Raw genomic sequence first — 49,059 nt, forward strand, 5'->3', positions numbered from 1 at the left:
GCATTCGGGCCGCTGGAGGTCGTGCCCGCCGAGGTACTGGACCAGATCGCCGGGAGACACGATCGCCTCGGCCTTGAACAGGATCGCCGGTGCCGCGATCCGCATGAGTGCGCGCAGGGCCTGCAGCAGCAGGTGGGCCTCCGGCTGGTTCTGGCAGTCCGTGCCCATCCGCTTCCAGATGAACGGCACGGCGTCGAGGCGGAAGACCTCGACACCGATGTTGGCAAGGTCGCAGATGATCTCCAGCATCTCCTCGAACACGGCGGGGTTCGCCCAGTTCAGATCCCACTGGTAGTCGTGGAACGAGGTCCACACCCACGCATCGAGTTCGTCGACCCACGTGAAGTTGCCGGGCGCACGGTCAGGGAAGACCTCGGGCAACGTCCGCTCGTAGGCGTCGGGCAGCTCACGATCGTCGTACACCAGGTAGTACTCGCGGTAGTGCTGCTCACCCGCGATCGCCTTGCGCGCCCACTCGTGCTCCCGCGCCGTGTGGTTGACCACCAGGTCGATGCAGAGGCTGACGTTGTGTTCGCGCAACGTGCCGGCCATCGCGTGGAGATCGTCGATCGTCCCCAGCAGCGGGTCCACTGCACGGTAGTCGGCCACGGCGTAGCCGCCGTCGTTGGGGCCCTCGCGCGGTTCCAGCACCGGCATGAGGTGCAGGTAGGTGACGCCGAGCTCGGCGAGGTAGCCGATGTGGTCGGTCACGCCGGCGAGATCATCCGCGAAGCGGTCGGCGTAGCAGACGTACCCGATCATCGCCTCGTCGAGGTACCAGTGCGGGTTGATCTCGCGCGTGACGTCCAGCCGGCGCAGCGCATGTGGTCTTCCAGCCGTCGCGCGCAGCACGCTCTGCAGCAGCGTGTCGAGCAGATCTGCGACGTCGTGGGCGCCGTAGACCTGCGCGAGTGCGTCGTACGCGTCGGCGTACCATCGGCCGGCGCGCGCCATGAACCGATCGGCCATCGCCTCGTCGAGCAGATCGGCAGCGGCCGACGCCCACCGGTCACGTCGTCGTGGCCAGATGTCACGCGCGCGCCGGCGGTGCTCGCTGCTGACCGCCACGTCGATCCGACCCTTTCGTACGGCGCACCGGCTCACAACGGGCGCGGAGTCCGCGCTCGTCCGACAACGGATCCTGCCCCACGTCAGGGGTCGTCAACCGACGCGAACCGCCGGGATGCGGCGTCGGCTAGCCTGTGCGGCCATGACGACCGACCGGCTGGGCGATTGGACCGACCTCGTCGCCGCGTGCTACGCGCCCGAGACCGCTGCCTCCTGGGACGCCGTCGGCCTGCACGTCGGTGATCCAGGCGATCCGGTCGGTACAGCCATGATCAGTCTGGACGTGACTCTGGCCGTGATCGACGAGGCGGTGCGCCGTGGCGCGGACCTGGTGATCGCACACCACCCGCTGCTGTTCCGTCCGCTGGCACGGCTGACACCCGACACCGCACCGGGCGCGGTCGCGCTGCACGCCGCCCGCCAGCGTGTCGCCGTGCTGGCCGTGCACACCAACTTCGACGCGGCCGTGCCCGGCACGACCGAGCCGATCGTCGCCGCGCTCGATCTGGCCGACGTCACGCCCCTTGAGCCCCTGGACGACGATCCCGATCGCGGTCTCGGACGCATCGGAACGCTGGCCGAGGCGACACCGGTGCGTGCGCTGGCCGACCGGCTCGCGCGCGCACTACCGGCTCCGCACCTGCGGGTCGCGGGTGCGCTCGACCGTACCGTCCGCCGCGTCGCTGCCTGCGGTGGTGCGGGCGACGGCCTGCTCGACGCCGCGCGCCATGCGGGAGCGGAGCTGTACGTCACCGGCGACCTGCGTCACCACGTCGTGCTCGACGCCCTGACCCTCGGACTGTCGGTCATCGACGCCGGCCACTTCGCGACCGAGGCGGCGGCGCTGCCTGCGCTGCACGAACGGCTCGCCCGTGCGGCGAGCGCTCGTGGCCTCGGTGCGCGCCTGCTAGCGTCGACCACGATCACCGAGCCGTGGTCGGACTACTGCGCGCACGACGGATCAAAGGCGACCACATCGTGACGAAGGCGAGTGCCGAGCAGCAGCGTCAGCTGCTGCGACTCCAGCAGATCGACACCGACATCCGTCGCCTGGAGCACCGTCGCGCGCACCTGCCCGAGCAGCAGGCGCTCGACGACCGCGCTGCGCTGCTGGACAAGGTCAACTCGGACCATCTCACGGCCAGGGACGAGCTCGTGGCGGTGGACCGCCGCCAGAAGCGCCTGGAACACGACGTCAACGCCGTCGACAGCAGGCGTCGGGCCGAGGAGGGTCGGATGTACTCGGGGGCCATCGTCACCGAGCGCGAGGTCGAGGCGCTGCGCAGCGAGCTGTCCTCGCTCAAGACCCGCAAGCGCGACCTCGAGGACGAGCTGCTCGAGGCCATGGAACGGCACGAGGAGCTGACCGGGACGGTCAAGACGCTGGAGGAGCGCCGCGTCGAGCTGCGTGACGAGGTCACGCCGTTGGAGCAGGCGCGTGACGCCGCGGCCGCCGACATCGATGCCGAGCTGGGCGAGAAGCGGGCCGCCCGGCGAGAGGTCGTCGCCGGGCTGACGCCCGGCATCGTCGGAGCGTACGACAGGTTGCGCGCCCGCAAGGACGGAGTGGCGGTCGCAGAGCTGCGCAACAACACGTGCCAGGGTTGTCACCTGCAGCTGACGGCCGGCGAGCTGGAGGAGGGCCGGGAGATCGGCGAGCTCGGTCTGGCCCGGTGCGTCCAGTGTGGACGACTGCTCGTCGAGCCGGCCGAGGAGTGACCGCTGAACGCGCCGGCGTGGTCGCGCTCAGCGGCGTCACCCGTGAGTTCGGCAGCGTCACGGCCGTCAGAGACCTGACCCTCGAGATCGCGGAGGGCGACGTGATCGGGCTGCTGGGGCACAACGGCGCCGGCAAGACCACCACGCTGCGGTTGATCGACGGCGTCCTGGCGGCGACCCGGGGCACGGTGCGTGTGTTCGGTATGGACCCCGCCATCGACGGCGCCGATGTACGCCGGCGCACCGGCGTCCTGCTGACGCAGCCCTCCCTGGACCGACGGCTGACCGGACGCGAGAACCTCGAGTTCACGGCGCGACTCCACGAAGTGGACCGGCGGCACGCCGGCGACCGCATAGGCGAACTGACGACGTCGTTCCACCTCGACGACCGGCTCGACGACGTCGTCGGCGACTACAGCGCCGGGATGGCGCGGCGCCTCGCCCTCGCGCGGATGCTGCTGCCAAACCCGTCGCTGCTGCTGCTCGACGAGCCGACCGCGACGCTGGATCCGATGGCCGCCCACGGTGTGCGCCAGCTCATCAGCGACCTGGCCCGTGCACACGCCCGGACGGTCGTCATGTCGACCCACGACCTGACCGAGGCCGCGGCGATCTGTGACCGGGTCGCCGTACTGCAGCGCGGCGCGCTGGTCGCACTCGGATCGCCCTCCGAACTGGCGGGACGCGTGGCGGCGCGAGGCCTGCAGCTGCGGGTGGACGACGACGCGCACCCGCGGATCGGAGAGCTTGCAGCGACGATGTCGTACACGGTCGAGCCCATCGAGGACGGTGCCGTGCGCGTCCACGGCGTCGGCTACGAGGACGTGCCGGCGCTGGTGCGCATGCTCGTGGAGGACGGCATCGACATCTACGGCGTCGCGATCGACCAGCCGACGCTGACCGACTTCTACCTGGCGTTGCACGGCGAGGAATCCGACGTGTCGGAGGCGTCCTCGAATGCGGGCGGGCAGCTGTGACCGGTTCGTTCAACCGCTCGGCGGTGCTCGCGATCGCCGGCAGGGACCTGCGCGTCGTCAGGCGCAGCCGCGCGGTCCTGCTGCCCTCGGTGATCGTGCCGGTCCTCCTGCTGCTGGTGCCACCGCTGGTGCTGCTGACGGCCGTCGATGCGCCGTCCGCGCTGTCCGACGAGCTGCGTCTGCTGCTGGCGCGCCTGCCACCGGACATCCCTGCCCTGCCCGACGACCCCGCCCAGCAGGCCGTCCTGCTGCTGCTCGTGTATGTCTTCGCACCGTTGTTCCTGCTGGTGCCGATACTCGTGGCCAGCGTGACGGCGGCCGACAGCGTGGTCGGAGAACGCGAGCGCGGCACGCTCGACGCGCTGCTGCACTCGCCGACGACCGACCGCGAACTGTTCGTCGGCAAGCTGCTCGCACCATGGCTGATCGCCACGGTCGTGACACTGGTCTGCGCGGCGTGCTACGGCGTGATCGCCAACGGGGTGCTCGGCGCCTACGGCCTGCCCGCGGCGTTTCCCAACCGTGTGTGGGTGGTGCTCGTGGGGTTCGTCGCACCTGGGGCGGCCGGCGTCAGCCTCGGCGTGATCGTCGTGATCTCGGCCCGGGTCAAGACGTTCCAGGAGGCGAGTCAGATGAGCGGCATCGTCGTGGTCCCCATCGTGGGCATGGTCGTGGCACAGGTCGCCGGCCTGTTCCTGTTCGACATGGCATTGCTGATCGCCCTCGGCGTGATCCTGTGGTTGCTAACGTTGCTGCTCATGCGCTTTGCTGTCGGAAGGTTTCGTCGCGACCGCCTGATCACGGGCGACTAGCATCGAAGGTTGCCGATCGAGTACCTGCGCCCCGCAGGTCTGTCGAGGACGCAGGTTTGGGAGGACATGGACGAGGCCACCGACACCGCGCCACTGGTCACCGCGCTCCGTGACCTGCGTCAGGTGATCGCGGCGTGCTCGTTCTCGCTGTCTGCGGACCAGGCCCAGGAACGCCGCGCGGAACGGGACCACCTCCGACGTGAGATCGACGGCCTGGTCGCGCGCATCAGTTCGCTCGGGGCGCCGCTGTTGGTGGTGGTCGGTGGCACGACCGGATCGGGCAAGTCCACGATCGTCAACACACTGGTCGGTCGCGCGGTGTCGCGGACCGGCGTGATCCGACCGACGACCGAGAACCCCGTCCTCATCGTGCACCCGGTGGACGCCCACTGGTTCACCGACGACCGGGTGCTCGCGGACTTCGTGCGGGTCGAGTACGAGGGCCGTCGGTCGGGCCGCGACGCCGGCGAGAACGCCGCGAGGTTGGAGCTGATCCGCGACGAGGACATCCCCCTGGGGCTGGCGTTGGTCGACGCGCCTGACATCGACTCGATCTCGGCACGCAACCGCGAGATCGCCGATGCACTGCTCGATGCCGCCGACGTGTGGCTGTGGTGCACCTCGGCGGCCAAGTACGCCGATCACGAATCGATGCGCTACCTGATCCGAGCCGGCGCGCGGCGGACCGCGATCGCGGTCGCCCTGACCCGGGTCGACGCCGAGAACGTCGACGAGTTGGCGGCGGACTTCAACGACAAGCTCGCACAGAGCGCGTCGATCGAGCCGGAGCTGTTCACGGTCGAAACCGCGCGGGTCATCGACGAACGCCTGCCACGCCCGGTGGTCGGCAGCATCGAACGGTGGCTGCGCGAGCTGTCCGGCCCGCTGGTCCGTCGCTCGCGTCGCCGGCAGACGATCGAGGGTGCGCTCGACATCATGACGTCCGACGTCGCCGGGTTGATCGAGTGGGTGCGCGACGAGACGACCACGCTGGGTGTCCTCAACGACGTGATCAACCGGGCGATCGCCCAGTCGCGCCGGGACTTCGGCGCGGCTCTCGACGACGGGCGCGCGCTGCGTGACGAGGTCGTGCTGCGCTGGAACCGGTTCGCTGGCAGCAGCGGCATGCTGGCGCTCGTCGAGCGCGCGGGTGAACGCGCGAGCACTTGGGCGCGCAGCCTGATGGGCACGCTGGGCGGTGAACGGGCCGACGAGGAGGAGGAGGTCCGGCAGGCGGTCGCGACCGACGTCGCCGATCTGGCGTACCAGTTGCTGGAGCTTGCGTCGGGGCGCATCGTCGACGAGTGGGGGACGGTGCCCGCCGGCGGTGAACTGCTCGAGGACAATCCCGAGCTGTCCGAGCCACCACCGGACCTCGAGGCGCGGACCCGCAAGACCATCGACGAGTGGCAGGCGACCGTGGTGCGGCTGGTCGAGACCAAGGGCGCCAAGCGCCGCCTGCGGGCGCGGTGGCTCACCGCCGTCATCAACGCGACCGCGACCGGCGCGATCATCGCCACGCTCGCGCAGACCGGTGGGCTCACCGGCGCCGAAGCTGGCATCGCGACCGCCGCGGGCGCCGCCAACCAGGCGCTGTTGACGCGGGTGCTGGGTGCCGCGAACATGCGATGGTTGATCGGTACGGTGCGCAGCGATCTCGAGAAGCGCTTCACCGAGCTGGTCGCCGTGCACCGTCGCCGCTTCACCGCGGTGCTCGCCGCGGCGGCGCCGTCGCCCAAGTTGATGGATCAGCTCGACGAGCGCGCAGATGCCGTCCAGAAGGTGCGGTCGTGGGTGAACTGACCAAGAACGACACCGGGAAGGGCCTGGCGCCACGCCTGCATGCCCTGGAACGCGCGGTCGACTCGGGCCGCGGCATGATGCCCGAGGAGGTCGTCGACCGGGCCACGGCGGTGCGCGTCAACGCCGGCGAGCGACTGGCGCGGGGCGATGCCGCGATCGTGGTCGCGCTGGCGGGCGGCACCGGCAGCGGCAAGTCGACGCTGTTCAACGCGCTCGCCGGTGAGGACGTCGCTGAGGTCGGTGTGCGCCGGCCGACGACGACCGACCCGTTCGGACTCGTGGTCGGTGACATCGAGGGCGCGGACTCGCTGCTCGACTGGCTCGATGTCCGCAAGCGCTTCACACCCGAGAACAAGATCGGTCTTGATTCGGGACTGATCGTCCTCGATCTCCCCGATCACGATTCGATCCGCATCGACCACAAGGCGACGGTCGACAAGCTCATCCGGCGCGTCGACGTGCTGCTGTGGGTGCTGGATCCGCAGAAGTACGCCCAGGGCATCCTGCACCGGGGCTACCTGAAGGATCTGCGCCAGCACGCCGAGGTGCAACTCGTCGCGTTGAACAAGGTCGATCAGCTCGTCGCGGCCGAGCGCGACGCGTGCGTCACCGATCTCCGGCGCATCCTGGCGGGCGAGGGACTCGGCAAGGTCGAGATCTTTCCGATCTCGGCGACCGAGGGCACCGGCATGGGCAAGCTGCGGGGCGCCCTGTCGGAGATGGCGAACCGCCGCACCGCGGCGATGCAGCGCATCGACGGCGACCTGCGCAAGACGGCCGACGACCTCGCCGCGCACATCGGCCTCCCGCCCGAACATGCGCTCCAACCGGATCCGCTCGTCGACGTGGTCGCGTCGGCGGCGAGGGTCGAGGATCGGGCGGCGGCAGAGGCGCAGCGGTACGCGATCGCGGCCCGCCGCGCGACCCGTCCGCCCCTGCTGCGGGCGCTGGCCGGGATCATCCCGCGCCGGAGGCCGTCGTCGACGTTCGCACTGGAGGACTTCGACCCCGACGCCAACGACCCGTCGCCGGTCGCCGTACAGCACGCCCTGCAGGAGCTGAGCGTCGAGTACGGACGCGGGCTGACCAGGCCGTGGCGCTCGCGCCTGCGCGAGGTCGCGCTGGACGCCAGCGGACCGCTCCAGCGGATGACCAGCGATGCGCTCTCGCGCGTGACCGCGACGCCGCCACGGCGCAAATGGTGGCGGCCGGTGTCGCTGTCGTGGGGGCTGTTCGAACTGCTCGCCGTGATCGGCGTCGTCTGGCTGGCTGTGCTGGCGGCGTCGACCTACCTCGAACTGCCGATCGACGACACGCCGGAGGTGGCCGGCATATCGCTACCGATCGGCCTTGCGGTCGTCGGTGCCGTGGGGTGGCTGATCTTCCGACTGGTGCGCGAACGCGTGATCGCCACGGGGGCCCGGCGCTACGCGCAGTGGGTCCGCGAGCAGTACCACACGGAGATCGCCAAGGCGGTCAAGCAGGCGATCTCGCCGCTCGCGCTGGAGATCGCCTCGTACCAGCGGCTGGTGCAGGATCTCCGCGCCGTCGTCGGCTGACCCGACGGCGGATATCCTGGTGCCGGGAGCCGGCCAGGCGACCGCGGCGGGTTCATCGCCCGCCGAGGAAAGTCCGGACTCCACAGGGCAGGACGCTGGGTAACGCCCAGGCGTGGCGACACGCGGCATGTGCAACAGAGAGCAGACCGCCGGTGGCGGCGCACGCCACCACCGGTAAGGGTGAAAGGGTGCGGTAAGAGCGCACCGGCGTCGGCGGTGACGTCGACGGCCAGGTGAACCCCGTCCGGAGCAAGGCCAAGCAGGTGCGTTCGCAGGTGGCCCGCCGAGCACCAGGTAGGCCGCACGAGGTCGACGGCGACGTCGATCCCAGATAGATGGTCGCCCCACCGCGATCGCGGTGCTGACAGAATCCGGCTTATCGGCCGGCTCCCACCCTTGTGCTTGCGCGTCGCTCGACGCGGGCGTTGCCGGACGTTGACGCACGAGCGACGTCGTTCGGACACGGGGAACACCGTGCACCGTGTCCGTCGTGTCCGATCCGCATCGCTCGACGCCGTCGTCGATCGCGGGCCGTCCCGGCCGACCGGCACCCGCTGTGCGTCAGTCGGTGGGCGCCCCGCCGTCGAGGTCGAGCGCCATCTCCTCGCCCAGGTAGCGCGACACGATCTGCTCGAGCTCGGCGATGCGGGCCTCGTCGCGCGCACGCCGCCGCCGCAGGCGTTCGAGCTCGACGACGGCCAGGCCGGGGACGTCCGGACCGTCGCCGTCGAACGCCGGACACACGCCGCGGTAGTCGCACCAACCGCACAGCGGTGACGGGCTCGGGTCGAAGTCCTGGGCGGCGATGCTGCGTGCGACCTCGCGGAACCGCTCGAGCGCCGCGTCGACGTCGATCTCGGCGCGGTCGACCGTGACGCGTAGGCCGGGGACGACGAAATCGAGCGCGACCCACTCCGGTTCGCGGCCCCACAACTCGCGCGCCGCCAGCGTGTAGATCGCCAGCTGCAGACTCGACGCGACCTCGCTGCGGCTGCGCGCCCTGCGGTTGGTCTTCCAGTCGACGATGCCCAGCCCACCGGACGCCGTGCGGGCCACGTGGTCGATCGACCCCCGTGCGGCGACGCCGTCGCCAAGGTCGAGCTCGAACCACTGCTCGCACGCGACCGCCGGCCGGTAGTCGGCCGCGTAGCGCTCGTGGTGGCGCGCCAGCACATCGCGCGCGTGGCGGTACCAGACGAGCTTGGTCTCGCGGTCCATGTCGGCGAACCCGGTGTCCTCCCAGTGCTCGTACAGCGCCCGGTAGAGCACCTCGACCGGCGGCGGTGTCGGCAGCTTCTGGCTCCACCACACCTCGAGCGCGGCGTGGATGGCCGATCCCCACGACAGGTCAGGGCTCGGCGTCGACGGCAACTTGTCGACGTAGCGGAACCTGAACAGCAGGGGACAGCGCTCGTACGTGTCGACCCGGGAGAAGGACAGCCGGATCTCGGGATCCCGCGGCGGCGGGCTCGGCATGCCCGGGAGTGGTTCGGCCGCGTGCACGAGTGTGGGTGCGGACGGCGCGGCCGCGCCGTCGGAGACCGTGCTGGACGTGCTCGGGGCCATGGCGTCATGCTAGCCACCGGGCGGTGTACCGTGGCGGACGTCCACACCGCGTGGGCGGCCCGTCGGCGCCGATTCGGCTACGCTGCGCTGCGGCGTCGTCGGGCGGGGCGCGAGCGCGCGGATGTGACGCCGGGACGTCACCTTGTGGCACCCACGTCGACTTCATCGGATGGCAGGACATGACCGCGAACAACCAGGTCGTCGACGGCACCGGCTCCGCCCGGCGCTCCCGCTCGGCGTCGACCATCACCCACGGCCTGCAGGGCATGCTGATGGGTGGCGCCGACATCATCCCCGGCGTCAGCGGCGGCACGGTCGCGTTGGTCCTCGGGATCTACGAGCGGCTGATCGACAGCATCCACCGGGTCGCGTCGGCGCTCGGATCCGTGCTCCGCAGTGACCGGGACGCCGCCGCCGAGCACTGGCGGCGCACCGAGTTCGGGCTCGTCATCCCGTTGGGCGTCGGCATCCTGGCGGCGCTGGGCGTCGGCAGCCTGGTGTTGCCGTCGCTCATCGAGCACTACCCGATCATCACCTCGGCGGTGTTCTTCGGCCTGATCGCCGGTGCGTTGCCGATCCCGTGGCGGCGCATATCGGAGCGTCGCGGCATGCACATCGGCCTCGCCGCCGCCGGCGCCGTCGTTGCGTTCGTGCTCGCGGGGCTGACGCCGTCGACCGTCAGCAATCCCGCGCTGCCGCTGGTGTTCGGCTCGGCGGTGGTGGGGATCTGCGCCATGATCCTGCCGGGTGTCAGCGGCGCCTACCTGCTGCTCATCATGGGGATGTACGAGCCCACGCTCGAGGCCGCCGGCAACCTGGACATCGGGTACATCGCGGTGTTCGCGGTCGGGGCGATCACCGGCCTGGCCCTGTTCTCCAAGCTGCTGGCATGGCTGTTGGACGCGCACGAGGACGCGACGATGGCGGTGCTGGTCGGTCTGATGGCCGGCTCGCTACGTCGGCTGTGGCCCTGGCGGACCGAGGAGGGCGTGCTGCACGCTCCCGGCGACGGTGGGGAGATCGTGCTGGCGGTCGTCTGTGCGGCGATCGGCCTGGCTGTCGTCACCGGGCTGGCGATGATCGGTGACCGGGCCGAGCGCGACCGTGCGGGCTTCGGATCCAACGCGTGAACGGCGACCCCGGCTGACGTGTTCGCGCCGCCCCGTACGGCGGCATGGACGAGCCTCTGCTCAGCGCTGCGCGGCGGGGGTGCGCAGGTGCCGGGCGACGAAGTCGAGTGCCAGCGCCTGCTGCCGGATGTTCTCGGCGATCGCCATCGAGCCGTGGCCGGCCTCGAACACGTCGTAGTCGCACGCGACACCGTGCTCTCGGAGCGCCGCCACGTAGTTGTCGACCTGCCGGCGCGGACACCGCGTGTCGTTGGCGCCCGTGATGATCAGCACCGGAACGGTCACCTGATGCGCGTAGGTGATCGGCGACCGCTCGCGGTACAGGTCACCGCGCTCGTCGGGCGTGCCTTTGAACAGGCCATGGTCGAACTCGCGCAGTGCCGGCGACTCGTCCTCGTACGCCGCCAGGTAGTCCGCGACTGGAACCACCGCCACCGCCGCGGACCAGGCGTCGGGCACCGTTCCGATGCCCTGCAGCGTCAGGTACCCACCCCACGAGGCGCCGGTCAGCACGATCCGATCCGGGTCCGCCACGCCGGACGCGACGAGGTGGTCGCGACCGGCGCGCAGATCGACGACCTCAGGGCGGCCCGGATCGCCCTCCAGGGCATCCTGCCACCGCTTGCCGTAGCCCGTCGACCCGCGGTAGTTCGGACTCAGGACGGCGAATCCGTGGTCGACCCACGCCTGCACCGTCGGGTCGAACTCGTCGCCGACCTGGGCGTGGGGACCACCGTGCACGTCGACGACGAGGGGGAACGGCGGCTCGCCCGGTGGCAGCGACAGGAACGCGTGAACCATGTCGCCGTCATCGTTGAGGTAGTCGATCGACCGGGCGGGCACACCGTCTGGCGCCGGTGTGCCCGGGGCGGACAGCAGCACGCGATCGTCGTGCCCGGCGCGCGAGCGGACCGTCGGCGCGTGCGCCGACGACTCGAAGACGTACCACAGGGTGTCGTCCGGTCGGACCCGAGCAGCACCGACCGTGCCCGGTCCGAGCTCGACGTCAGCGACCCGTCCGCCCGCGATGTCGTAGCGCAGCAGGGTCCGGCGGCCGCGGTACTCGTGTGCGAGCAGCAACGCTGAACCATTTGGCCACCAGTCCTCGACGTCGAGCTCCCCGGGAACGTCGACATCGCACCGTGTGCGGATGTCGGAGGCGACGTCCCAGACCTCGACGATCCGCCGTCCGGTGCGGTCAGCCACCAGCGCGAGGCGTTGGTCACCCTCCACCGGCGACCAGCCCGCAGGGTCGACGGTGTTGCCAAGCCCGTCGTACGCGGTCGCGACGATCTGCCCGGCGGTGTCCGCCACCTGGACGGTCGGATGCAACGTGTCGCCGTGGGAGGTGTCCGACAGCGCGAGCAGCTCGGCGTCGGCGGACAGACCACCGACCGACACCGGGCTGGTGCGGGTGATGATGACCGTCGCGTCCCCGGCCTCGACGACCACGATCGAGAAGCCGTCCGCGTCGGCGCGACCGAACGCGTGGCGCCGCGCGCGCAGTGACAGGCCGGCCGACCACCCGGCCGGCACCGCGGGGGCCAACGGTTCGGCGTCACCGCCATCGAACGGTGAGATCACGAACTGCCCGACCTCGTCGCCGTGATCGTCGGAGAACCACACGATGCCGCCGCCGTCCGGCAGCGGCACACCCCATCGGACACCTGTGGGCCGGTCCGTGATCGGTGTGTGCTTGTCGGTTGACAGATCCCATGACCAGACCTGGCGCACGCCCGAGACGTTGGTGCTGTAGGCCGACCGCTCCGGAGCTCCGCGTGCCCACACCGGCAGGCTGTGGCGCACGGCCCGGAACCGCTGCTGCCACGGCGGTGGTGTGGCAGCAGCCCGATCGGTCACAGGTGCGCCGCCGTGTGCTCGACGCCGATCCGGGTCACGCGATCACAACGAGTTCGGCGGTGCCGACCACGTGCCCGACCGAGGCGCGACGGATCTCGTCGCGACGCGCACCCGGTGGCAGATCGATCTCCGTGTCGAGCGCGAAGAGGCGGAAGAAGTAACGGTGGGGCAGTGTCTCCTCGAGCTCGTCGCCCAGCGTCGGGCCGGTGTAGCCGGCCTCGTCGAACTCGTTGAGTCCCTGCATCAGCTCGACCGGCTCGTCGATCACCGCATCGCGTGGCACGCCCTCGGGCAGCTGGGTCTCGTGCGCGGCGATGCCGTACACGATCCAGTGGGTGAACACCCCCACCTCGGCATCCGGGTCGTCGCAGATCAGCACGAGCTCCTTGGCCTGCTCGGGCACGCCGTACCACTCGAGGGGAGGCGACACGTTGCCACCGTCAGCGGAGAAGCGGTCTGGCAGATCTTCGTCGTGCTGGAACGCAGGACTCGTCAGGCGGAACTCCGCCATCGTCTGCCAACCTCCTCGTCGGGGTGCAGCATTATTGCAGCACGTCGCCGACGCCGGTCAAGGACTTTGCCCGAGGTCTGGGCATGCGGGTGGTCCGGAGGGGACGATGCTGATGTCCGAGGCCCGCCAGGTCGGGCGTCGTCGAGCCGGTCGGGCGGCGGGTTACCGGCGGGGCGGGACGGGAACGATGGGTACGTTCCCATTACGATCCCGCGCGAAGGAGCGCTGCCGCATGTCTTCGAAGTACACGGTCCCCGGCATGGACACAGCCGACGCCGAGCGTGTCATCGAAACCCTCCAGCACAGGTTGACGGCACTGCTCGACCTCCAGTTGACCCTCAAGCACATCCACTGGAACGTGGTCGGGCCGACCTTCATCGGCGTCCACGAAATGCTCGATCCCCAGGTCGACGCTGTCCGGACGATGACCGATGACGTCGCCGAGCGCATCGCCACGATGGGTGGACAGCCGGTTGGCACCCCTGGGTTCGTCGCCAAGAACCGCGCGTGGGATGACTACGACCTGATGCGTGCGACCACCGACGAGCACCTGGCGGCGCTCGACGTGGTCTACACGGGCGTCATCGGCGACCATCGCAAGGCGATCGCCGAGTTCGACGACCTCGACCTGGTGTCGCAGGACATGATCATCGCCCAGACCGAACAGCTCGAGATGTTCCAGTGGTTCGTCCGAGCGCACCTCGAGGACTCCAGCGGTCAGCTGCGTCACGCGGGTGCGACGACCGAGCAGGGGGCGGCCGACGCCGTCGGATAGGCCGTCCGCGGCTCGGCTCATCCGGCCATCGTGACCGCCGACCGCATCCGGTCGGCGGCACGGCGCTACCCGCTGGTCCTGGTCGCGGCGGGGGTGTTGCTGTACTCGACCGGCCCCGTGATGGTGCAGGCGTCCGGCGTGTCCGGACCGGTGTTCAGCTTCTGGCGGCTGTGGATCGGCGTGGTCACGCTGGGCGTCCTGACGGTTCTCCAGGTGCGCGCCGGCGAGCAGTGGCCGCGCGCGCACCAGTGGCGGGTGGCGGTGTGGGCCGGGGTCGCGTTCGGTATGCACCAGTTGCTGCTGTTCACCGCGATCCGCGTCACGACCGTCGTCGATGTCACCCTCGTCGCGGCGCTCGCGCCGGTCGTCACTGCGGTCGGCGCCCGCTGGATGTTCGGCGAACGTCCCGGGCGCGGGTTCTGGGGATGGGCGGCCGTCGCGATCGCCGGCGCCGCGCTGCTGGCCGTGGCTGCCTCGTCGGCGCCAACCGGCAACGTCGCGGGGATGGCCATGGCGCTCGGCAATGTGGTCGCCTTCGCGGCGTTCTTCCTGCTGTCCAAACGGGGGCGCGACCACCTCGCCGTCGTGCCGTTCCTGTTCGGCACCATCACCGTCGCGGCAACGGTCGTCAGTGCCTTCGTGCTCGCAACCGGGGCGCCGGCCCTGCAGGTGGAGGTCACGGACCTGTTGCTGGCCGCTGGCGTCGCCATCGGCCCCGGGACGGTCGGCCACTTCGTCATGACGTGGCCACTGCGCTACGTCCCGGCGACGATCCCGCCCATCATGCGTCTCGCCCAGCCCTTCATCGCGGGCGGGCTCGCATGGTGGTTGCTGAGCGAGCCACTGTACTGGCGCCATCTGTTCGCGGGCGCGCTGGTCGTCGTCGGTGCTGCCGGTACGGTGCTGTCATCCGAGGGCCGACGGCTGCGCGCGGTGGCGCGCGGGCAGGTGGACGACGTCCCGCGGGCGGCGTGACACGCCGGGGCACCGGACGGTGACGCGGTCAACGGGTCAGGCTGACGCGCGCTCGGTGTAGGAGCGGAACGCCCGCGTGGGTTGGCCGCCCAGGTCGAGGTGGCCGGCTTCGTCATTCCAGAGCGCCATCAGCGCCGACCAGCCGGTGCCGTGGACATCGACGCGGGGGAGATCGTCGCGCCACGGCAGCCGCGGCGCAAGCCCTGCAGCGGTGGCCAGCCGCGGCACGTCGTCGGTGAGCACGCTGCTGTCGTCGTCGAGGACCAGTCCGATCGACAGCCGCGATGACAGCCGGCGGGCGTGCTCGAGGCCGCTGTCGACGATCTCGGTGAACCGGTCCCGTCCGCCCGTTCCCGAGCGCAGCCGCTGCCGGCCGCCGTCGACGAGCAGCAGGACCTCGGGTGTCTCGATGCGCACCGGCACCTCGACGGGCTCCTCGTACATCGCGATCGCGTCGTGGTCACCGTGCTCCACGCCGGCGCGGCGGTGGATCTCGCGGACGTAGGCGCGGGACGGGCGCAGGTGCGGCGCGTGCAGGCGCCCGGAGAACAGCGACATGCGCACCGGTGCGCGGAGGTTCGGTCCGCCGACGGTCTGCAGGCGGTAGGCCAGCCAGTCCTGGTCGTCGTGGGTGTCGAGCGACGCGAACACGTTCCACAACATGAGGTCGACGTTGCGCGGTTCGGTGCGCATGCGCTCCAGCCGTGCCGGCTCGTCGCGCATCATCAGCGCGAGCCGGTCGGCGTAGAAGATCGGGTTGGCCCGGGTCCGGGCGAACAGCACCACCGTGGCTTGCTCCTCGTGCCTCGTGCCGATCAGCGGGCGTTGACCGCGTCCGCGTCGGCGGCGTCGATCTCCTCCCGGGTGATGCCCAGCAGGAACAGGATCGCATCAAGATACGGCACGTTGACGGTCGTGTCCGCCGCTTCCCGCAGCACGGGCTTGGCATTGAACGCGATGCCGAGGCCGGCCGCGCGGAGCATGTCCAGGTCGTTGGCGCCGTCACCGACCGCAACCGTCTGGTTGATCGGCACGCCGGTCTGCGCGGCGAGGTCGCGCAGCGCGGCCGCCTTGCCTCTGCGGTCGACGATGTCGCCGAGAAGGTTGCCCGTCAGCCGGCCGTCGGCGATCTCCAACTCGTTGGCCACAACGTGGTCGAGGCCGAGGTCGTCGCGGATCGGCTCGACGATCTGGGTGAACCCTCCGCTGACGATGGCGGTCACGAAGCCAAGGCGACGCAGGGTCCGGGCGAGCAGGGGCGCACCCGGTGTGAGGCGCAGTCGGCCGCGAACACGATCGAGCACCTCGAGCGGGCAGCCGGCCAACAGCTGCACCCGTTCGCGCAGCGACTCCTCGAAGTCGAGCTCGCCCTCCATGGCCCGCGTGGTGATCTCGCGCACCTTGTCGGCACAGCCGAGCTCCTCGGCCAGCAGTTCGATCGCCTCGCCCTGCACCAACGTGGAGTCGACGTCGATGACGATCAAGCGCTTCGCGCGGCGGTACAGGTTCGCCGCCTGCACGGCGACGTCGACGCGCTGGTGGGCGGCCTCGGTCGCCAGCCCGTCGCGCAACGACGGTCCGTCGGCGCCGGACACGGTGAGCTCGAAGCTGGTGATGGGGTAGCGCGACAGGCGTTCGATCCGGTCGATGTTGGCACCCTGCTCGGCGATGACCGCCGTCAGCGCCGCAACGGCCGACGGCCGCAACGGCTGTCCGAGGATCACGACCGAGTGGCGGCCGACCGGGCTGCCGGCGCGTCGCGACGCCATCTGCTCGACCTCGATGTGCACCGCCATCTCGTCGGCGATGGCGGCGACGTCGCTGCGCAGCAGCGCCTCGTCCCCGGTCAACGACACGAGGATGCCCAGGATCAGTCGGTCATGGATGACCACCTGCTCCATGTCGATGATCCGCGCGGCGTGCTCCTCGAGCACGGCGCACAGGGTGGCGGTGATGCCCGGATGGTCCCGTCCGGTCACCGTGATCAGCAGAGCACTCGCGTCAGCCACGGGACAACCTTAGTCGTCCAGCGTGCGACCCGTACGATCGGCGTCGTTCGACGCGCCGCGAGCGGGTGCTCGGGTAGCGTTGGAGTGCAATGGACGAGATCCCCAAGCCACGCGAGTTGCTGGCGATACGCGGCGCGACGGAAGACCTGTTCATGCTGCTGCGCCGATGGTTCGCCGTGCCCAACGCGGTGACGCTCGATCTGCGCGCCGTCGACTCGGCGGTGGCCGAACTCGGGGAGCCGCGGTTGGTGATGGCGATGGCCATGCGCAAGCTGCAGGCGCTGCACCTGCTGACGACGCCGGGCGTGGTGACGACGACCGATGTGGTCCTGACCGTCATCCAGGACCTCGAGCGCGCGCTGCTGCAGGCACCGGCCATGCACCTGCGCGACGCGGCGGCGGCGACGGACTGGGACGCGGCGCTGGCCGCGCTCGACGATGATGATGAGCATGACGGTGAGGATGGGGCGGTCAAGGCGAGGACGCCCGACGGCGGTGGGAACGACGAGATCACCCTGTTCCGCACCCACCACGCGGCGCTGCACGAAGCGGCCCGCGCGGTGCTGCACGTGTCCGACGGACGGATCCGGCGGCTCGTATGAGCGGGCTGCGACGGAGTTGACGGTGCGCTGATGTTGAACGGGTTCGACTACCTGCTGCTGATCGTGCTGGTCGCCGTGTGCGTGCGCGGGGGGCGCCTCGGCGGGCTGTCTCAGGTGGCGTCGTACGGCATCGCGGCCGTCGGCCTGCTCGTGGGCGCGGTGATCGCGCCCGGCGTGGCGGCACTGCTGGCGGACGGGCCGGGCCCGACCCTGTCGTTGCTCACCCTGACGATCCTGCTGGTGTGCCTGCTCGCGGCGCAGTCGGTCGGCATCGCGATCGGTATCCGCCTGCGCCGTGCCGCCGCCCGGGCGGGCGCGGGCGGCGTCGACGCAGCCGCGGGGATCGGTGTCGCCGCGCTCAGCCTGGTGCTCGCGGTCTGGCTGCTGGCCGCACCACTGTCGCGTGGCCCGTTCCAGTCGCTGGCCAACACCCTGCGCGACTCCCGGCTGGTCAACCTCATCTCCGACGCCTTCCCGGCGCCACCGGATGTGATCGCCCGGGTCGGGACCTACCTCGACCAGCAGGGGTTCCCGGAGGTCTTCAGCGATTTCCAGCCGGACGTGACGGCTCCGCCCGCGCCGACCCCACGGGGCAGCGTCGTCGCGGCCGCGCAGGCGGCCGCAGAGCGCAGCGTCGTGCAGGTCGAGGCGGCCGGGTGCGACAGCATCTCGTCGGGCAGCGGGTTCGTGACCCGACCCGGCGTTGTCGTGACCAACGCCCATGTGGTCGCCGGTGGTGAGAGCATCGCGGTCCGCGACCCACGTGGGCGCCGTCCCGCACGGGTCGTGCTGTTCGATCCCCGCCTGGATCTGGCCGTGCTGTCAGCACCCAGCCTGCGTGCACCCGCGTTGCCATGGGTCGGTGAGGTGCCCGACCGCGGGCTCACGGGCGCGACGCTCGGGTTCTCGGGTGGCAGTCACCGGCTGACGGTCAAGCCGGCTGCGGTGCGGCGGCGTGTGCGGGCGCAGGGCCGCGACATCTACGGGCGCCAGAGCGTCCGCCGAGAGGTGCTCATCCTCGCCGACCCGGTCACGCGCGGCGATTCGGGCGGGCCGTTCGTCACCGCTGACGGCGAGGTCGCGGGCGTGGTGTTCGCGGCCGCCGTGGACGACCCCAGCACCGGCTACGCGCTGGCGGCCGACTCGATCCGCGACATCGTGGCCGAGGGCGCCGGGCGCACACGCCCCGTCGACACCGGAGCCTGCCGGTTCGACTGACGCCCGTCGTGGTCGCGGGGGCCGCACCTGGCCGCCCGCCGTCAGGCGCCGTCGCGCAGCATCTCGGCCAGCAGGAACGCGAGCTCGAGCGCCTGCTTGTTGTTCAGACGCGGGTCGCACGCGGTCTCGTACCGGTGCGCCAGATGGGCGTCGGCGATCTCCTGCGCGCCCCCGAGGCACTCGGTGACGTCCTCGCCGGTCAGCTCGAAGTGCACGCCACCGGGCACCGTGCCCTCCTGCGCGTGCACACCGAAGAACGTCCGCAGCTCGTCGAGCACGTCGGTGAACCGGCGGGTCTTGTAGCCCGTCCCACTGACGAACGTGTTGCCATGCATGGGGTCGCACGACCACACGACCGACAGGCCGCGGCGGTGCACGCCCCGGACCAGCGCGGGCAGGCGGTCCGGTGCCGCTGCTGCGCCCATGCGCACGATGAACGTCAGCCTGCCCGGCTCGTTGTCCGGGTTCAACCGCGCCGCCAGCGCGACCGCCTCGTCGACCGTGGCGGTCGGGCCGAGCTTGACGCCTACCGGGTTGCCCACGCCCGACAGGAAGTGCACGTGGGCGCCGTCGGGATCGCGCGTGCGCTCGCCGATCCACAGCAGGTGGGCGCTGCAGTCGTACCAGTCGCCGGTCAGGGAGTCCCGCCGGGTCAGTGCCTGCTCGTAGTTGAGCAGCAGCGACTCGTGGGACGTCCACAGATCAACGGTGTGGAACGTCGGGTCGTTGGTGACATCGACGCCGCAGGCCCGCAGGAACCGCAGCGCGCGGGTGATCTCGTCGGCGACCGCGGCGTACCGCTGCCCCTGTCGGCTGTTGCGCACGAACTCCTGGTTCCACAGGTGGACCTTCTCGAGGTCCGCGAAGCCGCCGCGGGTGAACGCGCGGAGCAGGTTCAACGTCGCCGACGACTGGTGGTAGGCGCGGGTGAGGCGATCGGGATCCGGCTCGCGCGCGTCCAACGAGAACGCGAGGTCGTTGACGGCGTCGCCGCGGTAGGTCGGCAGCACCTCGTCGCCGCGTTGCTCGGTCGGTGACGACCTGGGCTTGGCGAACTGTCCGGCGATGCGACCGACCTTCACGACTGGCAGCTGGGCGCCGTACGTCAGCACGACCGCCATCTGCAGCAGGATCTTGAGCTTGTCGCGGATGGCGTCGGCTGAGAAGGCGGCGAACGTCTCCGCGCAGTCGCCGCCCTGCAGCAGGAACGCGTCGCCGCGGGCGACCTGGGCGAGCTCATCACGCAGGCGGCGCGCCTCTCCCGCGAACACGAGCGGCGGTTGGGCATCGAGGCCGACCAGCACGCGTTCGAGATGGTCGAGGTCGGGCCAGTCGGGCTGCTGCGCAGCGTGAAGTCGACGCCAGGACGTGGGTGTCCAGGTGTCGTCCAGTCGCATGGTCATGGTGAGGTTCCACCTGCCGGGCCCGTCAGCTGGTTCGCGCGGGCAAACCTATGGGCTTGTGATCAGGATTGCATGCCGGGCGCGTCACGGGCTGGCCGCGCCGATCCGTCAGGACCAACATGGGCAACCCGCGCTACGGGTGCAGCACCCGCCACGCTCCGGGCCGCACCCGGTACGTCGCGTCCGCGATGTCGTGGCGGAGCTCGCCATCGCGGCTGTGGTCGATCGCCTCACCACGGATGCGGACGATGTGGCCCCGGTGCCCGACGACGTCGTCACGCGCGGTGAGCTCGCCCCGCTGCACGTCGCGTGCAAGTGCGGCGCGTGCGGCGATCGCCACGTCGCCGATCACGAGCAGATCCAGCAGGCCGTCGCGCGGATCGGCCGTCGGGCACAGCAGCGCCTGCCCGCCCAGGCTCGGTCCGTTGGCGACCAGGGTCAACAGCGCCGGTCCTTCGTGCACCACGTCGTCGTCGATCTCGACCGTCACCAGCTGACCGGCCGTCGTGGCGCCGGTGAGCAACGCCGCCAGCGGGTACGCAAGTGCGCCCGTGAGCGGCTTGAGCGGCCGCGCACGCTCGGAGGCGACGGCGCCGATGCCGGCGTGCGCGGCATTGACGACCACCTCACCGTCGTCGGTCACGAGCGCATCCGTCGGCGTGGCATGACCCGACGCACAGACCTTGGCGGCCTCGACCGGATCATCGGGCAGTCCCAGCCCGGCCGCGAAGTCGTTGGCGGTGCCCAGCGGCACGATGCCGACGGTCGTGTCAGTCAGGCGGTCGAGATCGTGGAGCACGTTGACCAGCGTGTGCAGGCTGCCGTCGCCGCCACACACGATGACGGTGTCGCCGTCGAACCGGCGGAGGACGTCGTGCAGGTCCGTCGGGTCGTCACACGTGCGCCGTGTGACGTCGCGTGCGTCGCGCAGCACGGCTTCGACCGCAGTGATGCGCTCCTCGGTCGCGGTGCCCGCGTCGCTGTTGGTCAGCAGCAGCGCAGGATGGGTCATGAGGTCACCTTCACTCCGCGAGGTGCGGGTAGCGCCAGTCGGTCGGCGGCACGAAGGTCTCCTTGATCGTGCGTGGGCTGACCCACCGTTGGAGGTTGAAGATCGATCCGGCCTTGTCATTGGTGCCCGATCGGCGGGCACCACCGAACGGCTGCTGGCCGACGACGGATCCCGTCGGCTTGTCGTTGATGTAGAAGTTGCCGGCGGCGTGGCGCAGCGTCTGGCTGGCATCGACCACGGCGGCGCGGTCCTGAGCGAACACCGCACCAGTCAGAGCATAAGGGCTTGTGCGGTCCACGAGGTGCAGCGTGTCGCTCCAGCGCGCGTCGTCGTAGACGTAGACGGTCAGGATCGGTCCGAACAGCTCGGTGGCCATCGTCATGGAGGTCGGGTCTTCGGTCACGAGCACCGTCGGGTCCACGAACCAGCCCTCGCTGTCGTCTGTGTTGCCACCCACCAACGTCTTCGCACCGTCGTCCACGGCTGCACCGATCGCGTCGGTGTGCTTCTCGAACGCCGCCCGGTCGATGACCGCCCCGCAGAACACGGTCGGGTCGGCGACATCACCCATGGGGATCGCCGACGCGAGATCGGCGATCCCGTCGCGGACGCCGTCCCACAGGCTCCGGGGGATGTAGGCGCGGCTGGCGGCTGAGCACTTCTGCCCCTGGTACTCGAACGCGCCGCGGCCGAGTGCCACGATCAGTTCGTCGACCTTCGCCGACGGATGCGCGACCACGAAGTCCTTGCCGCCGCTCTCGCCGACGATGCGCGGGAAGGCCCGGTACATGTCGAGCCGTTCCGCCGCCTGCTGCCACAGGCCCTGGAGGACCTTCGACGACCCCGTGAAGTGCAGACCTGCGAACGCCTCGTCGTGCATGGCGACGTCGCTGACGAGACCTCCGTCGCCGTGCACCAGGTTGATGACGCCGGGCGGCAGCCCGGCCTCCATCAGCACGCGCATCGTCCAGTGGGCCGCGAGCGCCTGCTTCTCCGACGGCTTCCAGACGACGGTGTTGCCCATGATCGCGGGCGCGGTCGGCAGGTTGAGCGCGATGGCGGTGAAGTTGAAGGGCGTGATCGCCAGCACGAAGCCCTCGAGCGGGCGGTAGTCCATGCGGTTCCACAACCCGTCGGCGTTCAGCGGCTGGTTCGCCAGCAGCTGGTGGGCGAAGGCGACGTTGAAGCGGAGGAAGTCGATCGCCTCGCACGCCGCATCGATCTCGGCCTGGTGCCACGACTTGGACTGACCGAGGATGGTGGTGGCGTTGATGCGGTCACGCCACGGTCCCGCCAGCAGGTCCGCCGCGCGCAGGAAGATGGCCGCCCGCTCCTCGAACGATGTCGTCGACCACGACGCTGACGCGGCCTTGGCGGCGGCGACGGCGGCCTCGGTATGACGAGTCGTCGCCTGGTGGACGTCGGCGAGGTGCAGATCGGTGCGGTGCGGCGCGCGGACGGCGAAGGTCTCGTCCGCATGCTCGTCCTCGCCCGCGATGACGTGCGGCGCCTCGACGACCTCGGCCGCGACCGCGCGCAGCTCGGCTGCGAGTGCGTCACGCTCGGCGGTTCCCGGCGCGTACGACCGCACCGGCTCGTTGATCGGCTCGGGTACGTCAAGGATGCTGCTGGCCATCGCACGTCCTCCTGCAGGCGGCGGTCGGGTGATCGTGCCGGTCCTGATGGGACCGTACCCGTGCCACGTCAGGTTCATCATCGGCGTTCCCGCTGCGGCAAGCTGGGTGACATGCCGGAGCTGCCCGAGGTCGAGAGCGTCGCCCGCCAGCTGCGCCCGCGTGTCGTCGGACGACGCATCACCGCCGTCTGGATCGACCGGCAGGCGCGGTTCGCCGACGTCGAGTCCGTGGTCGGTGCCACGGTCACCGCACTGCGCCGGCGTGGCAAGTACCTCCTGGCTGATCTCGACGCGTCGGGCAGGCCACCGCGTGAGCTGGTGATGCACCTCGGCATGACCGGTGCGTTCCGCTTCCGGGGCGACGGGTGGACCCCCGACGCGTACGTCCGCGCGACCTTCACGCTGGACGACGGTGTGCTGGACTTCCGTGACGTACGCCGGTTCGGCCGTCTGAGCGTCGTGGCCGCGGGCGATCACGCCGGCATCGCGACGCTGGCACGCATGGGTCCTGAGCCGCTCGGGCCCGACTTCGACCCACGGCGCTTCCACGCCGCACTCGCCGGTTCACGCATGCCGGTCAAGGCCCAGCTGCTGTCGCAGCGTCCGGTCGCCGGCGTCGGCAACATCTACGCCGACGAGGCGCTGTGGCTCGCACGCGTCAACCCACGCGCGAGACGGGTGGGGCCGGAACGTGCCGCGCGGTTGTGGACCGCGATCCGTCAGGTCCTGGCGGACGCCATCGAGCGTGAGGGCACGACGTTCCGCGACTACCAGATGGTCAACGGCCAGTCGGGGCGCAACGCGACGTTCCTCGTGGCGTATGGACAGCAGGGACGTCCCTGCCCACGCTGTGGAACCACATTGCGCAGGATCGAGGTCGCTGGCCGCGGGACGACCTACTGCCCGCGCTGTCAGCGGGTCTGACCGCCGACCGGGATCTGCGCGCGCGGGGGGCCACGGCGGGGCGGTGTCGTCTCCGCGCCGCCGCTGTCGCCGGACCCGTCTAGACGCCGCCGCGCTGTCGGACCTCGTCGATCGCGCCGTAGGTCACGGCGTCCTCGGCCGAGAGCCAGAAGTCTCGGTCAGCGTCGCGGCGGATCTCTTCGATGTCCTTGTTCATCCGCTCGGCGAGGATCTCGTACAGCCGTTCGCGCAGGAACACGATCTGCTTGGCCTGGATCTGGATGTCGACCGCCTGGCCGCGCGCGCCGCCGAGTGGCTGGTGGAACATGATTCGGGCGTTCGGGGTGGCCGCTCGGATGCCCGTACCGGTCGCCAGGAGGAAGGCCGCCGCCGACGCGGCGATGCCGACGCAGATGGTGTTCACCTTCGATCGCATCAGCTGCATCACGTCGTAGACGGCGAACATCCCGCTGACGAGACCGCCCGGCGAGTTGATGTAGAGCGTCACGTCCTTCTCGGACTCCGCATCGAGCGACATCAGCTGCGCCACGAGTGTGTCGGCGACCGTGTCCTCGATCGGCCCCTTCAGATAGAGGATGCGGTTGTCGTACAGCTTGCGGAACACGCTGGATCCGGCGAGGAAGTCCAGGTCCGGCCCGCCTTCATGGGCCGAGGGCGCAGGGATCGATCCGGTGTGGATCGCGTCGGGCTGGGACACGGCGAACACCTTCGCGAGCGGGGGAGGCAACGACATGCGGGCGGTTCGGCGGGTCAATGATCCGTCACACCGGTGACCGCGAGCTACGTGTGAAGCCTAGCAGTGGGTCGGGAGCGTGGAGCGGGTCTGGGACGACCCCGGTGGGCGGGTACCGCGCGGAGTCCGACGTAGAGGATGGGCGCGAGACCTGCGGCATGATGTGTGCGCTGAGCGCGCATCTGCGCCACGTAGCGCACGGTTCTTGCTCGCTCTGTGTGATGATTCCAGCGCAAGCCGGTGGCTGGCGCCGATCGGAGTACGCGCGACGACCTGTTGGAGCGGCTACGTCGGTGAACGAGAGCGGGTGTGGCCCCATGGCGAACGTGCAGGCTGGTGGATCGCGGACCCTGGGTCGCGGGCTGGAGGTGCTCAAGGCGCTGAGCCAGGCGCCTGAGGGCGCGACCGTCGCTGCGCTGTCGGCGCGGACGGGACTGGACCGTGCGGTGCTGTACCGGCTGCTCGACACGCTGACCGCCGAAGGCTTCGCCGTCCGGGACTCCGACACCCGCAGGTTCCACCTCGGCGTCTCGGTCATCGAGCTGGGCATCCGTGCGACGCGTCAACTCGATGTGCGCCGCTACGCGCTCCCGGGCATGCGTTCGCTGATGGAGCAGGCGCACGAGGCCGTCTGCCTGGCCGTACGTGACCGTCGGGACGTCGTCGTCGTCGATCGGGTCGAGCCACGCGGCCTGAGCACCCGCGTGAACTATCCGGTCGGCACGCGTCACGCGCTGGTCGCCGGTGCACACGGTCGTGCACTGCTGTTCCAGTTCGAGCCGGAGTTGCGGCGCGACCTGGGTGCCTCACCGGAACTGTCGGCCGATCTCGAGACGAGCCGCACGCGGGGGTACGCGCTGTCGCTGGACGAGATCGACCGCGGCGTCGTCGGCGTCGCCGCACCGATCGTCGGCCGCCGCGGTAGGCCGGTCGCGAGCGTCGGGATCGTCGCACCCTCGGTGCGCCTGCGGGATCCTGCCACGCTCGGCCCCAGGGTGCGGGCGCTGGCACGCGAGGTCTCGCGCCGCCTCGTGCACCCGCCCGCGCCGGTCGGCTGACGCTTCGGCGGCCACGTCCGGCGCGCAGTGGTGCATGACGTCGGACGACGAGGTCACCGGACTTTTCGGGCGACGCGGATACCGCGTCGTCAGCCCACCGCGACCCACTGTCCGAGCGTGATGCCCACGACCGCGCCCGCGGCTATCAGCACCAGCACGACGATCCATCGGACGATGCGACTGACGCCGCCGGACATCTGCGCGTCGTCGACCGGCTCGGTGTGGTGCGCGGCCGGACGCGGCGTCGAGCCCGTCTGGCTCGACGTCATCGGGTCGCTCGCGTGGCGTTGGGCGGGTGACGGCCGGGACGACTGCTGTTGGGGAGTCGGCCGTCGAGCGGCTGGCAGGGTCGGCGCCGTCATGTTCGCGGCCTGATTGCTCGACGACGCCTGTGGCCGCGCCCCCGGACCGGCTCCCGCACCGCCGAACAACTCGTCGACACGCGGGTCGCTGTCGTCGCGTTGGATGGGTGTCTGCACCGTCTCTTCCCAGTCGGTGCGTGCCGGGCGTGGATCCGATCCCTGCGGCTCGCGGGGGATGTCGTGGTCCCGGGAGCGTGATGCCCAGTCGTCGGAGGAGGTGTCCGGATCAGATGTGAACGCAGTCTGCTGGGTCTCCTGCATGCGCTCACGCCCCCGCGGCGGGCGTCGTAGCGGTGATTCGGTGCCGCTGTCGACGCCTGACCCCATCGGGCTGCCCAGCGGGTTCGGCGCGACCTCGTCCTCCGACGACCCTCGTCGGTCTGCGTCGCGCGCTCGCAGGGCCGGCGGCGGAGGCAGGGTGTTGTCGTCATCACCGAAGTGGTCATCATCGAACCTGAGTCCGGCCGGTGGTGCCGTCTCGTCGGGACGCAGCCCGGCCGGCGGACGTGCCCTGTCAGCGTCGCGCGCCCGGAATGCCGGCGGCGGGACCGTGTCGTCGTCGTCACCGAAGTGGTCATCGAACCTGAGTCCGGCCGGTCGCTCAGCGGTGTCGTCGTCGAACGGCGGTCCGCCTGGCGGTGGTGCGGTGTCGGTGTCGCGCGGCCGGAGCGCGGGTGGCGGTGGTGCGGTGTCGGTGTCGCGCGCGCGGAGGGCGGGTGGCGGTGGGACGCTGTCGTCGCCGTGGAGTCCGGCTGGTGGCTCAGCGGTGTCCTCACCATGCAGGCCGGCGGGAGGGGGCTCCGGGTCGTGCTGCCGCCGTGGCGCCGCCGGTGGCGGGGCCGTCGCGTCGTCATCAGGCGCCGCGGTGTCGGGCGGAGGGCGCAACGCCTGGGTCTCGCCGACGTCGGGTGTGGTGGGGGACGCGCCGGTCGCGTGTGAGAGGGACGGACGTCCGGACCTGTGCAGCGGCATCCGGACGAGATCCTCGTCCTCGTCGTCGTCGACCGGCTCCGGCGCCAGTGCGGGAGCGGCGTTGCCGAAGGCGGCCGGCGTGGCGCCGGATCCGGCCAGCGCCGGCGGGCCGCTCGGCGCGCGCAGCGGGGTGGGCAGGTCGTACCCGGCGTCCCGGTCCACGCGGTCGGCGTGCTCGGGCTCAGGTCGCGCCCAGCCACTGGGGGACGACCCGTTCTCGGGCCGCAACGCGGTGACCGGCGGCTGCTGCACCTGTGCGGGTGGCGACGTCGGCAGGTCCATGTCGAGTGAGGACCGGGGCATGCCTGTGACGCGATCGTCCGCACGGCGATCCAGGTCTGACGACGCGACGCGCAGGTCGGCGTCGAGGCTGGACGCGTGGAGCAGGTGCCCCCGCGCCTGCCCGTTGCTCAGCACCCACGCCAGCACACGGTGGCCCAGGTCGGGCGTCGGTGGCAGCGGCTCGAACCGGCGTCGCGCGCGCCGCAGCACACCGGCCAGGCGGCCGCACGGCGTCGGCTCCGCCGCGGTACCGGGTACGGTCGCGGCCTCGTGCGGAGGCAGCAGACCGAAGATCCAGTTGGCGAGTGCCACCCCGCTGTTGCACATCTCCGCCGCATGGCGCTCGGCGTCACTCAGTGGACTCGCGAGCGCCAGCAGTGCGTGCTTGAGGGCCTCGCCAGCGCCCTCCTCCTGGTCGGAGGTCGGGATGCCCTGGTCGTGCGCCCGGACGAGCGCGGCCTGCTGGTCGCGCTCGAGCTCGCCGATCATCCGCTCCAGCGGATCGTTGGCCGCGTTGCGCTCGTCGGCGTCGACACCCGACGTCCACGCCGCGAGTGACGGCGACGGCGCCGCGAGACCACGCTGCCGGAGGTAGCCGGTGCCGAGCGCGAAGCTGCGTGCGCGCACCCACCCCTCCAACGCGTCCTCGACCGGGGGCTCCTCCCACAGCTCCGCGTAGACCGAACGCAGCAGCGCCTCGACCTCGACAGGCGAGGCGAGCAGCCTGCGCGCGCACGCGTGCGCAGCGGTGATCGTGCGGTGGTACGCCTCAGCAAGGGCGATGGCGTCGCCGTCGGCGACCGCCCGCACGAGTCTCAAGTCATCGGTGCTGCGGTGATCGGTGAGGTCGGTGCGTAGCACGTGGTCCTCCAGCTTCGACCGCTCGGACTGGCCGATCGTGTGCGCGTGAGCGTACCCGGGGCGCACAGAACGACGCTCACCAGCCTAGGGTTCCCTTTTTGCCCTCGAAAGGCCCAACGACATCGTCAGTGATCCAGCCACTGTGGAACCCTCCAGCCTGACCTCCGACCACCTCGTCGGCAACCACGCCCCGGTCCACCCGAACAGGGTGGACGGTGAACCGATCGGTGAGGACCGCGTTCCGGGGCGTGCCCTCGGAGCGGGTCGTGCGCTGCTGACGGATGATCCGGACGCGTCGCTCGCCGCCGCCGTGGACGCGGATGGTCCCAGACCGATTCCTGACCGGGACCCGTGCCGGCGTTGTCGGGCGTGCCATCACCAATCTCCCAAGTGACCGTCATGGATGTTCAAAGGCTGTGCACAGGTGGGATCACCGCCCCCACTCAACTGGTGGGTCGCCCAAACTCGGGGTAGGAATGGTGGAGACGGAAACGTAGCGAGGCTGCACGTGAACCCAACCAACCGCAATCGACTACTGGTCGGCCTCCTCGTCGCGCTCGGGTTGCTCTGGTTGCTCAATCCGACGACGTCGGGCGAGTCGCTGACCTACAACGACTTCCGCCGAGCGGTGGCCGCCGGCGACGTCGAGTCGGTGACCTTCACCGGACAGGCCATCGAGGGGACGTTCAGCGAGTCCGGTGACCGCGCTGACGAAGGCGGGTTCACGTCGACCCTCCCACCGGCGGAGGTGATCGGCCAGGACGGCATCGAGTCCTTCCTCGAAGAGAACGAGGTCGAGATCGATGCTCGCGTCGAGGGTGAGAGCGTCCTCTCGCTGCTGGTGTTCTTCGGGCTTCCCATCCTGTTGTTCTTCGGGCTGTTCTGGTATCTGAACCGGCAGGCGCGGGGTCAGATGGGACCGTTGTCGCGCGTCGGCAAGTCGACCGCGCGCCTGTGGAAGCCGCACGAGCCGACCACACGGTTCAACGACATCGCGGGCTACCGCGAGGTCAAGCAGGAGATCAAGGAGGTCGTCGACTTCCTGCGCGAGCCGGACCGCTTCCGGCGTGCCGGTGCCGAGGTCCCCAAGGGCATGCTGCTGGTCGGCCCGCCCGGGACCGGGAAGACGCTGCTGGCCAAGGCGACGGCCGGCGAAGCCGGGGTGCCGTTCATCTCGGTCACCGGCTCGGACTTCATGGAGATGTTCGTCGGCGTCGGCGCCAGCCGCGTGCGGGACCTCTTCAAGACCGCGCGCGAGAACGCCCCGTCGATCATCTTCATCGACGAGTTGGACTCGATCGGCCGCAAGCGCGGCGCAGGTCTGGGCGGTGGGCACGACGAGCGCGAACAGACGCTGAACCAGTTGCTCGGCGAGATCGACGGGTTCGAGGGCTCCGAGGGCGTCGTCATCATGGCGGCCACCAACCGCCCTGACGTGCTCGACCCCGCGCTGCAGCGCCCGGGACGGTTCGACCGCCAGATCGTCGTCCCTCTGCCGACGCTGGAGGAGCGCGAGCAGATCCTGGTCGTCCACACCAAGGGCAAGCCCATGGGCGACGACATCGACCTGCAGGTCATCGCGCGCGGCACACCCGGCATGGCCGGCGCCGACCTCAAGAACCTGATCAACGAGGCCGCACTGATCGCCGTCCGGGACGGCTCCGACGAGATACGCATGCGCGACGTCGAGCAGGCGCGGGAACGCCACACGATCGGGCGTGAGCGGTCGAGCCTGCGCCTCGACGAGAAGGAGAAGCTCGCCGTCGCCTACCACGAGGGCGGGCACGCGCTGGCCGCGTTCCTGGACGAGGAGGCAGACCCCGTCTACAAGGTGACGGTGCTGCCGACGGGCATGGCGCTGGGCGTCACCCAGCAACTGCCGATCGACGAGCGGCACATCTACCTGCTCAGCTACCTCGAGGCCAAGATCAAGGTCATGCTCGGCGGGCGTGCCGCGGAGATGGTCGTGCTCGGCCAGCCGACGACCGGTGGTCAGCACGACCTCGTGCAGGCCACCAAGCTCGCGCGGGCCATCGTGCGCGAGTACGGCATGAGCGAGGAGCTCGGCCCGATCGGGTACGGCAGCCAGCAACAGGTGTTCCTCGGTGAGGAGCTCGCCCGCGGTCACGAGTACTCCGAGCAGACCGCGGAGGTCATCGACCGCGAGGTGCAGCGGATCCTCACGTCGGCGCTCGACGACCTGGTCGACCGGTTCGCCGACCTGCGCACGGGCCTGGACGCGATGGCCGACCTGCTGGTGGAGAAGGAGTCGTTGACCGGTGACGAGGCGCTCGCCGCTGCGCGTGGCGCCCTGGATCCGGCGCGGCGCGTCCTCCTCGACGGTGCGCAGACGATGGACACGACCCCGACCATGGTGCGTGGTGCCGGCGACGGTCGTGACGGTGACGAGCCTGCCCGGCCGCGTGAGCCGGCCGGCTCGGGCCGTTGAGGTGACCGACGCGTCGCGACCCACCGTCGGGGTGCTGGGCGGCACGGGTCCGCTCGGCCGTGGGTTGGGGATGCGGCTGGCCATGGCGGGCTACGACGTCGTGCTGGGCTCGCGGGATGCGACCCGCGCCGAGCGGGCCGCCGCCGGCCTGCTCGACGACCACGCGGTCGATGACAGCGCGCTGCGCGGTGGCCCGAACCGGGACGCGGCGGCGCGTGACGTGGTGATCGTCGCCGTACCCTTCGACGGCGTCCGCCCACTGCTCGGGGATCTCGGTGACGTGCTCGCCGGGACCACCGTGATCAGCTGCGTCAACCGCCTCGGCTTCGATGCGCACGGGCCGCAGGCGCTCCCGGTGGACGAGGGCAGCGCCGCGCAGCTCATCGCCACGCTGCTGCCGACCGCCCGCGTGTTCGGTGCGTTCCACCACATACCCGCCGCCCGGCTGACGCGGGACGTGGGCCCGCTGGACATGGACGTGATGATCACCGGCGACGACCCCGACGAACGTGTGCTCGACCTGGTGCGCGCTGTCGGAGGCGTCCGTCCGGTGGTGGTGGGGCCGTTGCGGCTCAGCCGCCCCATAGAGGAGCTGACCGCGGCGATCATCGCGGTGAACAGGCGCTACAAGGTGTCCGCCGGAGTCCGCCTGACCGGTCTGCCCGACTGATCACGTCCCTGGCGTGGCACGTGGTGCCGGTGGGCCAGTGCTGGGTGCCACGGTGGCGGGTGGTGCCGGTGGGCCGGCACCGACCTGCCACACCCGGTGGTCTCAGTACCGGTGCTCGGGAGCCGGGTACTCGCCGGTGGCGACCTCGGACTGGAAGGCCTTCACGGCGTCGCGGATCATGCTGCGGCCGTCGACGTAGGTCTTCACGAAGCGCGGCCGGTGACCCGCGCCCAGACCCAGCAGGTCGTGGAGCACGAGCACCTGCGCGTCGGTGTCCGGACCGGCGCCGATGCCGATCGTCGGGATCTCCACGGCGTCGGTCGCCCGCCGTCCCACATCACTCGGCACGCACTCCAGCACGACCGAGAAGGCACCGGCCTGCTCGAGTGCCACGATGTCGTCGACGATCAGGTCGGCGGCCTCGTCGGTGCGGCCCTGCACCTTGAACCCGCCGAACTGGTTGACCGACTGCGGCGTGAGCCCGAGGTGGCCCATGACCGGGATCCCCATGCGGACAAGGTCAGCGACCAGGTCCACCATCGGACCGCCGCCTTCGATCTTGACGGCCGTCGCGCCCGCTTCCTTGAGCAGGCGGGTCGCGTTGCGCCTGGCCTCGGTCATGTCGATCTGGAAGCTACCGAACGGCATGTCGGCGACCACGAGTGCGTCGGGCGCGCCGCGGCGTACCGCCGCCGTGTGGTGCAGGATGTCGTCCATGGTGACCGGCACCGTCGAGGTGTGCCCCATGACGACCATGCCCAGTGAGTCCCCGACGAGCAGCAGCGGGATGCCCGCCTCGTCGAGGATCTCCGCGCTCACAGCGTCGTAGGCGGTCACCATCGCGAAACGCTCACCACGTTGCTTGAACGCCCGGAGGTCGTGAATGGACCGTGGTCTCTTGCCAGCGCTCATGTCGCCCTCGCGTCCTGCCGGCCCGGAGACGTCCCGTGACGTCCCACTGCGGGTCCAGCGGTCTACGCACAAACGTACCCGCGTCCGTGAGCAGCGGAACGACTGGTCAGCGACGGCCCGGGTCGTGCGCTGATGCGCGTCGTGCTGCAACGCGTCACCGCAGCCGCCGTGCGGGTCGACGACGAGATCGTCGGGCAGATCGGGCCCGGTCTGCTCGCGCTCGTCGGCGTCGGGCGCCGGTCCCGGCCGGCCGACGCCGAGTGGCTCGCCGCCAAGACCGCCGGGCTGCGGGTGTTCTCGGACGATGCCGGGCGGATGAACCTCTCGGTCACCGACATCGGCGGATCGGTGCTCGCGGTCAGCCAGTTCACGCTGTACGGCGATGCCTCAAGAGGGCGGCGTCCGTCGTTCGTCGACGCGGCCGATCCGACACGGGCGCGGCAGCTCTACGAGCTGTACTGTTCGGCCATCCCGACGGATGTGCAGCGTGGCGTGTTTGGAGCGCACATGGTCATCAGCGCCGAAGCTGACGGTCCGGTCACGATGCTGCTCGAGCGAGAGGGACTCTGACCCGCCGATGGTTTCGCTGTTGCCCCACAGTGGTGGGTCGGACCCGACCGACGGGCCGGACGGCGGCGCGGTCCCCGGTACGCACACCGAGGCTGCGCTGCGTCTGATCGCCGACGAGCTCGGGTTGCAGGAGGCCACCCTGGTGCCGGCCGATGCGGCACCACCCGGCGTCGAGCACGTGGACCTGCCCCTCGTCCGTGACGGCGTCGAGTGGGCCGTGCTGCGTGTCGTCGGCACGAGCGTCGCACAGCGGACCGCGGGCCGCGTCGTGCGCAGCCTCATCACCCGGCTCGTCCTCGACGGCATGGTCGCCGACGTCGGTCGTCTCGATTCCGACGGCGGCGACCGCGCCGCCGTGGCGCGCGTGCTGGCCGACAACTCGCTCGAGATGGTGCTGCAGCCGATCGTCGAGCTCGACTCGCGTCGCATCGTCGGCGTCGAGGCCCTGTCGCGCTTCCCGGCCGACACCAACCGGTCGACCGAGAGCTGGTTCGCACTGGCGGCCGCCGCGGGCCTGGGCGTCGAGCTCGAGGCGGCGGCGTTGCGACGTGCCGTCACCGCGATGGAGCACCTCGCCGAGGGCGTCTACCTGTCGGTGAACGTGTCTCCGGAGGCGCTGCTGTCGTGCGATGTGCAGGACATCCTGGCCGACGTCGACCTCGGCCGGGTCGTGCTGGAGATCACCGAGCATGCCCGGGTGACCGACTACCGCGCGCTCGCGGACGCGCTGCAACCGTTCCGGACGCGGGGCGTCCGCGTCGCCGTCGACGACACCGGCTCGGGCTTCGCCAGCCTGCGGCACGTGCTGCGCCTCGAGCCGGAGATCGTCAAGCTCGACTCGAGCCTGACCAGCGACATCGACGGGGACGCCGTCCTCCGCGCCCTCGGCTACACGCTCAAGGCCTTCGCCAGCGCGATCGGGGCGCAGACGGTCGCCGAGGGTGTCGAGAACGAACGTGAGTTGTACGCACTGCGCTTCATCGGCGTCCCGTACGGTCAGGGCTACCACCTGCACGAGGCGCTGACACTGGATCCGCGCACGTGGCCCGCCGAGATGCGTTCAGCCGGCCCACCGGTGGGTGATCGGTAGCCGCCGCTCGCGGCCGAACGCGCGCGTCGTGACCTTCACGCCGGGGGGTGCCTGGCGGCGCTTGTACTCGGCCCGGTCCACCATCCGCGTCACCTCGGCGACGAGCGTCCGGTCGTGGCCGTCGGCCACGAGCCGGTCGACGCTGCGGTACTGCTCGACGTAGCCGGCGAGGATCGCGTCGAGCGTGCCGTACTCCGGCAGGCTGTCGGTGTCGACCTGATCGGGCCGCAGCTCAGCCGACGGCGGCTTGTCGATGATCGCCCGGGGGACGACCGTGCCGGCCGGTCCGAGCCACGAGTCGCGGTGCGCCCCGTTGCGGTAGGCGCACAGCTCGTACACGACCGTCTTGTACACGTCCTTCAACGGGGCGAAGCCACCCGCCATGTCGCCGTACAAGGTGGCGTACCCGACGGCGTACTCGCTCTTGTTGCCCGTGGCCAGCACGAGATCACCGCGCTTGTTGGACAGGGCCATCAGCAGTGTGCCGCGGATCCGCGACTGGATGTTCTCCTCAGCGATGCCCTCCTCGGTTCCTGCGAACGGCTCGGCCAGGGTGGCGTCGAACGCCTTCATCACGTCATCGATGCGCAGCTCGAGCCAGGAGCAGCCGAGGGCGTCGACCAGGTCACGCGCGTCCGTGATCGATCCCGGGGACGAGTAGGGCGACGGCATCGCGACGCACGTCACGTTCGAGGGGCCGAGCGCATCCGTGGCCACGACCGCCGTCAGGGCACTGTCGATGCCGCCGGACAGACCGATGAGCGCGCGCTCGAAGCCGTTCTTGCGCAGGTAGTCGCGTGTCGCGAGCACGAGCGCCTCGTAGACGACCGCCGGTTCCGACAGCCGCTCGGGTTCGGCACGCGCGGCGGTGGGCGTCCCGCCGTCCGGGTCGATGTCGACGATCAGCAGGTCCTCGTCGAAACGCGCAGCGCGCGCCACGACGGTGCCGTCTGGCGCCATGACGAACGAGTCGCCGTCGTACACGACGTCGTCCTGACCGCCGACGAGGTTGACGTAGGCGATCCATGCGCTGCCATCCGTCGCGTGACGCCGCGCCCAGCGTTCGCGCTCGGCCCGCTTGCCCGTGTGGAAGGGGCTGGCGTTCGGGCTCACCACCACCTGGGCGCCCGCGCGTGCGCTGTCGGTCGCCGGGCCGCCGGCACCCCACAGATCCTCGCAGACCGTCAACCCCACCCGCGCATCGGCGACGTCGAAGACGACCAGGTCGGACCCGGCACGGAAGTAGCGTGCCTCGTCGAAGACCCCGTAGTTGGGGATCCGCTGCTTGCGGTAGACGCGTGCCACCAGCCCGTCGACCAGCAACGCCGCGCTGTTGGCCAGACCCTGCGGGATGGCGTCCTCGCCCACGATGCCCGTCAGGCTCGACAGGTCGCTGACGTCCTCGGGGTAGCCGACGAGCAGGGGAGCGGATCCGATCTGCCCGGCCAGCTCTTCGAGCTGCTCGGCGACCGCACGGATGAACGCGGGTTTGAGCAGCAGGTCGTCCGGCGGGTAGCCGGTCAGACCCAGCTCGGCGCTGACCGCGAGCTGCGCGCCGCGGTCGACGGCCCGCCGGTACGCGGCGAGCAGGGCCGCGGCGTTGCCCTCGATGTCACCCACCGTCGGGTTGAGCTGAGCGAGTGCGATCCGCATCTGACGCCTTTTTACGCAGCCGAAACAGTCGAGCAATCGCAGAGAAAGCAGTGCTGCCTACGGTTCTACCCGTACCGGGCCGCCCTTGTACCTGCTGGTGCGAAGACGACACGGGACCGGGAGGCCGCTGCCTCCACGGTCCGGGTCAGCGCAGATCGTGCGTCTTGAGGCCACGGGATGGTCGGGCGCGTGTGCGTCCGGATGGCACGAGCCGAATAGGAGGCACGATGGCAAGGCGAATGTTGTTGATCGCAGGTTGCGCGCTGGGAACGGTGATGCTGCTCGCGGGGCCGGCCGCGGCGCAGGAGTTGAGCGAGACCGCCACGGTGCAGCTCAACCTCGACGTCGTGTTCTACATGCTGGCCATCGCGCTGGTGTTCATCATGCAGGCCGGGTTCGCGATGCTCGAGGGCGGGCTGACCCGCTCGAAGAACGCCGCGAACATCATGATGAAGAACATCGCGGACATGTCGTTCGGTATCGTGGCGTACTTCCTCGTCGGCTTCGGTCTGATGTACGGCGCGAGCGCTGCCGGCCTCATCGGCACCGACTCGTTCGCACTGATGCCCGGCAGCTACACCGACGGCCTGACGGCGCCGGTCACCGAGGCGGGCGCCATCCCGATCGGCGTGGACTTCATGTACCAGGCGGTCTTCGCCGCCACCGCGGGCACGATCGTGTCCGGTGCGGTCGCGGGGCGCATCAAGTTCATCGCGTTCGTCGCGATCTCCGTCGCGCTCACCGCGGTCATCTACCCGATCGTGGGGCACTGGGTGTGGGGCGGCGGCTGGCTGTCAGAGCTCGGCTACACCGACTTCGCCGGATCCAGCGTCGTGCACATGACCGGTGGTGTCGCCGCGCTGACCCTGGCCGCGATCCTCGGTCCGCGTCGGGGCAAGTTCGCGCCGGACGGCTCTGCTCGGGTCATCCCCGGTCACAGCGCACCGCTGGTCGCGCTCGGCACCTTCATCCTGTTCTTCGGCTGGTTCGGTTTCAACGGCGGGTCCGTGCTCGCCGCTGACGGCGTCGCCGTCGCGCCCGTGCTGACGACGACCACGCTGGCCGGCTGCGCGGGCGGCATCTCGGCGATGCTGTTCACGTGGATCCGCTACGGCAAGCCCGACCTGTCGATGACCTGCAACGGCATCCTCGCCGGCCTCGTGGGCATCACGGCCGGACCGGACCTCGTCGGTGGCATCGGCGCCCTGGGCGTCGGCGTCGTCGGCGGTGTGCTGGTCGCCCTGTCGGTCGCCGCCGTCGACAAGCTCGGCGTCGACGACGCGGTCGGCGCGTTCAGCGTGCACGGCACCTGCGGTGCGCTCGGCTGCGTGTGGCTGGCCCTGTTCGGCAACGAGGTCGGGCTGTTCACCGGTGGCGGTGCGTCCCAGCTGATCACCCAGCTCGTCGGTGTCGTCTCGATCGCGGTGTTCGTCGCGATCATGGCCGCCATCGTCGGGTTCGCCCTGAAGGCCGCCGGTGCGCTGCGCGTCTCCGAGGAGGAGGAGGTCGAGGGTCTCGACATCCACGAGCACGGCATGTACGGCTACCCGGAGGCCGCGCTCGGGTCACAGGTCTATCCGGCCGGACCGCGCACCTCGCCGAACGGTGAGATCGTCGCGCCGCAGGCCGACGACCGGCGGGTCCTGCAGGACTCGTAGCCACCGCCGTTGCCAGCCGATCCGACCCATGACACGACCGGCCCTCGCACCAGACCTCGAGGGCCGGTCTCCTGTGCCGGCGCGCGGTCGCGTGTGCTGCTGACCGTCCGCGCCGGCGGGCCGCCGACCTCGCGTGCCGCACCATGATCGGGGTCCGGTCATGACGGCGTCGGGCCGGCGACCGGCGGTACCATCGCCGTCACCTGACGACGCCGAGGGCGTGCGGTTCAGGCGGGCGAGGGAGGCTGCCGACGTGGACAAGCAACAGGAGTACGTGCTCCGCACGGTCGAGGAGCGCGACATCCGCTTCATCCGCCTGTGGTTCACCGATGTGCTCGGCATGCTCAAGTCGGTGGCGATCACGTCGTCGGAGCTCGAGAGCGCGTTCCGCGAGGGCATCGGCTTCGACGGCTCCGCCGTCGACGGCTTCGCGCGCGTCCAGGAGTCGGACATGCTGGCCGTGCCCGATGCGACGACGTTCCAGGTCCTGCCGTGGCGACCGCGCGACCGCGGTGTCGCGCGGATGTTCTGCGACATCTTCACGCCCGAGGGCGAACCGTTCGTCGGCGACCCCCGTCACGTGCTGCGCCGCGCCCTGCAGCGGGCGCAGGATCTCGGGTTCACGTTCTACGTGCACCCGGAGATCGAGTTCTTCCTGTTCCGGTCAGCCGAGGAACCGGTCCCGCTGGACTCGGGTGGCTACTTCGACCTGACACCGACAGAGATGCAGTCGGACTTCCGGCGCGACGCGATCCAGACGCTGGAGGCCATGGGCATCAGCGTCGAGTACTCGCACCACGAGGTCGCACCGAGCCAGCACGAGATCGATCTGCGCTACGCCGATGCGCTGTCGATGGCCGACAACGTCATGACCTACCGCATGGTGGTCAAAGAGGTCGCCATGCAGCACGGGGTGTACGCGACCTTCATGCCCAAGCCGCTCGCCGAGCACTGGGGCAGCGCGATGCACACGCACGTGTCGCTGTTCGAGGGCGACACAAACGCGTTCCACGACCCCGACGATCCGGCGAACCTGTCGTCCGTCGCCCGCCAGTTCGTCGCCGGGCTGCTGACGCACGCGCGCGAGATCAGCGCCGTGTGCTGCCAGTGGGTCAACAGCTACAAGCGCCTGTCGGCGGCAATGCGCGGGCCGTTTCCCACCGGTGAGGCTCCCGTGCACGTCTCATGGGGCCGCTACAACCGCTCGGCGCTGATCAGGGTGCCGACGTACAAGCCGTCGAAGAGCGCGTCGGCACGGGTCGAGCTACGCGTCCCCGACCCGGCCTGCAACCCGTACCTGATGTTCGCCGTCGTGCTGGCCGCCGGCCTGCGGGGCATCGAGAAGGGCTACGACCTCGTGCCCGAGACCGAGGGCAACATCTTCGAGATGACCGACGCGCAACGTCGCGCCGCGGGCATCGCCAGCCTGCCGGGCAACCTCGACGAGGCGCTGCGCGAGATGGAGGCCTCCGAACTGATCGCCGAGACGCTCGGTGAGCACGTCTTCGACTTCTTCCTGCGCAACAAGCGTGTCGAGTGGGACGCGTACCGCGCGCAGGTGACGCCGTACGAGGTCCAGCGCTACCTGCCGATGCTGTAAGCGCGTCGCCACGTGATGACCGATCTCGACGGGCGGCTGCTCGCGCTGTTCGGGCTGGACAGCGGCAGCGCCGCCGAGCAACTGGCTCCCCTCGGCCTCGCCGGCGACGATCTCGTTCGCGTGCTCGAACGACTGGGCCTCGGGGCCCATCCACCGACCGCGCTGTCCGCCGTGTGCGACCTCGCGGCGCGTGACGCCGACGCCTGGCATGCGCTCGCGCAGTCCGACGACCACCTACGGCGCCTCGCATTCCTCGCGGGTGCCAGCGACGCCCTGCCCGATCTGGTCGTGCGGTCCGCCGCCGCGCGCGATGTGCTGCGCGGCGACCTGACCGCGTGGTCGTTCGACGACGTGCACGAGCGGGCACGCGCCGCGCTCGACCACGACGGCGCGACCACGCTGGCCGAGTTGCAGCGGCTCGGCGCGTTGCGCGTCGCGCTGCGCGATCTGCTCGGCATGGCAGACACCCCGACCGCGACGGCCGAGCTGTCCGACCTGGCCGAGGGCGTCATTGGCGCCGCCTTCGGCCACGTCACCGACGGCGATGACATCGGTCTCGCGGTCATCGCGATGGGCAAGCTGGGCGGACGCGAGCTCAACTACGTCTCCGACGTCGACCTGCTGTTCGTCGCGAGCGACGCCGATGCGACATCCGATGCGGCGCGGTCGTTGCTCGACGTGCTCGGTTCGGTCACGCCCGCCGGCAGGGTCTACGAGATCGACACCAACCTGCGTCCCGAGGGCAGCGACGGCGCGCTGGTGCGCAGCATCGCGGCCTACGAGCGCTACTACACACGCTGGGCGAAGACGTGGGAGTTCCAGGCACTGCTCAAGGCCCGACCGATCGCAGGGGACGCCGCGCTGGGTGACGAGTTCACCACGCTGGTCGAGCCGTTCGTGTGGCCCGAGCGCCTCGCGGACGGCGCCGTGGCCGAGATCCAGCGGATGAAGACGGTCGTCGAGCGCAGCGCGCCCGTGCGCTCGGCCGGTGCCCGTCAGCTCAAGCTCGCGCCGGGCGGCCTGCGCGACATCGAGTTCGCCGTCCAGCTGCTACAGCTCGTCCACGGGCGCGCGGACGCGCGCCTGCGCACGACCAACACCCTGGACGGCCTGGCCGCACTCGCCGCCGGCGGCTACATCGATGACGGCGACGCGAACCTGTTCAGCGACGCCTACCAGTTCCTGCGCACCATCGAGCACCGGCTGCAGCTGCGCCGCATGCGACGCACCCACGTCGTTCCCGACGACCGCCGCGACCGGCGCCGACTGGCCCGGGCGTTCGGCTTCCGTGACATCCGGGCGGCCGACGCCCTCGAGCAGTTCGACCGCGAGTTCTCCCGCGTGCAGGGCTATGTCCGTCGGCTGCACGAGAAACTGTTCTACCGGCCGCTGCTCACCCGCTTCGGCGAGCTGACCTCCGCGGAACAACGCCAGCTCGGTCATGGCCTGGACGAGCAGGCGGCGCGCGAGCGACTGGAGGCGCTGGGCTTCGTCGCCGCCAAGCGCGCCGTCACTCATCTCGACGCGATGGTCGGCGGGACGACCCGGCTCGCGCGCGTGCTGCGGACGACGCTGCCCGCGGTGCTGCCCACCCTGGCGTCGGCGCCGGATCCCGATGGCGGGCTGATCGAGCTGCGCACGCTGTGTGAGCGGCTCGAACGGGATCCCACGCTGCTGACAACCCTGCGCGACGCGCCGCCGAGCGGTGAGCTGCTCGTCATGCTGCTGGGGCGCTCGCGGCGGATCGGCTCGTGGCTCGTCCGCGACCCCGACCTCATCAGCCGCCTGGGCGATCCGTCGACGCTCGACGAGCCGTTCGACCTCGATGCCGTCCACACCCAGCTCGACGCACTGCTGGCACGAGCCGGTGACGCCGAGTACCGCGCGTCGGCGATCGGGCGACGACTGCGCCGCGAGCTGGTGTGGACCGCGATCCGCGATCTGTCCGGCCACACTGATGTCGAAGCCGTCACCGAGCACCTGGCCGGCGTGGCCGACGCCGTGCTCGACGTGGCGGTGCGGCTCGCGGTCGCCGACGCCGAGGTCGATCTGGCTGTGATCGGCCTCGGCAGGCTGGGCGCGGGCGAGCTGGGATATGCGAGCGATCTCGATGTGATGGTGGTGTTCGATCCGCCGGATGCGCGTGAGGAGGCGCGCGCCGCGGTCGAACGCATGGTTTCGCTCGTCGCCGTCATCGCGCCGACGGCGCCCGCGTTCACGATCGATCTCGGGCTGCGTCCCGAGGGACGGGACGGGCCGCTCGCGCGGACCCTGGAGTCCTACGCGCGCTACTACGAACGCTGGGCGCAGCCGTGGGAGTTCCTCGCGCTGACGCAGGCGCGGGTGGTCGCGGGCGACCGCGATCTGGGGCGCCGGTGGATGGAGCTGGTCGCCGGTCATGTCTACGAGGACCCGGCGTCCATTGACCGGCTCAGTGCGGTCCGGTCGATGAAGGCGCGTGTGGAACGTGAACGTGCCCGCGGGCGCGACGGCGAGGTGGATCTCAAGCTCGGTACCGGTGGCCTGTCGGACATCGAGTGGACGGTGCAACTGCTGGCACTGGCGCACGGTGGGCGCCACGAGGCGTTGCGCCGACCCGGCACGCGGGCGGGCCTGACCGCCGCCGCCGACACCGGCTACATCGACGAGCGCCAGCACGGCTGGCTGCTGCACGGCTGGCGCACGTTGACGCAGCTCCGCAACGTGCTGTACCTCATGGGGGAGCGCTCGAGCCACGTGCTGCGCGCACGCAGCGACGTCCGCGCGCACGCCGCGCAGCTCCTCGGGTACGACCCGCCGGGGATCCAACGGCTCGAGGAGGAACTGCGCCGCTCGATGCGCCGGGTCCGCAACGTCCACGAGCAGGTGTTCTATTGAACCTCGACGTCGGAAGGGACGCGACGCCGACGCGGCCCGCGCTCGTCGCGATCGACTTCGACGGCACGCTGCTGCGCAGCGACGGGACCATCAGCGAGCGGACGGCGGCGACGGTCCGGCAGGTCGACGACGCGGGCATCCGCGTGCTGATCGTCACCGGGCGACCGCCCCGGTGGCTGGGGCCGATCGCCGAGTTGCTGGGCAACACCGGGATCGCGGTCGCCGCCAACGGCGCGCTGGTCGTCGACCTTGCCACGTCGGAGGTTGTCGACAGCGCCCACCTTGACGTCGACACGGCCAGGGCGGTCATCCACCGCCTGCGCGCCGCGTTTCCCGGCACGACGTTCGGCGTCGAGCGCCCCGACGGGTTCGCGCACGAGCGCGGCTACCCGCGTGGCATCCGCAACTCCGAGCGGATGCCGCAGGTCGCCTACGCCGACAGCGATGACGAACTGCTGGCCGAGCCACCGGTCAAGATCCTCGCGCGCGTGTCCGACGTCGACATCGACGCGGCGGCCGCGCGGGCGATCGACGTGCTCGGCGGGGCGGCCAGCGTCTACTTCTCGGGTGCCGACCTGTTGGAGATCGCCGCCGCGCACGTCAGCAAGGCCGCCACGCTCGAGCGGCTCGCGGCGCAGTGGGACATCGCCGCGGCGGCGGTCATTGCGTTCGGCGACATGCCCAACGACATCCCGATGCTCGAGTGGGCCGGGCACGCGGTCGCCGTCGCCAACGCGCACCCCAGCGTGCACGCCGTCGCCGACACGGTCACCGCATCCAACGACGAGGACGGCGTCGCCCTGGTGCTCGAACGCTACGTGTGACGTGCACCACCGCGTTGCGGGTAGCCAGATGACCACATCGCGTCACCAGGCTCCCGGCAACCTGTCGCGCGTCAGTCGACCGGCTGCAGCAGCCCCTCCAGCTCCACACGGTCGCCCCAGCGCTGCTGCGCCCACGCGCGCGCCTCGTCGGTCGCGGCGATCACCTGGACCACCACGACGCCGCGCTCGGTGTCGGGATACGAGCCGAGGGGCGGTCCCAGCGGCGTTCCACCGTCCTCCTGCGCCGCGATCACCTCGTCCTGCAGGGCGGACAGTTCGGCCATCGACGGCAGGTCCCGCTCGACCACGCACAGCGGCCCACCGTAGTCATGGCGGATCAACGCGGTGATGTCCTCCGCGCGCCCCGGCGGGACGACAACCGTCAGCACGAACGGCCCGTCCCAGGCACCCGCGGGGTCCGACACGCGGATCGTGGACACCCCCGCCCGCTCCAGTGGTTCGATCACCGCGTCCACCTCCTCGTAGCCGTGCGAGGGGTCCACGACGTCGGGCTCATCGCAGCCGGGGGCGAGCTCCGCGGGGTCCAGCGGTGGCGGTTCCGGCCAGGCCGACGCCGGCTCGGCGGGGTGGGTCAGTGTCAGCCGCTCGCCGTCCCAGGTGCCGGTCAGCACGGCGTCGACCCAGGTCACGCCGCTGGCCGACTCCTCGCCGCCGATCGCGTCCCAGTCCCAGCCGACGATCTCCGGACCGCCGCACTGGGGCGGGTACGACTCGGCCACGGCGTGGCACATCATCGGCGCGCCGTCCGGCTTCTCCAGCACCGTCGCGAGCGTCCGGTACTCCTGCGGCGCCCCGCCCGTGGTCGCCTGCGTCGGCGTGGCGGCGGCGGACCCGTCCGTCGGCGCTCCGCTCGGCGTCGCCTCGCCGCAGGCACCGACCAGCGACAGCGCCATGACGACCAGCAGTGTCTTGAACCGTCCCACGGTCGTTGGACGTCGCCGGCCGCACAGTCGTTCCGACACAGCCAACCCCGCGAGCGATGCGATCCGGACACCAGTGACACTACCGGCGGCGTGACTGGTGTCCGGAACAGCTCGTTCGGCGCGCTGGCACGCGGTGGGGTCTAGATGTCGTAGTACATGTGGAACTCGTAGGGGTGCGGACGCAGGCGGACCTGCGACACCTCGTTGTCCATCTTGTAGCCGATCCAGCCCTCGATGACGTCCTCGGTGAAGACGCCGCCCTCGAGCAGGTACTCGTGGTCGTCGCCCAGCGCTGCCAGCGCCTCCTCGAGGCTCGCCGGCACGCTCGGCAGGCTCTCGAGCTCCTCGCGTGGCAGCTCGTAGATGTCCTTGTCGACCGGGTCGGGCGGCTCGATCTTGTTGCGGATGCCGTCCAGGCCGGCCATGAGCATCGCCGAGAATGCCAGGTACGGGTTGCACGACGGGTCGGGCACGCGGAACTCGACGCGCTTGGCCTTCGGCGACTGCGAGTACAGCGGCACGCGGCACGCGGCCGAGCGGTTGCGCTGGCTGTACACCAGGTTGACCGGTGCCTCGTAGCCCGGTACGAGCCGCCGGTACGAGTTGGTGGTCGGGTTGCTGAAGGCCAGCACGCTGGGGGCGTGGGTCAGCAGGCCGCCGATGTACCAGCGCGCCATGTCCGACAGGCCCGCGTAGCCGGCCTCGTCGTAGAACAGTGGCTCGTCACCGTTCCACAGCGACTGGTGGGTGTGCATGCCCGAGCCGTTGTCCTCGAAGATCGGCTTGGGCATGAACGTGACGGTCTTGCCGTACTTGTGCGCCACGTTCTTGACGATGTACTTGTACATCATCAGCTTGTCGGCGGTGCGCAGCAGGCTGTCGAAGACCATGTCGATCTCGGCCTGGCCCGCCGTGCCCACCTCGTGGTGCTGCACCTCGATCGGGATCCCGGCCGCCTCGAGCTCGAGCACCATCTCGGACCGCAGATCCTGGTAGTGGTCCATCGGCGGCACCGGAAAGTAGCCCTCCTTGTGCCGCGGCTTGTAGCCGAGGTTCGGGCCTTCCGCCTTGCCCGTGTTCCACGCGGCCTCTACCGAGTCGACGTAGAAGTAGGAGTGGGACGGCTTCGTGTCGAACCGCACGTCGTCGAGGATGAAGAACTCGGCCTCAGGCCCGAAGTATGCGGTGTCGGCGACACCCGTCCCCGCGAGGTGCTGCTCCGCCTTCCTGGCGATGTAGCGGGGGTCGCGGCTGTAGGACTCGCCGGTCACCGGGTCGTGGACGAAGCAGTTGATGTTCAGCGTCGGGTGCTGGCGGAAGGGATCGACCTGTGCGGTGTCGGGATCAGGGATCAGGATCATGTCGGATTCCTGGATCTCCTGGAACCCGCGGATGCTCGACCCGTCGAATCCGAGGCCGTCGGCGAAGACATCCTCGGTCAGCTCGTGGGCCGGCACCGAGAAGTGCTGCATCAGCCCGGGAAGGTCGCAGAAGCGCAGATCGACGAACTGGATGCCCTCGTCCTCGATCCGGCCAAGTACGTCGTCAGGTGAACTCGCCAACGTTGCTCCTCTCGTGTGTGGGGGCGGCGCGTTCGACTCGCCCCGGCGCCGGACCCTAGCCGACGCCGTGCACGCCATGACCCACGGAGGTCCTCGCGCGTCGGGCAACCATAGCCACGGCGGTTGTCGCGGCCATTACTCGACTGTTTCGCTGCCGTAACATCGTCCGCGCGACGTTCAGGTCAGCGGTCCTCGCCCTCGCTCTGCGCGGAGTCGGCCGTGTCACCATCGTCGTCCGCCGACATCGGTGGGGCGCTCTCGTAGTCGCCCGTCCGGGCCCGGTGACGCGTGCGCGGCTCGGAGGACGCGGGCACCTCGCCGTTGCCCGCCGCCACGTCGTCGCCGCCTTCGGTGCGCATCCACACGACCTGTTGCGGGAAGGGGATCTCGATGCCGGCGTCATCGAACGCGGCCTTCAGGCGCAACCGCAGCTCGCGGCTGACCGCCCACTGCTGCGCGGGCACCACCTTGAGAACCAGGCGGATCATCACGGCGCTGTCGGCGAACTGCTCGACGCCCCAGACGTCGGGTTCCTCCAGCACGAGGCCGCGCCAGTCGTCGTCATGCCACAGCGCGTCGGCGGTCGACTTGATGACCGAGATCGCCTGGTTGAGGTCGGTGCCGTACGCCACGGGGATGTCCAGCAGCGACCGCGACCACTGCTGGCTGAGGTTGCCGACTCGGACGATCTCACCGTTCGGCACGTGCCAGAGCACACCGTCGACGGCGCGCAGGCGGGTGGTGCGCAGCGTGATCCCCTCGACGACGCCGGTCGCGGGGCCGACGTCGACGATGTCGCCGACGCCGTACTGGTCCTCGAGCAGCATGAAGATGCCCGAGATGAAGTCCTTGACCAGCGACTGGGCACCGAAGCCGAGTGCCACGCCGACGATGCCCGCACCGGCGATCAGCGGTCCGAGGTTGACGTCGACGGTCTTCAACGACGCGGCGGCAACGAAGATCGCCGCCGTCCAGACGATCAGGCTCGCGAGGCTGCGCAGGACGTTGCCGAGCGTCTCGGTGCGCATCGCCGCGCGCGCCGGATCGATCGACTGGGTCGACGCGATCGACAGGCGCTTGCGACGACCGCCGTCGGCGCGCTCCTGACGGTTCTCGACCATGTCGGTGACGATCGAGCGGATCGCCCGGCGCACGATGCGCACGAGCACCCACGCGATGAAGAAGATCCCGACGGTCCGCAGGATGTCGGGGACGAGCACGCCGAGCAGCTGGGCCCAGAACTCGCTGTTGGTCAGGTCGAGGAAGTACGAGCAGATCTGGCTGTCGTCGCAGGCCTGCTGCGCCTCCTCGCCGAGGTTGCCCTGCTGTGCGAGAAGCAGGCCGTGCAGGTGGGGAACGCTCCACATGTGCGCGTCACCTTCTCGTGCGCGTGGGTGGGTGGGGGGTACGGCGAGCCGGCAACGCTAGCGCGACCGTGCCCGGGTGTCAGCCCGCGACGCCGACGGGATCGGGGCGGCGCCAGACGCCGGCGCGTTCGGCCTGACGGCCGGCGCGGTACGACGAGCGGACGAGCGGCCCGGACTCGACCCAGTCGAAGCCCATGTCCATGCCGATGCGGTGGTAGCGCTCGAACTCGGCGGGCTCCACGTACCGCTGCAGCGCGAGGTGCCGGTGGGTGGGCTGGAGGTACTGGTTGATGGTCAGCAGCTGGCAGCCCACCGAGCGCAGATCGCGCATCGCGTCGACCACCTCGTCCTCGGTCTCGCCCATGCCGAGCATCAGGTTGGACTTGGTGGCGCTGCGCGACCAGCGGCGTGCGCGGTCCAGCAGCTCGAGGCTGCGGTCGTAGCGGAACCCGGGCCTCACGTGGCGGAACAGCCGGCGCGGTGTCTCGAGGTTGTGTGCCAACACCTCCGGCTCGGACTCGAGGACCATCCGCAGCGGTTCCTCGCGGCCGCGGAAGTCATCGACGAGCAGCTCCACCCCGCAGTGGGGTAGCCGCTGCTTGATCTGCCGACAGGTCTCGGCGTAGAGCCAGGCGGCGCCGTCGGGCAGGTCGTCGCGCGCGACACCGGTCACGACCGCGAAGTTCAGGCCCATCTTCTCAACCGCCTCGGCCACGCGGCGTGGCTCGTCCCGGTCGTACTCGGTCGGCTTACCGGTCGCGATCTCGCAGAAGCCGCACCGCCGTGTGCAATCCGGGCCGCCGATCAGCACGGTGGCGTCCCGGTCCTCCCAGCACTCGTGGATGTTGGGACAGCCCGCCTCCTCGCACACGGTGTGCAGGTCGTTCTCGCGCATGGTGCGTTTGAGGTCGCGATAGTTGGGGCCTGCCAGCGGCACCTGCCGCTTGATCCACGACGGCTTGCGCTGCGCGACGGACGGCGCGCCGACCACGGTCAGCCGTGTGGCGCCGTCGGGGATGATCGAGCTCACGTGCTGTGACCTTCGGTCGTGTGCGGAGCCGTGGACCTCACCGATTCTAGGTGCGTCCCGGTGGTGCGGAGCGGTCGGGGACACCACTCACGCCGCCTGTCCGGCGGCGTCGAGACCGGCGGCGTCGGACCAGCGCACCGGTCGGTCGAGTCCCCGGGCCAGCGCGTCGACGAGTGCGCGTGCGACGCCGTCGGTCGACGTCCGCACACCCAACGACGCCAGCGAGCACACCCCGCGGCCGCGGATGCCGCACGCCACGATGCCGTCGTAGTCCGACAGGTCCGGATCGACGTTGAACGCCAACCCGTGGCTGGTGGAGCCACGGCGTACCCGGACACCGATCGCCGCGAGCTTCTCGTCGCCCACCCACACGCCGGGCAGTGCGGGCTCGGCGTGGGCGGTGATGCCGTGCATGGCCGCCACCGCGATGCACGCTTCCTGCAGCACGCCGACGTAGCGGCGCACCTCGCGCGAGCTGTCGAGGCGGATGATCGGGTAGATCACGACCTGTCCGGGGCCGTGGTAGGTGATGTCACCACCACGGTCGGCACGCACCACAGGGATCGTCGACGCGTCGAGCACGTTGTCCGGGTCGGCGTTGCGCCCAGCGGTGTAGACCGCCGCGTGCTCGCAGACGACGAGCACGTCCCCGCGCTCGTCGTTCGCGCGTTCGGCCGCGAGCCTGTGCTGCAGATCGAGCGCGTCGCCGTAGTCGACGCGCCCGATGTCAACGGCGATCACGGTCGCACCGCGGCCGTGATCGCGGTGCGTCACACGCCGAGCTCGGCCTCCCAGTCATGGGTCTCGACGACCTCCTTGACGTCGGTGACGTAGCGTGCCGCGTCGGCCCCGTCGAGGATCTGGTGGTCGTAGGTCAGGCAGAGGTACACCAGATCACGGATCGCGATGGTGTCGCCCAGCCCGTCGTTGACGACCTTCGGGCGCTTCTGGATCGCGCCCGTGCCCATGATCGCGACCTCGGGGTAGTTCAGGATCGGGGTGTCGATCAGGACGCCGCGGCTGCCGGTGTTGGTGACCGTGAAGGTGCCGCCCTGGATGTCGGACATCTCGAGCTGACCCTTGCCACGCGCCTTGCCGGCGACCTCGGCGATGTTGCGAGCCAGCGCCGCTAGCGTCAGATCGTCGGCGTTCTTGATGTTCGGGACCAGCAGACCCTTCTCGGTGTCGACCGCGATGCCGAGGTTCACGTAGTCGCGGTACAGCACCTCGCCCGCGTCCCAGTCCACCCGCGCGTTGACCGTCGGGTGGCGCCTGATCGCGAGGATCGCCGCGCGGGCCAGGAAGGCGAACGGCGACAGCGACGCACCCTCGCGCTGCTTGAACTCGTCCTTGTGCTGGGCGCGCAGCCGCATGATGTGGGTCATGTCGGCCTCCTGCACCGTGGTCAGCTGCGCGGTGTTGGTCAGCGACTCCTGCATCTTCGCCGCGATGCGCTGGCGGATGCGCGTCAGCTTCTCGACCCGCTCGCGCTCGCCGGCCTCGAAGCCGGACCTGTCGTCGCCGCGGCCGGCTCTCGTCGGCTGCGGCGCCTTCTTCGGCTCGGCCTCCGGCTTCTTCGCCTTCTCGGCCTCGGCTCCGTCACCACTGTCGATCGCGGCCTGGACGTCCTCACGCGTGATGCGCCCGCCCTGACCGGAGCCTTCGATCTGCTCCGGGTCGAGATCGTGCTCGGCGATCATCCGGCGCACGATCGGTGACATCAGTGCGTCGCCACCAGCGACCCCGCCGTTGCCGGCGCTGTCGCCGCTGGGCTGCGACTCCTCGGCGTCGCCGGCCTTGTACTGATCGGCGTCGGCGTCGGTCTCCGCGTCCTCGTCCGCTCCGGCGTCCTCGGCCGTGTCCTGTCCGCCGCCACCACCGCCGGCGCCGATGATGGCCACGACGGTGCCGACCTCGACGGTCTCGTCGACCTCGACCTTGATCTCCTTGAGCACCCCGCTGGCGGGGGAGGGGACCTCGGTGTCGATCTTGTCCGACGACAGCTCGAACAGGGGATCGTCCTCGT

General features: G+C 70.5%; 40 protein-coding genes and 1 other RNA gene (1 of these 41 running past the window's edge). 22 read left to right on the top strand and 19 right to left on the bottom strand.

Annotation, left to right across the window (positions count from 1 at the left end; translation table 11 throughout):
* Nucleotides 1-1,068, bottom strand: partial view of an alpha-amylase family protein gene (locus VFZ70_04465; GenBank protein HEX6255043.1) — the 5' portion only. It extends 900 nt beyond the left edge of the window; only the first 1,068 of its 1,968 coding nucleotides appear in the window; the start codon lies at nt 1,066-1,068; its stop codon lies off the left edge, out of view.
* A gap of 142 nt (nt 1,069-1,210) precedes the next feature.
* Between VFZ70_04465 and VFZ70_04470 the strand changes: the two genes are divergently transcribed.
* From VFZ70_04470 to rnpB, 7 genes are all read left to right on the top strand, one after another.
* Nucleotides 1,211-2,050 carry a Nif3-like dinuclear metal center hexameric protein gene (locus tag VFZ70_04470; GenBank protein HEX6255044.1) on the top strand — a complete coding sequence of 280 codons (840 nt, stop codon included), beginning with the start codon at nt 1,211-1,213 and terminating at the stop codon, nt 2,048-2,050.
* Nucleotides 2,047-2,787, top strand: a complete 741-nt coding sequence (locus VFZ70_04475; protein HEX6255045.1) for a hypothetical protein — start codon at nt 2,047-2,049, stop codon at nt 2,785-2,787. The genes VFZ70_04470 and VFZ70_04475 overlap by 4 nt, the downstream gene beginning before the upstream one ends.
* Nucleotides 2,784-3,764 carry an ABC transporter ATP-binding protein gene (locus VFZ70_04480; GenBank protein HEX6255046.1) on the top strand — a complete coding sequence of 327 codons (981 nt, stop codon included), beginning with the start codon at nt 2,784-2,786 and terminating at the stop codon, nt 3,762-3,764. The genes VFZ70_04475 and VFZ70_04480 overlap by 4 nt, the downstream gene beginning before the upstream one ends.
* Nucleotides 3,761-4,576 (top strand): ABC transporter permease subunit, encoded by an 816-nt coding sequence (locus VFZ70_04485; GenBank protein HEX6255047.1) that lies wholly within the window; start codon nt 3,761-3,763, stop codon nt 4,574-4,576. The genes VFZ70_04480 and VFZ70_04485 overlap by 4 nt, the downstream gene beginning before the upstream one ends.
* 66 nt (nt 4,577-4,642) lie before the next feature.
* Nucleotides 4,643-6,379 carry a dynamin family protein gene (locus VFZ70_04490; protein ID HEX6255048.1) on the top strand — a complete coding sequence of 579 codons (1,737 nt, stop codon included), beginning with the start codon at nt 4,643-4,645 and terminating at the stop codon, nt 6,377-6,379.
* The gene (locus VFZ70_04495) at nt 6,367-7,938 is read left to right on the top strand and encodes a GTPase (GenBank protein HEX6255049.1); all 1,572 of its coding nucleotides are present in this window, start codon (nt 6,367-6,369) and stop codon (nt 7,936-7,938) included. The genes VFZ70_04490 and VFZ70_04495 overlap by 13 nt, the downstream gene beginning before the upstream one ends.
* 25 nt (nt 7,939-7,963) lie before the next feature.
* Nucleotides 7,964-8,333: RNase P RNA component class A (rnpB, locus tag VFZ70_04500), an RNA gene on the top strand.
* A 166-nt stretch (nt 8,334-8,499) separates the two neighbouring features.
* On the opposite strand, the gene VFZ70_04505 is transcribed toward rnpB, so the two are convergent.
* Nucleotides 8,500-9,504: a PD-(D/E)XK nuclease family protein gene (locus VFZ70_04505; protein HEX6255050.1), complete on the bottom strand. Its 1,005-nt coding sequence runs from the start codon at nt 9,502-9,504 to the stop codon at nt 8,500-8,502.
* A gap of 179 nt (nt 9,505-9,683) precedes the next feature.
* Between VFZ70_04505 and VFZ70_04510 the strand changes: the two genes are divergently transcribed.
* Nucleotides 9,684-10,634 carry a DUF368 domain-containing protein gene (locus tag VFZ70_04510; GenBank protein ID HEX6255051.1) on the top strand — a complete coding sequence of 317 codons (951 nt, stop codon included), beginning with the start codon at nt 9,684-9,686 and terminating at the stop codon, nt 10,632-10,634.
* Between the two features lie 60 nt (nt 10,635-10,694).
* Here the strand turns inward: VFZ70_04510 and VFZ70_04515 are convergent, their stop codons facing one another.
* Entirely contained in the window at nt 10,695-12,494 is a 1,800-nt protein-coding gene (locus tag VFZ70_04515; GenBank protein HEX6255052.1) for a prolyl oligopeptidase family serine peptidase, read from the bottom strand.
* 34 nt (nt 12,495-12,528) lie between these two features.
* On the bottom strand, nt 12,529-13,005 hold the full coding sequence (locus VFZ70_04520) for a YbhB/YbcL family Raf kinase inhibitor-like protein (protein HEX6255053.1): 477 nt from the start codon (nt 13,003-13,005) through the stop codon (nt 12,529-12,531).
* Between the two features lie 232 nt (nt 13,006-13,237).
* Here VFZ70_04520 and VFZ70_04525 point away from each other — a divergent pair, with 232 nt between their 5' ends.
* Together VFZ70_04525 and VFZ70_04530 are read left to right on the top strand one after the other, a co-directional pair.
* Nucleotides 13,238-13,780: a DNA starvation/stationary phase protection protein gene (locus VFZ70_04525; GenBank protein HEX6255054.1), complete on the top strand. Its 543-nt coding sequence runs from the start codon at nt 13,238-13,240 to the stop codon at nt 13,778-13,780.
* A 30-nt stretch (nt 13,781-13,810) separates the two neighbouring features.
* Nucleotides 13,811-14,755 (top strand): DMT family transporter, encoded by a 945-nt coding sequence (locus VFZ70_04530; GenBank protein ID HEX6255055.1) that lies wholly within the window; start codon nt 13,811-13,813, stop codon nt 14,753-14,755.
* Between the two features lie 36 nt (nt 14,756-14,791).
* Here VFZ70_04530 and VFZ70_04535 read toward each other — a convergent pair whose 3' ends face one another.
* Together VFZ70_04535 and serB are read right to left on the bottom strand one after the other, a co-directional pair.
* Entirely contained in the window at nt 14,792-15,541 is a 750-nt protein-coding gene (locus tag VFZ70_04535) for a hypothetical protein (protein ID HEX6255056.1), read from the bottom strand.
* Between the two features lie 29 nt (nt 15,542-15,570).
* Complete coding sequence (gene serB, locus VFZ70_04540) at nt 15,571-16,764, bottom strand: phosphoserine phosphatase SerB (protein ID HEX6255057.1); 1,194 nt, start codon at nt 16,762-16,764, stop codon at nt 15,571-15,573.
* Nucleotides 16,765-16,853: 89 nt separating this feature from the next.
* On the opposite strand from serB, the gene VFZ70_04545 reads away from it, so the two are divergent.
* Nucleotides 16,854-17,366 (top strand): hypothetical protein, encoded by a 513-nt coding sequence (locus tag VFZ70_04545; protein HEX6255058.1) that lies wholly within the window; start codon nt 16,854-16,856, stop codon nt 17,364-17,366.
* Nucleotides 17,367-17,396: 30 nt separating this feature from the next.
* Nucleotides 17,397-18,584 carry a MarP family serine protease gene (locus VFZ70_04550; protein ID HEX6255059.1) on the top strand — a complete coding sequence of 396 codons (1,188 nt, stop codon included), beginning with the start codon at nt 17,397-17,399 and terminating at the stop codon, nt 18,582-18,584.
* Between the two features lie 41 nt (nt 18,585-18,625).
* On the opposite strand, the gene VFZ70_04555 is transcribed toward VFZ70_04550, so the two are convergent.
* The 3 genes from VFZ70_04555 to pruA form a co-directional block, all read right to left on the bottom strand.
* Nucleotides 18,626-19,987: a 3-deoxy-7-phosphoheptulonate synthase class II gene (locus VFZ70_04555; protein ID HEX6255060.1), complete on the bottom strand. Its 1,362-nt coding sequence runs from the start codon at nt 19,985-19,987 to the stop codon at nt 18,626-18,628.
* A 133-nt stretch (nt 19,988-20,120) separates the two neighbouring features.
* Nucleotides 20,121-20,999: a YegS/Rv2252/BmrU family lipid kinase gene (locus VFZ70_04560; protein HEX6255061.1), complete on the bottom strand. Its 879-nt coding sequence runs from the start codon at nt 20,997-20,999 to the stop codon at nt 20,121-20,123.
* A 10-nt stretch (nt 21,000-21,009) separates the two neighbouring features.
* Nucleotides 21,010-22,635 carry an L-glutamate gamma-semialdehyde dehydrogenase gene (gene pruA / locus VFZ70_04565; protein HEX6255062.1) on the bottom strand — a complete coding sequence of 542 codons (1,626 nt, stop codon included), beginning with the start codon at nt 22,633-22,635 and terminating at the stop codon, nt 21,010-21,012.
* A 111-nt stretch (nt 22,636-22,746) separates the two neighbouring features.
* Between pruA and mutM the strand changes: the two genes are divergently transcribed.
* Nucleotides 22,747-23,559, top strand: a complete 813-nt coding sequence (gene mutM, locus VFZ70_04570) for a bifunctional DNA-formamidopyrimidine glycosylase/DNA-(apurinic or apyrimidinic site) lyase (GenBank protein ID HEX6255063.1) — start codon at nt 22,747-22,749, stop codon at nt 23,557-23,559.
* A gap of 79 nt (nt 23,560-23,638) precedes the next feature.
* Here the strand turns inward: mutM and VFZ70_04575 are convergent, their stop codons facing one another.
* The gene (locus tag VFZ70_04575) at nt 23,639-24,256 is read right to left on the bottom strand and encodes an ATP-dependent Clp protease proteolytic subunit (GenBank protein HEX6255064.1); all 618 of its coding nucleotides are present in this window, start codon (nt 24,254-24,256) and stop codon (nt 23,639-23,641) included.
* Nucleotides 24,257-24,609: 353 nt separating this feature from the next.
* Between VFZ70_04575 and VFZ70_04580 the strand changes: the two genes are divergently transcribed.
* On the top strand, nt 24,610-25,350 hold the full coding sequence (locus VFZ70_04580; protein HEX6255065.1) for an IclR family transcriptional regulator: 741 nt from the start codon (nt 24,610-24,612) through the stop codon (nt 25,348-25,350).
* 89 nt (nt 25,351-25,439) lie between these two features.
* Here the strand turns inward: VFZ70_04580 and VFZ70_04585 are convergent, their stop codons facing one another.
* Nucleotides 25,440-27,827: a hypothetical protein gene (locus VFZ70_04585; GenBank protein ID HEX6255066.1), complete on the bottom strand. Its 2,388-nt coding sequence runs from the start codon at nt 27,825-27,827 to the stop codon at nt 25,440-25,442.
* A 508-nt stretch (nt 27,828-28,335) separates the two neighbouring features.
* On the opposite strand from VFZ70_04585, the gene ftsH reads away from it, so the two are divergent.
* On the top strand, nt 28,336-30,276 hold the full coding sequence (gene ftsH, locus VFZ70_04590; GenBank protein HEX6255067.1) for an ATP-dependent zinc metalloprotease FtsH: 1,941 nt from the start codon (nt 28,336-28,338) through the stop codon (nt 30,274-30,276).
* Nucleotide 30,277: 1 nt separating this feature from the next.
* On the top strand, nt 30,278-30,946 hold the full coding sequence (npdG, locus tag VFZ70_04595; protein HEX6255068.1) for an NADPH-dependent F420 reductase: 669 nt from the start codon (nt 30,278-30,280) through the stop codon (nt 30,944-30,946).
* A gap of 102 nt (nt 30,947-31,048) precedes the next feature.
* Here the strand turns inward: npdG and panB are convergent, their stop codons facing one another.
* A complete protein-coding gene (panB, locus tag VFZ70_04600; GenBank protein HEX6255069.1) occupies nt 31,049-31,858 on the bottom strand; it encodes a 3-methyl-2-oxobutanoate hydroxymethyltransferase in 810 nt (269 codons plus the stop codon).
* 132 nt (nt 31,859-31,990) lie between these two features.
* Between panB and dtd the strand changes: the two genes are divergently transcribed.
* Nucleotides 31,991-32,428, top strand: a complete 438-nt coding sequence (gene dtd / locus VFZ70_04605) for a D-aminoacyl-tRNA deacylase (protein ID HEX6255070.1) — start codon at nt 31,991-31,993, stop codon at nt 32,426-32,428.
* Nucleotides 32,429-32,435: 7 nt separating this feature from the next.
* Nucleotides 32,436-33,518, top strand: a complete 1,083-nt coding sequence (locus VFZ70_04610) for an EAL domain-containing protein (protein ID HEX6255071.1) — start codon at nt 32,436-32,438, stop codon at nt 33,516-33,518.
* Here the strand turns inward: VFZ70_04610 and VFZ70_04615 are convergent.
* Entirely contained in the window at nt 33,489-35,171 is a 1,683-nt protein-coding gene (locus VFZ70_04615; GenBank protein ID HEX6255072.1) for an NAD+ synthase, read from the bottom strand. The genes VFZ70_04610 and VFZ70_04615 overlap by 30 nt on opposite strands.
* A gap of 227 nt (nt 35,172-35,398) precedes the next feature.
* Here VFZ70_04615 and VFZ70_04620 point away from each other — a divergent pair, with 227 nt between their 5' ends.
* The 4 genes from VFZ70_04620 to VFZ70_04635 all read left to right on the top strand — a co-directional run bounded on the left by VFZ70_04620 (nt 35,399) and on the right by VFZ70_04635 (nt 42,130).
* On the top strand, nt 35,399-36,829 hold the full coding sequence (locus VFZ70_04620; GenBank protein HEX6255073.1) for an ammonium transporter: 1,431 nt from the start codon (nt 35,399-35,401) through the stop codon (nt 36,827-36,829).
* Between the two features lie 253 nt (nt 36,830-37,082).
* Entirely contained in the window at nt 37,083-38,429 is a 1,347-nt protein-coding gene (locus VFZ70_04625; protein ID HEX6255074.1) for a glutamine synthetase family protein, read from the top strand.
* A 15-nt stretch (nt 38,430-38,444) separates the two neighbouring features.
* Nucleotides 38,445-41,306: a bifunctional [glutamine synthetase] adenylyltransferase/[glutamine synthetase]-adenylyl-L-tyrosine phosphorylase gene (locus VFZ70_04630; GenBank protein HEX6255075.1), complete on the top strand. Its 2,862-nt coding sequence runs from the start codon at nt 38,445-38,447 to the stop codon at nt 41,304-41,306.
* The gene (locus VFZ70_04635; protein HEX6255076.1) at nt 41,303-42,130 is read left to right on the top strand and encodes a Cof-type HAD-IIB family hydrolase; all 828 of its coding nucleotides are present in this window, start codon (nt 41,303-41,305) and stop codon (nt 42,128-42,130) included. Before VFZ70_04630 ends, VFZ70_04635 begins: the two co-directional genes overlap by 4 nt.
* 71 nt (nt 42,131-42,201) lie before the next feature.
* On the opposite strand, the gene VFZ70_04640 is transcribed toward VFZ70_04635, so the two are convergent.
* From VFZ70_04640 to VFZ70_04665, 6 genes are all read right to left on the bottom strand, one after another.
* Nucleotides 42,202-43,074 (bottom strand): hypothetical protein, encoded by an 873-nt coding sequence (locus tag VFZ70_04640; GenBank protein ID HEX6255077.1) that lies wholly within the window; start codon nt 43,072-43,074, stop codon nt 42,202-42,204.
* A gap of 140 nt (nt 43,075-43,214) precedes the next feature.
* Entirely contained in the window at nt 43,215-44,636 is a 1,422-nt protein-coding gene (gene glnA, locus VFZ70_04645) for a type I glutamate--ammonia ligase (protein ID HEX6255078.1), read from the bottom strand.
* Nucleotides 44,637-44,818: 182 nt separating this feature from the next.
* Entirely contained in the window at nt 44,819-46,003 is a 1,185-nt protein-coding gene (locus VFZ70_04650) for a mechanosensitive ion channel family protein (GenBank protein HEX6255079.1), read from the bottom strand.
* A 79-nt stretch (nt 46,004-46,082) separates the two neighbouring features.
* Complete coding sequence (lipA, locus tag VFZ70_04655; GenBank protein ID HEX6255080.1) at nt 46,083-47,033, bottom strand: lipoyl synthase; 951 nt, start codon at nt 47,031-47,033, stop codon at nt 46,083-46,085.
* Nucleotides 47,034-47,120: 87 nt separating this feature from the next.
* Nucleotides 47,121-47,774, bottom strand: a complete 654-nt coding sequence (lipB, locus tag VFZ70_04660; protein ID HEX6255081.1) for a lipoyl(octanoyl) transferase LipB — start codon at nt 47,772-47,774, stop codon at nt 47,121-47,123.
* 29 nt (nt 47,775-47,803) lie between these two features.
* A partial coding sequence (locus VFZ70_04665; GenBank protein ID HEX6255082.1) for a dihydrolipoamide acetyltransferase family protein occupies nt 47,804-49,059 on the bottom strand: 1,256 nt, incomplete at its 5' end.

Source organism: Euzebyales bacterium (genome assembly GCA_036374135.1).
Taxonomy (GTDB): domain Bacteria; phylum Actinomycetota; class Nitriliruptoria; order Euzebyales; family JAHELV01; genus JAHELV01.

Excerpts from the sequence above, each read along its gene's own strand:
- pruA (HEX6255062.1), bottom strand. The coding sequence starts at position 22,635 with ATGGCCAGCAGCATCCTTGACGTACCCGAGCCGATCAACGAGCCGGTG.
- VFZ70_04580 (HEX6255065.1), top strand. The coding sequence starts at position 24,610 with ATGGCGAACGTGCAGGCTGGTGGATCGCGGACCCTGGGTCGCGGGCTG.
- VFZ70_04610 (HEX6255071.1), top strand. The coding sequence starts at position 32,436 with ATGGTTTCGCTGTTGCCCCACAGTGGTGGGTCGGACCCGACCGACGGG.
- mutM (HEX6255063.1), top strand. The coding sequence starts at position 22,747 with ATGCCGGAGCTGCCCGAGGTCGAGAGCGTCGCCCGCCAGCTGCGCCCG.
- VFZ70_04630 (HEX6255075.1), top strand. The coding sequence starts at position 38,445 with ATGACCGATCTCGACGGGCGGCTGCTCGCGCTGTTCGGGCTGGACAGC.
- VFZ70_04505 (HEX6255050.1), bottom strand. The coding sequence starts at position 9,504 with ATGGCCCCGAGCACGTCCAGCACGGTCTCCGACGGCGCGGCCGCGCCG.
- VFZ70_04615 (HEX6255072.1), bottom strand. The coding sequence starts at position 35,171 with ATGCGGATCGCACTCGCTCAGCTCAACCCGACGGTGGGTGACATCGAG.
- VFZ70_04550 (HEX6255059.1), top strand. The coding sequence starts at position 17,397 with ATGTTGAACGGGTTCGACTACCTGCTGCTGATCGTGCTGGTCGCCGTG.
- VFZ70_04545 (HEX6255058.1), top strand. The coding sequence starts at position 16,854 with ATGGACGAGATCCCCAAGCCACGCGAGTTGCTGGCGATACGCGGCGCG.
- VFZ70_04555 (HEX6255060.1), bottom strand. The coding sequence starts at position 19,987 with ATGACCATGCGACTGGACGACACCTGGACACCCACGTCCTGGCGTCGA.
- VFZ70_04560 (HEX6255061.1), bottom strand. The coding sequence starts at position 20,999 with ATGACCCATCCTGCGCTGCTGCTGACCAACAGCGACGCGGGCACCGCG.
- VFZ70_04620 (HEX6255073.1), top strand. The coding sequence starts at position 35,399 with ATGGCAAGGCGAATGTTGTTGATCGCAGGTTGCGCGCTGGGAACGGTG.
- panB (HEX6255069.1), bottom strand. The coding sequence starts at position 31,858 with ATGAGCGCTGGCAAGAGACCACGGTCCATTCACGACCTCCGGGCGTTC.
- VFZ70_04470 (HEX6255044.1), top strand. The coding sequence starts at position 1,211 with ATGACGACCGACCGGCTGGGCGATTGGACCGACCTCGTCGCCGCGTGC.
- VFZ70_04490 (HEX6255048.1), top strand. The coding sequence starts at position 4,643 with ATGGACGAGGCCACCGACACCGCGCCACTGGTCACCGCGCTCCGTGAC.
- VFZ70_04510 (HEX6255051.1), top strand. The coding sequence starts at position 9,684 with ATGACCGCGAACAACCAGGTCGTCGACGGCACCGGCTCCGCCCGGCGC.
- VFZ70_04650 (HEX6255079.1), bottom strand. The coding sequence starts at position 46,003 with ATGTGGAGCGTTCCCCACCTGCACGGCCTGCTTCTCGCACAGCAGGGC.
- dtd (HEX6255070.1), top strand. The coding sequence starts at position 31,991 with ATGCGCGTCGTGCTGCAACGCGTCACCGCAGCCGCCGTGCGGGTCGAC.
- VFZ70_04520 (HEX6255053.1), bottom strand. The coding sequence starts at position 13,005 with ATGGCGGAGTTCCGCCTGACGAGTCCTGCGTTCCAGCACGACGAAGAT.
- VFZ70_04525 (HEX6255054.1), top strand. The coding sequence starts at position 13,238 with ATGTCTTCGAAGTACACGGTCCCCGGCATGGACACAGCCGACGCCGAG.